We start from the raw sequence: 57,671 nt of genomic DNA, 5'->3' as shown, positions 1-57,671 counted from the left end.
CGCGCGGCGGAGCGCCTCGGCGATGACCTGCGCCTCGGCCATCACGGTGCCGGTGATGAGGATGGCGAATTCCTCGCCGCCCATGCGGCCGATCACGTCGACCGCGCGCAGGCTGTCGCGGCAGGTCTCGACGAAGGCCTTGAGGACCGTGTCGCCCGCGCTGTGGCCGTAGCGGTCGTTGATCAGCTTGAAGCGGTCGAGGTCGAGCATCAGCACGCTGGACGGCGTGTCGCCCGACTGGGTCCGGGCCCAGACCTCCTCGCAGATCTGCAGGAAGCGGCGGCGCGACAGGGCGTCGGTGAGGTGGTCGGTGTCGGCGAGGCGGCGGAGCTCGGCCTCGAGGCGCGCTCGGTGCTCGATCTCCGCCGAGAGGGCGTCGTTGAGGTGGCGCAGGGCGCGTTGCTGCTCGGCCATCCGCTGATTGGCGCGGTGCAGGTCGAGCTGCATCCGGTCGCTCAGCCGCACCAGCCGGCGCTGCTCGTGGTAGCTGCGCCGGTAGGCGCCGGCGAGCTCCCGCACCCCGTCGCCGACCTCGGCGAGGCGGGCCAGCATCACCTCGGACCGGCCGAGGACGGCCTCCTCGGTGTCGAACAGGCTGAAGGCGTCCGCCGGCTCGGACAGGAGATCGTGGGCCGGCGCCCGGTGCGGGCTCACGCGGGGACGCTCGCGATCATCTCGAACCGGGCATGCGCGAAGTCGGCCGCGAAATCCTCGCCGGCCTCCTGGATCACGTCGTCGTCGGCGCCGAACATCCAGCGGATCGTCACCGGGCGCCCCTCGGCGGCGGCGTCCTCCAGGGGCATGAACAGGTTCATCAGCGCCTTGGCGCTCGACGAGTTGAAGTAGGCGAGCGCGACGTCGAAGGTGATCGGGCTCGCCTCGGTCGCCGCGAGGTGGCCGCGCAGGGCCTGCAGCAGCGGGCCGAAGAACGCGGCGGCGTCCTCCGGGTAGGATTCGCCGCGCAGGACGAGCCGCCCCGACGCGAAGTCGAAATCGACCTCGGGCGAGCGCTCGGTCCGGGGCAGCGTGATGCGGTCCATGTCCGTGCGATCCTCAGATGAAGGCTTTGAGGCAGAACAGGCTGCGCTCCGCGCCCAGATCCTGGAAGTCGTACTCGACTGGGGCGCTCGACCGGCGGGCGATCTCGATCAGTCCGATGCTGCCGCCGAGGCTGCCCTCGTCCGGCGGCTGGCGCAGCTTCTCGCGGTAGACCTTCCTGAGCTCGTCGCTCGACAGGGTGGCGATCTCGTCGAGCCGCTCGCGCAGCCGCGGCACCTCGGTCCTGCCGACCTCGTTGCCGCAGACCACGAAGAACCGCCCCTCCTCGGTGCCGACGGCGATCATGCCGGCGCTGACCCGGGCGGGGCCCGGCGGCTCGGCGGGCGCGACCTTGTCGGCCGAGTAGCGGATCACGTTCTGGGCCTGCTCGACGAAGATCGAGAAGACGCGCTTGGCGACCGCGGCGTCGGTCTCCTCGTGCCGCATGCGCAGCTTCAGCACTTCCCCGAGCGAGAACAGGATGTTCTCCGAGAGATCTCCGCCGAACGACAGGATCACGCCGCTGCGCTTCGACGCCTCGTGGAAGGATCGGAAATCGCTCGCGCGCAAGGAAGCCTCTCGACCGCTTCATCGCGGCAACACACCGCGTGTGTAGGGCCGACATTAATGTGGAAATAATCAAAGATTTCTTACCGGTACTGATCGCTTTCTGAGCAACATTGCCCGTATTGCGAGCAGTGCCGTAAGCTTTACGCTGGATCCCACTGCAGACCGCGCGGCATCGCGCGCGAGGGTCCGGCCGCCGGCTTCAGGCCGCCGCGCCCTGGCGGGCGCCCGCGTCCCACTCGGTGCCCCAGTCCTGCACGACGTGGCCGGGCGCGACTTCCCGGTAGAGGCGCTCCGGCGGCACGTAGTCGGGGGTCCGGATCGGGCTGCGGATCTCGTCGTCCGGCAGCGCGTGCCGCTCGCCCCGCCGGGCCGGGTCCGGGACCGGCACCGCGGCGAGCAGCTTCTTCGTGTAGGGGTGCCGCGGATCGCCGAAGATCGCGGCCCGGGGGCCGATCTCCACGATCTCGCCGAGATACATCACCGCCACCCGGTGGCTGACCCGCTCGACCACCGCCATGTCGTGCGAGATGAACAGGTAGGCGAGGCCGAGCTCCGCCTGCAGGTCGAGCATCAGGTTCACGACCTGCGCCTTCACCGAGACGTCGAGCGCCGAGACCGCCTCGTCGGCGACGATCAGGCGGGGGTTCAGGGCGAGCGCGCGGGCGATGCAGATGCGCTGGCGCTGGCCGCCGGAGAACTCGTGCGGGAAGCGCGCCGCGGTCTCGGGCGGAAGCCCGACCCGGGCGAGCAGGTCCTCCGCCCGCCGCCGCGCCTCCCGGGGCGCGGCGAGGCGGTTGATCAGCAGCGGCTCCGCCACCGCCGCGCCGACGCTGAGGCGCGGGTCGAGGCTGGCGAACGGGTCCTGGAAGATCATCTGCATGCGCTGTCGGCGGGCGCGGAGGGTGCCGGCATCGAGGCCCGTGATGTCCTCGCCGTCGAGCAGGACCGAACCCGAGAGCGGCTCGACGAGGCGCAGGATCGAGCGCCCGGTGGTGGACTTGCCGCAGCCGGACTCGCCGACGAGCGCCAAGGTCTCGCCGGCCGCGAGGCTGAACGAGACCCGCTCCACCGCGTGGACCCGGCCGGTCACGCGGCCGAGGAGCCCGGAGCGGATGTCGAACCGGGTGGTCAGGTCGCGCACCTCCAGCACCGGGCGCTCGGCGGCCCGGACGGTGTCGGGCGTCTCGGGCGTCGGCGCCGCCAGGCCGGTCGCCCGGTCGACCACCGGGAACCGCATCGGGCGGGGGCGGCCCGCCATGGTCCCGAGGCGCGGGACCGCGGCGAGCAGCGCCCGCGTGTAGGGCTCGGCGGGGGCGTCGAAGATCCGCGCGGTCGGTCCGGCCTCCACGGCGCGGCCCCGGTACATCACCACGGTGCGGTCGGCGATCTCGGCGACCACGCCCATGTCGTGGGTGATGAACAGGACCGACATGCCCTCCTCGTCCTGCAGGCTCTTGATGAGGTCGAGGATCTGGGCCTGGATCGTGACGTCCAAGGCCGTGGTCGGCTCGTCGGCGATGAGGAGCTTCGGCCGGCAGGCCAGCGCCATGGCGATCATCACCCGCTGGCGCATGCCGCCGGAGAAGCGGTGCGGGTACTCGTGCAGGCGCGAGCGGGCGGCCGGGATCCGGACCTTGTCGAGGAGCCGGAGCGCCTCCGCCTCGGCGGCGGACCGCGACAGGCCCCGGTGCCGGATCAGCGCCTCGGCGATCTGGAAGCCGATGGTCAGGACCGGGTTCAGGGAGGTCATCGGCTCCTGGAAGATCATGGCGATCGAATCGCCGCGCACCCGCCGCATCTCGACCTCGGGGGTGGCGAGGAGCTCGCGGCCCTCGAAGCGCACGCGGCCGCCGATGCGGCTCGCGTCCCGCGGCAGGAGGCGCAGGATCGAGAGGGCGCTGACGCTCTTGCCCGAGCCGGATTCGCCCACGAGCGCCACCGTCTCGCGCGGGCCCACGTCGAACGAGACGCCGTGTACGACCTCGCGCCAGCGCCCGTCCGAGCGGAAGGAGACGGTGAGGTCGGAGACCGAGAGGATCGGATCGGGCATGGACTTCACTCCTGATCCAGCGGGGTTCGACGGGGCGACTCCACGCCGTCCCCTCGTCCTCCGACGCGACGCTGTTCCCGCCTCTCCGATGCGCACCGACGCTGATCACCGAGCGCGACGCGCCCCCTCTCCCGTGCGGGAGAGGGTTGGGGTGAGGGACGGGACGATTCCGGATCGGACACGCCATCGCCGCGCGTGGACGGTACGCCCCGTCCGGACAGACCTGATCCCTCACCCTGTCCCTCTCCCGCACGGGAGAGGGGACCTGCGCGCGATTCTGAAGCCGAGAGGCCTGAACGGATTTGATGGTCTATTCGTCCCTCTGCAGGCGCGTTCACGGCAAGCCGGCAGCCATCGAAGCCCCGCCACATACCCTAGAGCACCCGCCGCGGATCAAGCGCATCCCGCAAACCGTCGCCGATGAAGTTGATCGACAGCACCGTCAGGAAGATCGCGCCCCCCGGGAACAGCGCCCAGTGCGGCGCGACGTCGAGATGGTCCTTGGCGTCGAACAGCAGCCGCCCCCAGGTCGGGATGTCGGGCGGGAAGCCGAGCCCCAGGAAGGACAGCGTCGATTCCGCGATGATCGCGGACGAGACCTCGATCGAGGCCGCCACGATCACCGGCCCCAGCGCGTTCGGCAAGATGTGGCGGCGCACGAGGTGCCCGGTCGTCGCGCCCTGCGAGCGGGCCGCCTCCACGAACTCCTTCTCGCGCAGGGACAGGAACTGCGCCCGCACCAGCCGGGCGACCGGCATCCAGCGCAGGCCCCCGATCACCGCGACGATCATCAGGAACACGCCGCCCTGGCTGCCGAACACGGCCTTCAGGCTGTCGCGGAACAGGTAGATCACGAGGAGCAGCAGCGGCAGTTGCGGCAGCGACAGGAACAGGTCGGTCAGCCACATCAGCACCGGGTCGAGGAACCGGCGCGACATGCCGGCGAGCGCGCCGACCAGCACCCCGATCAGGCTCGCCACCGCCATGGCGGCGAAGCCCACGGCGAGCGAGATCCGCCCGCCGTAGATCATCCGGGCGAGCAGGTCCTGGCCGAGATCGTCCGTGCCGAACGGGTGGTCCCAGGACGGGCCCTGGAGCTGGGCCGCGAAGTCGATGTCGTCGATGGCGACCGGCCAGAGCAGGCCGCCGAACACCACGCCGGCGACGAGGAGCGCCAGCACGCCGACGCTGGCGAGCGCCAGCCGGTGCCGCCGGAAGCGCCGCCACGTCTCCCGCCCCGGCGAGGCCGGCGCGCGGGCAGGGGCAATCGCCTCATCGGAGGGCGATGCGAGGGTCGAGCCAGCCATAGAGCAGGTCCGCGACGAGGTTGAACAGGATGACGAGGCCGGCGAACACGAAGGTCACGGCCATCACCACCGGCGTGTCGTTGGACAGCATCGCGTCGATCAGCAGCGAGCCGATACCGGGGATCCGGAAGATCTGCTCGGTGACGATGGCGCCGCCGAACACCGCCGGGATCTGCAGGGCGACGAGCGTCACCACCGGGATCAGGGCGTTGCGGGCGATGTGCCGGCGGGTCACCGTGCCCTCGGTCAGGCCCTTGGCGCGGGCCGTGGTGACGTAGTCGAGACGGGCGACGTCCAGCGCCGAGGCGCGCACGTAGCGGGTGTAGGAGGCGGCCTGGAAGAAGCCCAGGACCGCCACCGGCATGATCGCCTGCCGGACATTCGCCCAGACCCAGGGCAGGCCGGAGCCCGGCAGGTCGGCCTGGTAGACGAAGGGCAGCCAGCCGAGCTTGATCGAGAACAGCAGGATGAACAGCAGGCCGGTGAAGAAGGTCGGCAGCGAGAAGCCCACGAAGGCCAGGGTGTTGGCGACCTGGTCGGCGAGCGAGTAGGGCCGGCGCGCCGCGTAGAGACCCACGGGGATCGCGATCAGCAGCGCCAGCACCTGGGAGGAGCCGACCACGAACAGGGTCGTGGGCAGCCGCTGCAGGATCAGCGTGTCGACGTTCACCCGGCTGGCGAAGGAGAAGCCCCAGTCGCCGTGCAGCATGGCGGTGAGCCAGTGCAGGTAGCGGGTGAGGATCGGGTCATCGAGGCCGAACTTGACGCGGAGCGCCGCCCGCACCTCCGGGGGCACGTTCGGGTTGCTGGCGAGTTCGCCGAACGGGTCGCCCGGCGCGAGCGCCAGGACAGTGAACAGGATCAGGCTGATGCCGAGCAGGCTCGGGATCGCGATCAGGAGGCGTCGCAGGATGTAGGCGCCCATCGGGCGCTTCCCCTGCCGCTCAGGCCTCCCGGTACCAGTCGGGCAGGAACGACAAGTCGTTGTCCCAGCCGCTGCGGGGCGCCGTGAGCGTCGCGCCCACCGCCGAGACCTCGGCGCGGTGGATCAGCGGCAGCACGTTCTCGGAGACCGCGAGGTCGTTGCAGGTGATCAGCAGCGCCGCCCGCTTGACCGGGTCGAGCTCGCTCTGGGCGGCGTTGTAGGCCTCGTCGTAGGCGGCGTTGCGCCAGCGCACGACGTTGCGGCCCTGCCACTTGTTGGCCTTCTGGGCCACCTCCCAGGAGGCGTACATGAGCAGCCAGATCGCCGGATCGGCCTGGGTCATGCTGTAGGCGTACATCTCCATGTCGGCGTAGAAATGCGTGCAGGTGTCGGGGTTCGCCGGGTCGGAGGAGAAGAACACCGAGCCGGTCACCGATTTCAGCTCGATCTCGATGCCGGCCTTGGCGGCCGCCTGCTTGATGATCGCCTGCGTCTTCTGGCGCGGCGCGTTGATCGAGGTCTGGAAGACCAGCTTGAGCTTCTTGCCGTCCTTGGCGCGGATGCCGTCTGAACCCTTCTTCCAGCCGGCCTCGTCGAGGAGCGCGCTGGCCTTGGCCGGGTCGAAGGCGAAGCTCGTGTTCTTGGAGACGAAGCGCTCCGGGCCGTTGACCGTGTTGGCTGTGGGCTTGCCTGTGCGGCCGTAGATGTAGGTCTGGATCGACTTGCGGTCGACCAAGAGGTTCATCGCCTGGCACACCCTCGGGTCGGAGAAGGCGGGGTGCTTGGTGGTGATCGAGGCGCGCTCGCCGTCGACCTCGACGTTCGGGTCGGCGGCGTTGAGGAGCAGGAACTCCAGCTTGCCGCCGTAGACGACGTCGACCCGGCCCTTGCCGCCGGTCTCCAGGCGCTTGAGCACCTCGTCCTCGATCAGCATGTTCCAGGCGTAGTCGTACTCGCCGGTCTGGAGCACCGCGCGGGCGGCCGAGACCGCGTCGCCGCCGCCCTTCATCTCGACCGTGTCGAAATACGGCCGGTTCGGCAGGTGGTAGTCGGGATTGCGCTCGCCGCGGACGATGTCGCCGGGCCGGAACTCCACGAACCGGTACGGGCCGGTGCCCACGGGGGCGAGGTTCTGCGGCGCGTCCCGGGACTTGGCGCCGCTGTAGGGTCCGAAGAGGTGCTTCGGCAGCACCATCCCGACGATGCCAACGTAAGCGTCGCACCAGTAGGGCGTCGGCTTGTCGAACAGGACCCGGACGCTGAGGTCGTCGACCTTCTCGACCTTGCAATCCTTGTAGGAGCCGGCCGTCACCGCCGCGGTGGCGGGGTCGCGGGCGTATTCCCAGGTGAAGACGAGGTCGTCGGCGGTGAGCGGCTTGCCGTCGTGCCACTTCACGCCGGGCTTGAGCGTCCAGACCACCGAGCGGCCGTCGGCGGCGAGCGCCCCGTTCTCCTTCGAGGGGATCGAGGCGGCGAGCACCGGCACGAGGTTGCCGTCCGCATCCCAGGCGGCGAGCGGCTCGTAGAAGATCCGCGAGGCGTCCTGGTCCTTGGTGCCGACGGCGAAATGCGGGTTGATCAGCGTCGGCGCCTGCCACCAGAGCAGCTTGAGCGCGCCGCCGCCGCCGGCCTTGGTCGGCTTGTAGCCGGCCCGGATATCGGCCGCCATCGCGACCCCGTTCCCGGCCAGCATCAGACCGGCCATGGGCGCGGTGAGGCCGACAGCCACCATCCGCTGCACGAAGGCGCGCCGCGACAGGCGGCCGTCCTTCACCTGCCCGATGAGGCCGCGCAGATCCCGCTCGTCCATGTACGCTTTCCCGTTTACCGCCGTGACAGGCACAGCAACATTCCGGCAGCGGCCTTGGCAAGGGGCGGGCCAGTGACGGTTCAATCGGAACGTGTTGACGGACGCTTGGTTCGGGCAGGAGCATGGCCTGGGCGGTGCATGCGGTCAGGCAGCAGCAGGGCTCGCGCCGCATCCGTCCTCGCGAGCGGAGCGAAGCGAGCCGGCGGCGCCACGCTTCCCGGGGGCGCGCAACCCTGGGTCGCTTCGCTGCGCTCGCGATGACGGCGCGGAGGCCGCTATGGTGGCGCGACCTCGATGCGCAGCTTTCCCGGAGTGGACCCGATGGACAACCGCAACGCCGTGTGGCGCCACGTCGACGCGCAGTCGGAACGGCTGATCGCCCTGTCCGAGCGGGTCTGGGGCATGCCGGAGGTCTGCTACACGGAAGAGCGCTCCTGCGCCGAGCACGTCGCCGAGCTGCGCCACCAGGGCTTCCGGGTCACCGAGGCGGTCGCCGGCATCCCCACCGCCGTGATGGGCGAGGCCGGGGACGGCGGGCCGGTCATCGCGTTCCTCGGCGAGTACGACGCCCTGCCGGGCCTGTCGCAGGAGGCCGGCGTCGCCGAGCACCGGCCTGTGGAGGCGGGCGGGCACGGCCACGGCTGCGGGCACAACCTCCTCGGCTCGGCGGCGCTGCTCGCCGCCACCGCCCTGAAGGACTGGCTCGCCGAGACCGGCACCCCCGGCCGCGTGCGCTACTACGGCTGCCCGGCGGAGGAAGGCGGCGCCGCCAAGGCCTTCATGGTCCGCGCCGGCGCTTTCGCGGATGCCGACATCGCGATCACCTGGCATCCGGGCAGCTTCTGGGAGGTGGCGCCGCCGGTGGCGCTCGCCAACACCCGGGCCGACTTCGTCTTCACCGGCCGCACCGCCCACGCGGCGGCCGCGCCCCATCTCGGGCGCTCGGCGCTCGACGCCGTCGAGCTCATGAGCGTCGGCGTGAACTACATGCGCGAGCACATGCCGTCCGACGCGCGGGTCCACTACGCCTATCTCGACGCCGGCGGCATCGCGCCGAACGTCGTCCAGGCCGGCGCGACGGTGCGCTACTCGATCCGGGCCCGCGACCTGCCCGGCATGCTGGCGCTGGTCGAGCGGGTGAAGAAGATCGCGCAGGGCGCCGCCCTGATGACCGAGACCGCCGTCGCGGTGCGGATCGTCAGCGCGGTGTCGAACCTGCTGGGCAACGACCCCCTGGAGCGGGCGCTGCACGGCGTCATGGAGGAGCTCGGGCCGCCGCATTTCGACGAGGCCGACCGGGACTTCGCCGGCCGGATCCGGGCGACGCTCACCGACGGCGACATCGACGCCGTGTTCCGCGCCGTGGGGATGCCGCGCACCGAGGCGCCGCTCGCCGACTTCCTCGTTCCGCTCGACGCGCCGCGCAACCCGGCGGTGGGGTCCACCGACGTCGGCGACGTCAGCTGGGTGGTGCCGACCGTCCAGGCCCACGCGCCCACGGTGGCGATCGGCACGCCGTTCCACACCTGGCAGGTGGTGGCGCAGGGCAAGACCCCGGCGGCCCACAAGGCGATGGTGCAGGTCGCCAAGGCGATGGCCGCCACCGGGGCCCGGGCGGTGACCGACGCGGCCCTGCGCGACGCCGCCAAGGCGGATCTCGCCCGCCGGGTCGGCGCGGCGGGCTACGTCTCGCCGCTGCCGCCGGAGGTCGAGCCGCCGCTCGGCATGTCGCTGGGTCGCTGACGGGGCGGCGGCTCAGAGCGTCCGGGCGCGGAGCGCCGTCACGACGATCTCGGCCAGGATGACGACGCCGAAGATCGCGGCGAGCACCACGGCGACCTGGTCCCAGTAGAGCAGGTTCAGGGCGGTATCGAGCGCGACGCCGATGCCGCCCGCGCCGACCAGCCCCAGCACGGCGGATTCGCGGATGTTGATGTCCCAGCGGAACAGCGCGATCGACCAGAAGGCCGGCTTCACCTGCGGCCAGTAGCCGAGCAGCAAAGTCGACATCCGGCCGGCACCCGCGGCCTGCAGGGCCTCGATCGAGCCGCGATTGGCCTCCTCCAGCGCCTCGGCGAACAGCTTGCCGGTGAAGCCGACGGAGCGGAGCGCGATCGCCAGGGTCCCGGCCAGCGGCCCCGGGCCGAACACCGCCACGAACAGCAGCGCCCAGACCAGGGAGTTCACCGAGCGCGAGGTCACGAACACGAACTTGGCGAAGAGGTTCAGCGCGCGGTTGGGCGTGACGTTGCGGGCCGCCATCAGCCCGATCGGCACCGCGATCACGATGGCGATCAGGGTGCCGAGCGTCGCGATGTGGAGCGTCTCCACCAGCGCCCGCAGGGTCGGCCCGACATAGCCGGCATCCATCGGCCACATCCGTCCGAACAGGTCGGCCAGCTGGTTGGGCGCGTCGTAGAGGAATTCCGGGATCACCTCGATGGTGCGCAGGCTCGCCACGAAGGCCGCCACCGCGCACAGCGTGAAGGCGAGCCGCGCCAGCCGCTTCCACAGGGGGAAGCGCTGCCAGCGGCGCGGGCCGGCGGGAGCGGACGCGAGGGCGACGCTCACTGGAACACCTTGCGGGCCCAGCCGGAGACGATCTCGGCCACCATGATCAGGGCGACGATGACGATCAGGATCGCCAGCACCACGTCGAAGTCGAAGCGCTGGTAGGCGGTGAACAGCGTCGCGCCGATGCCGCCGCCGCCGACGATGCCCACCATGGTCGAGTTCCGCAGGTTGGAATCGAGCTGGTAGGTGGCGAAGCCGATGAAGCGCGGCAGCACCTGCGGCTGCACGCCCATGATCAGGGTCGACAGGAAGCCGGCCCCGGTCGCCCGCACGGCCTCGACCTGCTTCAGGGAGATCTCCTCGATCGCCTCGGCGAACAGCTTGGCGATGAAGCCCACCGAGGCGACGATCAGCGCCATGACGCCGGCGAGCGCCCCGAAGCCGATCGCCTTCACGAACAGGATCGCCACGATGATCGGGTGGAACGACCGGCAGAGCGCGATCAGGATACGGGTCGGCCACGTCACCCAGGGCGGCATCAGGTTGCGGGCCGCCAGGAATCCGATCGGCAGGGCGACCGCGATGCCGACCACCGTGGCGATCACGGCGATCTGCAGGCTCTCGAGGATCCCCGACTGGATCAGCTCCCAGCGGGAGAAGTTCGGCGGGAACATCCGGGCCAGGAATTGCCGCCCGTGGGCGAGGCCGCCGGCGAAGCGCTCGGGCGAGAAGCCGAGCTGGGTCGCCGCGTAGACCGCGTAGACGGCGAGGAGCGCCCAGCCGGCGCGGGCGGTCCAGTTGGGCCGGAACGCGACGCGGCCGGCGGCGTCGGGGGAAGCGTCCTGGGAGGCCGGGCGGGCGGGCGCGCTCATTCGAGCCAGTTCTCGCCGCCGTAGATGCCGCGCAGGTCGGCCTCGCTCAGCCGGTCCGGCGGACCGTCATAGACCACGTGTCCGCCCGACATGCCGACGATCCGCGCGGCGAAGCGCTGGGCGAGCGCCACGTTGTGGATGTTGACCACCACCGGCACGCCGCGCTCGGCCGCGAGCCGGGACAGGATCTCCATGATCTCGACGGAGCTCTTCGGGTCGAGGGACGAGGTCGGCTCGTCGGCGAGCACGATCTCGGGCTCCTGCATGATCGCCCGGGCGATGCCGACGCGCTGGCGCTGCCCGCCCGACAGGGCGTCGGCCCGGCGGGTGGCGAAGCCCGACAGGCCGACCGCGTCGAGGAGGTCGAAGGCGCGGGCGATGTCGGCCTCGGGGAAGCGCCGCAGCCACGCGCGCCAGGCCGGCACGTAGCCGAGGCGGCCGCAGAGCAGGTTCTCCATCACCGAGAGGCGCTCGACCAAGTTGTACTCCTGGAACACCATCCCGATCCGGCGCCGCGCCCGGCGCAGGGCGGGACCGGAGAGCCGGGCGAGGTCCTCGCCCCGGAACAGGATCTCCCCCGAGGTCGGCTGGACCAGCCGGTTGATGCAGCGGATCAGGGTGCTCTTGCCGGTGCCGGACGGCCCGATGATCGCCGTGAGCCCGGTGCCGGGCACCACGAGGTCGATGCCCTTCAGGACCGGCTGCCCGGCCCGGTACGCCTTGGTCAGCCCGCGGATCACCAGCGCGCGCGGATCCTCCGCCCGGGGATCGCCCTCGGGTCCGGCCGCCACCGCGCGCGCCGCGCTCCCCGCCGTCACGGCCTGCGTCACGGCCTGAGTCACGGCCTGAGTCACGGCTTGGGCGCGCCCGCGGCCTTCTTGCGCGCCGCCTCGGCCTCGCGGGCGGCTTCGCGCTCGTAGGCGACCTTGTTGTACGGCGTGCCCGATTCCTCCGCGACCTTGCGGACGATCGCCCAGTCCTTGAGGTAGGTGATCGGCGCGAACCGGTCGTCGCCCTCGAAATCCTTCACCATGTCGGGCGGGAAGCGGAAGTCGTAGAAGCACTGCTTCAGCTTCTCGGCGAGTTCCGGCTTGAGATCGTGGGCGTAGGCGAAGCCCGAGGTCGGGAACTTCTCGCTCGTGTAGATCACCCGGTAATCGTCGCCCTTGATCGTGCCGCGGGCGACCATCCGGTAGAACACGTCGGAGGCCACCGGGGCGGCGTCGTAGTCGCCGGTGCCGACGCCCAGCGCCGACTTGTCGTGGCCGCCCGAGTAGATGAGCTTGTAGTCCTCGCCGGGCTTCAGCCCCTGCTCGGGGAAGAGCGCCTTGGGCGCGAGGTTGCCGGAATTCGACGACGGCGCCGTGTGGGCCACGCGCTTGCCCTTGAGATCGGCCAGCGTCTTGTAGGGGCTGCTCGCCTTCACCACGACGATCAGGTTGTAGCCCTCGGCGCCCTTCTCGGTGCCCTTGGCGGCGAACGGGATCGCGCCGGCCATGTTCACCGCGAAGCCGAGGGGCCCGGTCGAGAAGCCCGCCACCGTGAGCCGGCCGGAGCGCATCGCCTCGATCTCGGCGGAGTTCGACTGGACCGGGTAGTAGACGACGCGCTTGCCCGTGCACTGGCTCAGGTAGGTCGTGAACGGCTTGAACGAGTTCTCGTAGACCGCGGGATCCTCCACCGGCGTGTAGGCGAAGACGATCACGCTCGGGTCGCGGGTCTTGGCCGGGACGTCGGCGACGAGGTCCTTGTTGGCGTCGCAGTAGGCGTCGTCGAGTTGGCCGCGGTTGGGACACTCGTCGGCCCTGAGGGGCGACAGGGAACCGAAGCCGCAGAGCAGCGCCAGGGCTGCGCCGTATCGGGCGATCGTCACGCGCTATCCTCCCTGCGGGGCCGTGCCTCGGGCCGGCGCCGTCATGTCCCGCCCGGTCCGGGCCGAGCTTGAGCCGGCAAAGGTGTAGGCGCCGGCTGACGGGAGACGCAAGGTGCGGCATCGAGCGGACGTTGAGGGAAGCCGCGCGCTGACAGGGGCGTCGTGGCGACCGTCCGGGCGGCGGCCGGCCTCAGGGCGCGAGCCGCGTGAACACGTAGTCGTGGTCCCGGACATTCGCGCTGTGGCAGGCGAAGCAGGTCTCGTGCTGGGCCGCGTCCGCGGGCTTGCCGTCGACGAAGCGCCCGAACCCCCAGCCCCCCGTCGCCGCGTAGCGCCGCGAATCCTTCACCATGACCTGGACCGTCGTGGCGCCGCCGGGCACGAAGGCCGGGGCGAACTCCGCGGACGGCACCCGAGTCCAGGCGCGCTTCACCAGCACCGTCCCGTCCGGGAACGGCAGGGTGCCGGACCGGTAGGCGTCCAGCGCCCGCGCGTTGCCGACCACGGCGCGCAGCTCGTCGAGGGCCCCGGTCTCCTGCGCGACGCCGACGAGCTGCCAGTCGCGGTACCCGTCCGGGACGGTGACGCCGTAGATCGGCGAGGCCGCCGGGGCAGTCCCGGGATCCACGGCGCGCACCGCGGAGCCGACCAAGAATGGGCCTGCAGCGAGCAGGCCGGCAGCGAGCAGGGCCGGCAGCGCGACAGCCAGGAACCGCATGGCAACCTCCGTCATCGTCTCGGGATGATCGTGTGTCCGGGGATGATCCGGCCGCGCCGGCGCGGTCAGGCCGCTGCCGCGTCGATCACGGACTGCGCGAAGGCGCGCGGGGCCTCCTGCGGGAGGTTGTGGCCGATCCCACCGGTGATCAGCCGGTGCGCGTAGCGCCCGGTGAACTTGGCCGCGTAGCTGGCGGGGTCCGGATGCGGGGCGCCGTTCGCGTCGCCCTCCAGGGTGATGGTCGGCACGCCGATCGTGGGCGCCTGTGCGAGGCGGTTCTCCAGCGCGTCGTACCGGCGCTCGCCCTCGGCGAGGCCCATCCGCCAGCGGTAATTGTGGATGACGATGCTGACGTGATCCGGGTTGTCGAGGGCCGGGGCGCTCCGCGCGAAGGTGGCGTCGTCGAAGCGCCAGCGCGGCGAGGCGGTCTGCCAGATCAGCTTGGCGAAGTCGGCGCGGTAGGCCTCGTAGCCGGCCCGCCCCCGGCTGGTGGCGAAGTAGAACTGGTACCACCAGGACAGCTCGGCCCGCGGCGGCAGCGGCTTCTTGCCGGCCTCCTGGTTGCCGATCAGGTAGCCGCTGACCGCCACCAGCGCCCGGCACCGCTCCGGCCACAGCGCCGCGACGATGTCGGCCGTCCGCGCGCCCCAGTCGAAGCCGCCCAGGACGGCCTGGGGGATCTTCAGGGCGTCCATCAGGGCGATGACGTCCACCGCGAGTGCCGCCTGCTCGCCGTTCCGGACCGTGTCCGACGCCAGGAAGCGGGTGGTGCCGTAGCCGCGCAGGTACGGCACGATCACCCGGTGCCCGGCCGCCGCGAGGATCGGCACGACCTCCGCGAAGGCGTGGATGTCGTAGGGCCAGCCGTGAAGCAGGATGACCGCCGGCCCGTCGGCGGGACCGGCCTCGACGTAGCCGACGTCGAGCACGCCGGCCTCGACCTGCTTCAGGACGCCCGGCATGGCGCCGGGGACCAGGGCGCCGGGGACCGGGGCGCCGGGGGCCGGGGCACCCTGCGCCCGCGCGGTCCCGCCGAGGCCGAGCTCGGCGAGGGCGGCGGTGGCCACAGCGCTCTTCAGGAGGCGGCGGCGGCTCCAGGCGGATGTGTCGGGATCGGTCTCGCGGGCCATGGACGGCTCCCTCGTCGGAAAGTCTTCGATGGAGCGAAACCTATTCCGATGCTCGACACCGCGCTTTGAGAGGGCCTTGAGGACACCTTCAGAGGCCCATGATTTATGCCCGCCCGGGCCCGTGCTAGAGCGCCCTCCGCCGCGGACACCGGTTCGGTGAGCAGGGTGCGGAACGCGGACATGGCCCCGCCCAGGAACGCCCCGTGATCTACCGGTTCGGACCCTTCACCCTCGATGCCGCCCGGCGCGAGCTGAGCCGGGACGGCGCCGAGATCGCCGTCGAGCCGCAGGTCTTCGACCTCCTGCGGGTGCTCATCGAGCGGCGCGACAGGGTGGTCAGCCGCGACGACCTGCTGGAGGCGGTCTGGAATGGGCGCATCGTCTCCGAGGCGACCCTCGGCAGCCGGATCAACGCGGCCCGGACGGCGATCGGCGACACGGGAACCGAGCAGCGCTGGATCCGGACGCTCCCGCGCAAGGGCGTGCGCTTCGTCGGCGCCGTGCGCGAGGCCGCATCGGAGGTCTCGCCCGGGATCGCTCCGGAAGACGCGGCGGAGCCGGGCGTCACGTGGCGCACCGGGCCGCGCCTGCCCGAGGTGGCGGTCCTGCCCTTCACCAACATGAGCGCGGATCCGGATCAGGCCTACTTCGCCGACGGGATCACCGAGGAGATCATCACGGCGCTGTCCCGCGTCAGCGGCCTGTTCGTGATCGCGCGCAACTCGACCTTCACCTACCGCGGCGCGGCGATCGACGTGCGCCGGGTCGGGCAGGAGCTCGGCGTCGGCTACGTGGTCGCCGGCAGCGTGCGCCGCGGCGGGTCGCGCCTGCGGATCACCGGCCAGCTGGTCGATGCCGGGACCGGCGCCCATCTCTGGGCCGACAGCTTCGACGGCGGGCTCGACGACGTCTTCGCCCTGCAGGAGCGCGTCGCCGCGCGCGCCGCCGCCGCGATCGAGCCCACCCTCCAGCTGGCGGAGATCGGCCGGCTCGGCCGCGACGCGCCGGCCCATCCGGACGCCTACGACCGGCTGCTCCGGGCCAATGCCCGGCTCGCCGACTTCACCGCCGCCGGCATGGCGGCGGCGCTCGATCACCTGGACGAGGCCCTGGCACTCGACCCGGGCTACGCACCGGCGATGGCCGCGGCGGCCTATTGCCGGGCGCAGTGCCATTTCCAGGGCTGGATCGCGCAGGGCGAGGCGGAGCGCGCGGCGGCCGTGCGGCTGGCCTGGGGCGCGGTCGAGCGCGCGCCCGGGGACGCGCAGGTGCTGTGGATGGCGGCCTTCGCGGTCTGGAACATGTCGGAGACCGGGCGGGGCCGGGCGCGCGACCTGTTCGGCCGCGCGCTGCTCGTCAACCCGAACTCCGCCCTGGCGCTCACCCTCGCGGGCTGGATCGAGACCATGTGCGGCCGCGCGGAGGCGGGACGCGCCATGGTCGAGCGGGCGCTGCAGCTCAACCCGCGGGATCCGCGCGGCTGGCTGATGTCGGGCGTGATGGCGGTCGCGGCGGTCAGCGAGGCCGACTATCCCGAGGCGATCCGGTGGGCCGAGCGGGCGCTGGCGCAGAACCGGCGCTTCGCCGTCGCCCTGCGGGCGCTCGCCGTGGCCCATGTCGGGCTCGGCCAGTCGGAGCGCGCCCGGCAGGCGGTCGCCGAGCTCCTGTCGATCGAGCCCGGATTGACGGTCTCGGGCTTCCTGGCGCGGATCCCCTTCCCGGTCGCCGCCCTGGGGCAGCGATACGCCGCGGCGCTGGCCGAAGCCGGCCTGCCCGCCTGAGCGGGGCGCCGGTCAGGCCCCGTCCCGGTGAGGCCTCTTCCCGGTCAGGCCCCTTCCCGGTTCAGCCGGACGACGAGCTGATCGGCGAACTTGGCGGCGGCCACCGAGAGCGAGCGCCCGCGCAGCTGCGCCAGGACCAGCGTCATCGGGGTGAGGTCGCGGGTGTCGATCGGCCGGCTGTGCAGGCGCGGGTCCTCCGGGATGCCGCTGGGCACCTGCAGGCTGACCACGTCCTCCCGCAGGGTGAGGTTGCGCAGGAACTCAAGCGAGCCCGACTCCACGACCGGCCGCAGCTCGACGCCCCGCCGGGCCAGCGCGTGCTCGATGTGGTGGCGGATGGCGAGCGATCGGTCGGGCAGCGCCAGGGCGTGCGCGAGACAATCGCGCAGCCGCACCGGCCCGTTCTCCGCCGCCAGCGCGTGGCCCCGGCGCATCAGCGCGCACAGGGTCTGGTGGCCGGAATAGAGCGGGTGCAGCTCCGCCGAGGGCGGCGGCTGCAGGATCAGGGCGAGGTCGGCCTCGAAAGCCGCCAGGGCGGTGACCGCCTGGGCGTGGTCGCGGACCTGCACGGTGAAGCCGACCTGCGGAAAGCGGGCACGGTAGGCCTCGACCTCCTCGGGCACCACCTGGGTGACGAAGGCTTGGCTGCAGGCGAGCGCCACGTGCCCCCGCCGCACGCCCGACAGGTCGGCGATCTGCGAGCGGACCCGGTCGAGATCGGCCGCCTGGTCGCGGATGTGCCGGGCGAAGAGCTCGCCGGCCGCGTTGAGCCGCATCCCCTGCGGGAGGCGCTCGAAGATCGGCGTCCCGAGCTCGTACTCGAGATCCTGAATCTGCCGGGTCAGGGCCGAGGGCGTGAGGTTCAAGCGCTCCGCGGCGCGCCGGATCGAACCGGCGCGGGCGACCTCGGCGACGTAGGTGACGGTGCGCAGGTGCTTCACGCCCGCACCCTGCCCGTCTGTTGCGCGTATGGCAACGGCACGCTCAGAAAATAGCACTTCCTCGCAACAGGTGGTGCCCGTAGCGTCGGCACATCGGGACCCTTCAGGAGCCGTTCGATGATCCGCCGCCGCACCCTCCTGGCCGGTCTCGGGGCCGGCCTCGCCCTCGGACCCCTGGCCCGGGCCCGCGCCCAGGGCGCGCCCGTCACGATCCGGATGGGCTCGCTCAAGCTGATCCACTCGATCGCGCCGAGCTTCTATGAGCGCTTCACCCCCGCGGGCGTGAAGGTAGAGGTCGTGCCCTTCGAGAGTCCCACCGAATGCAAGAATGCGGTGGTCACCAAGTCGGTGGATTTCGGCACGTTCGGCATCGCCGCCGCGACGCTGGGCGCGGCCGCCGGCGAGCCGCTCGTGGTCATCGCCTCCACCTGCAACCGCGGGATGGCGGTGATCGCCAAGAAGGGCTCCGACATCCGCGCCATCAAGGACCTGCGCGGCAAGCGCGTCGCGATCTGGCCCGGCAGCACCCAGGAGGTCTTCGTCCTGGAGCGGATGCGCATGGAGGGGCTCTCGGTGAAGGACATCACCCCCGTGCGCGTCTCCTTCTCGGAGATGCACATCGCCCTCGCCCGCGGCGACGTCGACGCCTATGTCGGCGCCGAGCCGGGCCCCGGCGTCAGCCTCGCCTCGGGCGTCGGCCAGCTCGTCGAGTACCCCTACGGCACCGAGATGGGCGCGCTGAACATGGTGTTCGGCGCCCACCGCGACACGCTGGCCGAGCGGCCGGACCTCGTCCGGACCATGCTGGAGATCCACCGCAAGGCGACGGACTTCGCGGCCGGCGACCGCGACGCGATGATCGCCATGGCGGTGGCGAAGCTCGGGCAGAAGCGCGAGGCGCTCGAGCTCTCGGCCCCGAACGTCGAGCTGACCTGGCGCCTCGGGCCGAACGAGATCCGGCAGGCCGACGCCTACGCGCAGCACATGCTCGCGCTCAAGCAGATCAAGCGGCTGCCGGAGCCCGGCTTCATCGACACCCGCTTCGTCGACGCGCTGGGGCGGGCGTGAGCACCGGCATCGAGGCCGGCGCCCTGCCGGCGGTGACGCCGGCGCCCGCCCGCCGGGCCGGATCCGGGCCCGGGCTCGCCCACCTGCGCCGGCTGGCGCTCGCCTGCGTGGTGCCGGCCGCGCTCGTCGCGGTCTGGCAGGTCACCACCGCTGGCCGGCCCTACAGCCTGATCCCGCCCCCCGCGGAGGTCTGGGCCGAGATGCGGGATCTCGCGGTCGGCGGCGTCAACGACGACGCGTTCAGCGGCACGCTCTGGACCCATCTCGCGGCGTCGCTGAGCCGGGTCTACGGCGGCTTCGCGCTGGCGGCCGCCGCCGCCCTGCCGCTCGGCCTGCTGATCGGCCGCGTGCCCCTGATCCGGGCGCTGCTCGACCCCGTCCTGCAGGTGCTGCGGCCGGTTCCGGTCACCGCGTGGCTGCCCTTGGCGATGATCTTGTTCGGCCTGGGACCCCGCTCGGCGTTCTTCCTCGTGTTCCTCGGGGCATTCTACCCGATCCTGGTCAACACCGTGTTCGGGGTCCGCTCGGTGGAACCCCGCCTGTTCGAGGCGGCCGCGATGCTGGGCTGCACCGGGCCGGCGCAGTTCGTCCGCGTGGTGCTGCCCGCGGCCCTGCCGTCGATCTTCACCGGCCTGCGGCTCGGCCTCGGCTTCGCCTGGGTGGTGATCGTGGTCGGCGAGATGACCGGGGTCCAGACCGGCCTCGGCGCGATCATCATGGAGGCGCGCCAGCTCTCGCGCACCGAGATCGTGATCTGCGGCATGGCGGTGATCGGCGTCGCGGGCTTCGTCTCCGACTGGCTGGTCATGCAGCTCGGCCGCCGGCTGCTCGCCTGGAGCCCCAATCATGGCTGATCCGACGATCCCGATCCTCGACATGCGGGCGGTCTCCAAGACCTACGCGGCGGGCGGCCGCCGGACCGAGGCCCTGCGCGAGGCGAACCTCACAGTGTCCCGCGGCGAGTTCGTCTGCCTGCTCGGCGCCTCGGGCTGCGGGAAGTCGACGCTGCTGCGGGTCGCCGCCGGCTTCGAGGCCCCGACCGCCGGGCAGGCCCTGATGTGGGGCAAGCCGATCGCCGGGCCGGGACCGAGCCGCGGCATGGTCTTCCAGGATTACGGCCTGTTCCCGTGGCTCACCGTGCGCGACAATATCGGCTTCGGCCCGAAGGCCCGCGGGCGGCCCGCCGCCGAGGTGCGCGACACCGCCGAGCGCTACATCGCCCTGGTCGGCCTCCAGGCCTTCGCCGACGCCTACCCGCACCAGCTCTCGGGCGGGATGAAGCAGCGCGTTGCCATCGCCCGGGTGCTCGCCAACGAGGCCGAGGTGGTGCTGATGGACGAGCCCTTCGGGGCGCTCGACGCCATGACCCGCGAGCGGCTGCAGGACGAGCTGCTCGACCTGTGGTCACGGACGGGGCTGACGATCCTGTTCGTCACCCACGCCATCGAGGAAGCGATCTTCCTCGCGGACCGCATCGTGATGATGTCGCCCGGCCCCGGCCGGATCGAGGCGATCCACCCGGTCGAGCTGCCGCGGCGGCGCGACGTGTCGAGCCCGGCCTTCAACGACCTGCGCCGGATGCTGGCCGCGCAGCTCCACAGCCACCACGCCCCGCGGGCCGCCGCCTGATGGAGACGTCCCCCGACGATCCCCGCCGGCCCGAGAACCGCCTCGCCTACCGCGCCGCCGTGGACCGGCCGCGCCTGACCTTGCCGGGCGGCAAGCACGTGGCGGTCTGGCCGGTGGTCAACGTCGAGCACTGGCTGATCGACAACCCGATGCCGCGCCAGATCCTGGTGCCGCCGACCGCCGCGAGCCTGCTCCCGGATATCCCCAACTGGGCGTGGCACGAGTACGGGATGCGGGTCGGCTTCTGGCGCTTCCTCGAGGCCTTCGCCAGCCGCGGAATCCGCCCGACGCTGTCGATCAACGGCTCGGTCTGCACGGCCTATCCCCGCGTGGCCGAGGCCGCCCACGCGGCCGGCTGGGAGTTCATGGCCCACGGCTTCCACCAGGTCCCGACCCACAGGGTCGCGGACCAGCCGGCGATGATCGCCCGCACCGTCGCGGCGATCACCGCGACCACGGGGCGCCCGCCGCGCGGCTGGCTGGGGCCGGGCCTCACCGAGACCCTCGACACGCCCGACCACCTGCGCGCGGCCGGCCTCGAGTACGTCGGCGACTTCGTGGTCGACGACCGCCCCTGCCGGGTGGCGACGCGCACCGGCGACCTCGTCGCCCTCCCCTACTCCGTCGAGCTCAACGACATCCCGCTGCTGGCCATCCAGCATCACCGGGCCGACGAGTTCGTGGAGCGGGCGCTCGCCCATCTCGACCGGCTCGCCGCCGAGGCCGCCGGCTCCGGCCCCCTCGGCGGCGCCAAGGTGATGGGCTTCGCGATCCACCCCTACATCACCGGCGTGCCGCACCGGATCGGCCTGCTGGAACGGCTGCTCGACGCCGTCCTCGCCCGCGACGACGCGGTGTTCATGCAGGGGGGCGAGATCCTCGACTGGTACCGCGCCACCGGCGACGAATCCTGAGCCTCGCTGCGAGGAATGACCGTGCCCCCCTTCCCGACCATCCCGCTCCTGCACGCGGCCTACGCCGACGGCCTCGACCCGCGCGCCGTCGTGGCCGAGGCCTACCGGCGGCTCGCCGCGGTGGACGATCCCGGCATCTTCCTGGCGCTCGTCCCGGAGGCGGACGCTCGCGAAGCCGCGGCGGCGCTCCCCCCCTTCGACCCCGCGGCGATGCCGCTCTGGGGCGTGCCGTTCGCCGTCAAGGACAACATCGACGTCGCCGGGCTGCCGACCACCGCCGCCTGCCCGGACTTCGCCCACACCCCCGCCGAGACCGCGCCCGCGGTGGCGCGTCTCCTCGCGGCCGGCGCGATCCTGATCGGCAAGACCAACCTCGACCAGTTCGCCACCGGGCTCGTCGGCCTGCGCACCCCCTACCCGGCCCCGCGCAACGCGATCGATCCGGCCTACGTGCCCGGCGGGTCCAGCAGCGGCTCGGCCGTGGCGGTGGCGCACGGGATCGTCGCCTTCGCGCTCGGCACCGACACGGCGGGGTCGGGCCGGGTGCCGGCGGCGCTCAACAACGTCGTCGGGCTGAAGCCCTCCCTCGGGGCGATCTCCAGCCGCGGGATGCTGCCGGCCTGCCGGACCCTCGACACGCTCTCGGTCTTCGCCGGCACCGTGGCCGACGCCGACGCGGCCTTCCGGGTCATGCTGGGTCCGGATGCCGCCGATCCCTGGTCACGGGCCCTGCCGGTGCCGGCCGCCCCCGCCGCCCTCCCGCCGGGCCTGCGCCTCGGGCTCCCGGACGCGGCGAGCCTCCGCTTCGGCGGCGACGGGCTCTCGGAGGCGGCCTTCGCGGCGGCGGTCGCCGATCTCGAAGCCCTCGCCGGGGCGGCGGCGCCGGTCGATCTCGCGCCGATGTTCGCCGCCGCGGCCCTGCTCTACGACGGCCCGTGGGTCGCCGAGCGCTACGCGGCGATCCGCCCGGTGATGGAGACGCGCCCCGACATCCTCCACCCGACGACGCGGGCGGTCATCGCCTCCGCCGAGCGCCACAGCGCGGCCGACGCCTTCGCGGGCTTGTACCGCCTCGCGGCGCTGCGCCGGGCCGCGGACGCGGTCTGGGACCGGATCGACGTCCTCGCCGTGCCGACCTACCCGCGCCCGCAGACCTGCGCGGCGGTCGCGGCCGACCCGATCGGGCCGAACAGCGAGCTCGGCACCTACACCAACTTCGTCAACCTGCTCGACTGGTGCGCCCTGGCGGTGCCGGGCCGGCCCCGCGTTGACGGCTTCCCCGCCGGGATCACCCTGCTGGCGCCGCGCGGCTCGGACGGGCTCCTCGCCGCCCTCGGGGCACGCCTCCACGCGGCCTCGGCGCCGCGGATCGGCGCGGGCACGATGCCAGTGCCGGTCGTGGAGCCGGGGTCGTCCGCGGCCGGACCGGACGCGATCGAGCTGGCGGTCGTCGGGGCGCATCTCTCGGGACTGCCGCTGAACCGCGAGCTGGCCGGCTGCGGCGGGCGCTTCCTGCGCGCTGTGCCGACGGCCCGGGACTATCGCCTCTACGCCCTGCCGGGCGGCCCGCCGCAGCGCCCGGGGCTGCTCCGGGTGGCGGCCGGGGACGGCGCCGCCATCGAGACCGAGGTCTGGGCCCTGCCGCCCGCCGCGTTCGGACGCTTCGTCGCCGCCATCCCGGCACCGCTCGGCATCGGCACGCTGCGGCTCGCCGACGGCACGGCGCCCAAGGGCTTCCTGGTCGAGCCGGCCGGCCTCGACGGGGCGGCCGACATCACGCGCTTCGGCGGCTGGCGCGCCTACCTGGCCGACCGCGCGGCCGCGTAGCCCTCGCCCCCCGGGCCTGACATCGGGCGGCGAGAGGAAACCGGTTCCGGCCCCTCGCGCGGCGACAGGCCGCCCGCACCGCTGCTAGGCTGCCGCCCGGTGGCGGAGCGTTCCGATGCGGCGATCGATCCTGTTCCTGGCGGCCTGTCTGCTGGCCGGCATCACGCAGGCGGCCTCCGCCGGGCCCGCAGCGGACGGCGTCGCCGATCTCGGCAGCTACGCCGCCCGCGTGGAGGTTCACCCGTTCGAGAGCCTGACGCTGACCGACCGGCAGTTCCTCACCGGCACGTCCGAGGGGGCGAAGCCGGTCACGGTCGCGGGGATCCTGCGCATCGCCAAGGCAGGGACCGAGCGCCTGCCGACCGTGATCCTGATGCACGGCTCCGGGGGCCTGGGCGGCAACATCGAGTTCTGGCAGCGGGCGCTGGCGGCGCGCGGGATCTCGACCTTCGCCATCGACGGATTCACCGGGCGCGGCCTGACCAGCGTCAACACCGACCAGAGCCTCCTGGCGCGCACGAACCTGATCCTCGACATCTACCGGGCGCTGGGCGTGCTGGCGAAGCATCCGCGAGTCGACCCGGGGCGGATCGCCGTGATGGGCTTCTCGCGCGGCGGGCAGGCGGCGCTCTATGCCAGCCTCAAGCGCTTCGACGCCGCCTGGAACCGCTCCGGCGTGATCCCCGCCCTCTACCTGCCGGTCTACCCGGACTGCTCGATCCGCTTCCGGGACGACACGGCCGTGGCGGATCGGCCGATCCGGATCTTCGGTGGCGGCGGCGACGACTACAATCCCGCCGCCACCTGCGCGGCCTACGCGGAGCGCCTGAGGGCGGACGGCGCCGATGTCGACCTGACCGTCTTTCCCGGAGCGCAGCACGTCTTCGACAACCCGGCCGGGCCGACCCAGCCCGTGGTCGCCCGCGGCGCGCAGACCGTCCGCGCCTGCGCGATCAGCGAGGCGGCGGACGGCGCCCTCGTGGAGGGCCCGGACGCCACGCCGTTCACCTACGCGGCCCCGTGCGTGCAGCGCGACCCGCATATCGGCTCCGACGCCGCCGCCCGCGCCGGGATCCTCGCGCGTGTCTCGCACGCGCTGGACGCCGCGTTCCGGGGACGGTGACCGACGGAGCGCGGTGCGGATCTGCGCGGCCCCTGCCTGCCCGACGCGCCCTCGCGCGGCGGGCGACCCGGTCAATTGACGTCGGCGGCTCGCCCCGCACCGCCCGCGTCGCCCCCCGACCTGCGTGTCGCGTGGCGTTCGACCTGCAGGCAGCGTCATGAATGCTGACAGATCGAACGTGCTCGGCCGGACTGTGCCGATCTCGTGCCTAACTGGGCCAATATACGCAGACTCTTCGACGGCGGGTTCAATCTATCGGTGCGGCCTTCACCTGTCCGGAGGCCCGCAACCCCGCTCTCGCGGGCACGGACACCTTCCGACACGAACACCGCAAACGACTTCACATGAAGGACAGGGACAACCGAGAGCGTAGCCACGCGCTTCCATCAACAAATCTACCGCGCTAGATACCTCATCGAAACTCGACCTGTCTCAGATGCGCGAAAATCGAAGCTGTTCATATCAGGAAAGAAAATCAATTGTCGCGAGACCGAGCCCGCCGCTGGGACCCGTCGGCAAGAATGGCCGCTGAGCCCCTATACTACTTTTGGTCATTGCGTACTTCGGAGACTGCTGTAGCCAGTTTATATGGGTTGGACTCGCGCCGCCCAACACTGGTATGTCATGTGCAAGCTTGGCTAGAATGGCCCGGCGCAGCGCGAGGGCGGCCATGGCTTTCAGACGAATCGGGACGCTTGTGGTGGTGCTGACTCTAGGCGCGTGCTCCCACGCACCGCTGATGCCGACCGCCTACAGCGCCTTGCCGCCCCCGACCGCGATGCCTGCGGCAACCGCGTCGACGGGCCCGCTCGCGGGCGCCGCGGCACTACGGGCCGAGCCCGATATCGATCCGCTCCCCGTCGTCATTCCCGGCACTCTGAAGCTCACGGACGCGCAGATCGGCCATAACGGCGTGAACCCTCTGGCGGTTCTCGATTCCTCGATGCGCAACCGCATGAGCTGGAAGAGTCTCCGTCCGGAGAATTTGATGAAGCCGCCGATCTATTCCGGCCTGTCGCGCATGTCGAACGGTCTCGCCGTCGGAGAAGCCTCGGCCACACAGAAGGACAACATCCCCGGCTTCGATAAGGACCTCGCCACCAAGAGGATCATGTCGGAGTACAATCGCGAAGCGGCGATGGCGGCGCTCCTGAAGGGCGGACGCGGCGCCGCGAAGAGCGTTTGCTCAGGATGCTGACGTCGCTCTTCGACGCGGCTCGAGAGTGAACGGCGAGTTGTCTGTATCGACCGGCGCGCATCGGTGCGTTCTCAAGCGCCGCGACGGTCACGACCGCGGCTCCTCGAGCCCGCGAAGCGGCCATCCCTTTCGCCGCGCGCTCCGTCAGCCGACGCCGTGCAGAAGCCCGTCTACGGCCTCCTTCCGCGGAGGATCCCGACGATGCGCCGCACCCATCCTCTCCGCCTCCACACCTTCCGCCAAGCGTCAGTAGCGCGGCGAGAAATTCATTCCCGTCACGACGGTGAAGACCGGCGGCGTGCGGTCAGCAAGCTCGATGCGTGCCGGATCCTGCGAGCGCTCTGTCTGAATCGAGGGGCAGAAGACGGTGGAGGGCACCTCGACCGTCGGGGAGAGCACCCGCTCCAGAGGAGTCGGCCTCGTCATCGCGGGCTTCGGGTCCAGCCAAGTTCCGGGCACCACCTGCTGCCCACAATTGCTGACAACCGCTTCGTGTATCGTCCCATCGATTGCGGCGGAAACCACACAATTGGCAGGATGATACACCAATTCGTACTGAAACTTCCTGTTCTCATCGGATTCGGTTTTGAATCGGTTGTCCAAAATCACGGCCGTGTGCGGGCGATCGGTCGTCCCGACAACATAGAGCCGACCGGTGGTGATGGCAGCGACCGTGATATCGGAGGCCGCCGATGCGGGCATGCTGAAGACAAGCGCCAGCACTCCGGAGAGCGTCGCAGTCGAAACCAAGCCGCGCATCCTGCCCTCACCCTCACCCGCAACCTGTTCAGACCCAGCTCGATTGTATCGTCAGCCGCGATCGCGCCCTGAACAGTGGGTCCCACAGCCATTCTACCGAGCAATGGCCAGCGTCCATCACCCGATAGAGGTACTCTGATCTCTCATCCACCGGGATATCGAGCTGGACGGACCGCATACCGACGCTCGAGCGCCGGCCAGCCCGTGATCGCCGAGCCGGGCCCCGGGTGCGGAACAGGAGCGTGCACGAACCTGACAGCCGGCGCATCGACGCGATCACCATCCGAGACCGGGAACGTGCCACCTCTCCTGACCAGAGACCTATACGTCCCAGATCTCGGATCGATGGCGCGGGAGCGCGCACCGAATCCTGGGACATCCGCTTGCGCCGTTCCGCCCCGATCGGCGAGCCTTCCGACCGTTCTACAATCCGACGTCGGCGATGACGCGAAGGCCGAGCGACGAAGGATCGTGAACATCTTTATGATACGATACCGAAGAATCTCGACATAAAATATATTGCACCGAAGAGCGTTACAGCTGCGGCGACCCAGATAAAGACCAGCAACCATCGATCAAAATATGCGACATCGCAGTCGGCGTATTCTGTGGCGCAGGGAACGCAATATGCGTTGGAGATCTCCACCTTTGCCCCGCACGTTTGGCAGGCACCGACCGAGAGGGAGCGCTCGCTGGCGGTCATCCTGCGCGTGCGCGGCGGCCAGCCAAAGTGCCAGCGCCGAATGGCAGCCCCTGCCTCCGAGAACCTCATACAAGCACTCGCCACTCGATATGGGCAAATGACATCTGATCCCGTTCAGGATCCATCACGTCTGTCAATTCTCAGAATGACCAATAGCGCTACTTCATAGCGTTAATATTGTCAATCTCGACTTGGCGAAGCTCCCACAACCGGCGCCGCGGCTCCGAGCTCGGGATGCTCCGGAGATAACCAGCTCGCGTGTCCGAGAGGTGAGCGGTGAGCGGACGCTCAGACGCGCGTTCTGTGTGGCCGCACGCTCACCGGAGCTCGGACGGCTGGAGGCCGCGTCGCGGGCCATCGGCGGATGACGTATCACGTCAGGCCGCTCGAGCCCGGCGAATGCTCGACTGTGACGATGCCGCGCTCGACTCAGAGCCGCTTCGCAGCGGCGGTCCGATCGCGCAGGATCGAGCGCGCGGCCCGGCACCACAGTCGGGTCGGTAGCCAGTACAGCGCTCTCACCGCACCGAGAGCCGCCATGATCGGCACGAACACGTGCGCCAGCACATCGAGGATCACGCCAGGCGGCTCATCCGCCTCGATCCGATCGTACCAGATCGGATCCTCGTGCCGGTCCGGGTCCTGTTCGGTCATCGCTGGAACCCGCCACAATCCGATCCGGCCCTCATCTGTCGGACCAGCGAAGTGCTGCCCCGATCCGGATCTGGGAGCGCGGTTCGTGCCGCGCCGTCGCGCAGGGCCGGAGCACGCCGCGCCCCGGCGCGGGGCGGCTCGGGGACCATCCGCGCCTCATCGGCTCCCGCGCTGCGCCAGAACCGCGGGAACGGTGCGCAGCATGATGGCGAGATCCCGGTGCAAGGTCCACCGGGTGGCATAGTCCAGATCCAGCGCGACGCGCTCGGCATAGGTCGTGTCGGAGCGGCCCGAGACCTGCCACAGCCCCGTCACGCCCGGCGGCACGGCGAAACAGGTGGGGAATGCCCGCCCGTAGCGGGCGACTTCGGCCGGCACGATCGGGCGCGGACCGACCAAGCTCATCTCGCCGCGCAGCACATTCCAGAGCTGCGGCAGCTCGTCGAGCGAGGTCTTGCGCAGCACGTAGCCGACGGCGGTGACGCGCGGGTCGTCGCTGAGCTTGTGCGTCGCCGCCCACTCGGCCCGGGCCAGAGGGTTGGCGGCCAGATGCGCCGCCAGAACAGCGTCGCCGTTCGTCACCATGGAGCGGAACTTCAGGCAGCCGAAGCGGCGACCGTCCCGGCCCACCCGCATGTGGCGGAAGATCGGCGCCTCGCGATCACCGGCATACACGAGAGCGGCGATCACGATCAGCAACGGCAGCAAGAGGAAGAGGGCCGTGGCCGCCACCGTGATGTCGAGCCCGCGCTTGGCCGCCCAGCCCAGCCGCAGACCGCGCGCCACGAACGGCGCCGTTGGCAGAACGGCCTCCGCGACAGCCTCCGCGGCATCGCCCACCTGATCCGCCAGTTCGACACCGTACTGCGGCGCACGCAAGGCAGGCGGGAGCGGTGGGCCGACGTCGCGCAGCATGTTCTGGCTCCTCGTCACGGCAGGTGGCCGCCAGGCGCAGCAACGGTTAACCAATTGTTAACGATTGGATATCAAATCATCGCGCCTGTTTCAAGCTTAACCATGCCTTATATGCAAGTATATTTTCCGCACAAGAATGTAAGAATAGATTTCGATCTCGCAGGATGAAGCACAGTGGCACCAGGCCTCTGCCGCTCGACCCGGCCACGAATTTGGCTCGATGCCGCAATCCAAGCAATGTCGCGAGACACCGACCTTGGCCGGATGCTCATCCATCATTGTGCACTGCGTTCGTCCAGCCCGAGGAATGCCGCGCGTTCCCACGGTTGATGGTCGAGAGCTGAGCCACTTGCAGCCCTGTGCTTCTCCCGCGCGCGGGCCACCGGTCCGGACCGGGACGCTCCCGCGTGGGATCGCGGTGCGAGGTCCAGACGTCCCCCGCAGGCATTCCGGGAGGTCGCTGCGGCGGCGATCGCCGGGATGTTGCTGAATGGCGCGGCGAAATCAATTCCGCGCCGAGGGCGATCATGACAAGGTGCGGCGCGCGTTCTATGGATGGACTCCCGATACAGTACCTCAGACGCCGTCAGCGGGATGAGACGCGTGCCGGATCGATGGCATCGCAATAGGGCCGCGCCGCGACGGACCGTGCGCGGCCTTATTGCGATGCCGCGGGACTAATCCCTATGGCGGCGGGTTCCGCAGCGTGACCCGGATGGGCGAACTCAGTATCCTGCGGATGGCTAAGCGGCATCCAACGTGCAGGAGCGGCCACAATGCCGGAGCCAGTACGGATCGGGGCCACTCATGATGCACGCGCCGGGAGAGAACAGAGTGCCGGGTGGCGCGGCACGCCGGGTGGTCTGCGCCTGTTCGGCCGACTGGTGGGAGCGCAGAGCCTGATGCGGCCCCGGAGCATACCCGCCAGGTCGGCCAGCCCTGCCTGCAACGTCCATCCGCGGCGGATGGCGTGAGACCCGTCGATCCTGTCTGAAAGTCGTCAATCCCCGCGGCTCCCGAGGCTCGAACCACACAGGTCCAGCCGACGGCGCACGTTTCCGATCAAGACTGAGAATAGCGCAATCATGGTCCCTTGCCTGTGGAGCAGCTGCCTGCCAGCGACCGATCGGACATCCACCGGGCGCCTCGGTGAGAGATGCGCGACGATCGGGGAAGCGGGATCCGAGCGATGAGAGTCGCGATCGTCCATTACTGGCTCATCGGGATGCGCGGCGGCGAGAAGGTCGTCGAGGCGCTCTGCGACCTCTATCCGGAAGCCGACATCTTCACGCACGCCTACGCCCCGCAATCCATGTCGCCGACCATCAGGGCGCACCGGGTCAGGACCTCGTTCATCGGCCGATTGCCGTTCGCGACCAGCCGATACAAATCCTATCTACCCCTGATGCCGATGGCCCTCGAGCAGCTCGATCTGCGGGGATACGATCTGATCATCAGCAGCGAATCGGGTCCGGCGAAGGGGATCATTCCGCCATCCGACGCGCTCCATATCTGTTACTGTCACTCACCGATGCGGTACGTCTGGAACATGTACCACGATTATCGCGAGCGGACGGGGCTGCTCACGCGCCTGCTGATGCCGCCGGTCGCCCATTACGTGCGCAACTGGGACGCGGTCTCGGCGGGCCGGGTCCACGAGTTCATCGCCAACTCGGACACGGTCGCGCGACGCATCGAGACCTACTACCGGCGCCGAGCCAAGGTCATCCACCCGCCCGTGGATACCGCGGCCTTCGAGATCGCTCCGGATGGCCAGCGCGGTGACTACCATCTGATGGTCGGCGAAATGGTCCGCTACAAGCGGCCGGAACTGGCGATCCAGGCCTTCAACCGGTTGGGGCAGCCGCTCGTCGTGATCGGCGGCGGCGAGATGCTGCGTGAGCTGCGCAGCATGGCCGGTCCCCACATCAAGATCCTCGGTCCGCAGCCCTTCGAGGTCTTGAAACACCACTACGCACGGTGCCAAGCCCTGATCTTCCCCGGAGAAGAGGATTTCGGCATCGTCCCGGTCGAGGCCATGGCGAGCGGACGGCCGGTCGTCGCGTTCGGCAAGGGCGGTGTCACCGAGACGGTCATCGATGGCGTGACCGGCACCTTCTTCTACGAGCAATCCGTCGACGCGCTGATCGATGCCGTCCAGCGCTGTCGGGCGATCGGGGTGGAGCCGGAGCGCCTCGTCCGCCGCGCAGCCGACTTCGGTGTCGGGCGCTTCGCGGACGAGATCAGCCGTTTCGTCGACGGGGTCCTCGCGCGCGAGCGCTCGGCGGCCCCTCGTCCCCCGCGTGAGCCGAGCCGCGCCTATCTGGTCCAGTGAGACGGCCGCCGCGCCGGCGGGACCGGCCTCCTCGCTGAACCGCCGAGGTCAGGACCGACGCGTGGGTGGCCCCGGTCTCAGGGGGCGACGCGCGGCGCCCGCCGGCCGAATCGACTCGACTAAGCGTCCGATGTCCTGGTCGGCATCAGGTGAGCCGCCGCGTTGAGCGTCGAAACACGGGCCGTCGGCTGGTAGTCGAAACCGCCCTGTCGTCCGAACGACTCGATCCCGAAGTCGGCGAGCTGGGCGAGCGCGCGCGACACCCGCTGATGGGCCTGCCCGGTGTAGATGGGATAGGCACAGGGCACCACTTGGCTGCCTTCGCAAACCAGATCCCCGGCGAAGAGTTCGTTCTTGGCGACATGCGCCCGAAAATCCTGCTCGGCGATCGTCACGGAATCGTTCGCGTGGCCGGCGATGACCTCGACTCCAAAATACTCGCGCCCTTCCACACGACCGTAGAAATCGGAGTACATCGTGAGCCGCTTCCAAGCGCCGTCATGCGCGAAGTTGTAGAGGATCGAACAGTCGAAGCCGCGATTCCCGTCGAAGCTGAAATACAGGCTGATCAGCGTTACCGACGCGAGACCGGGATCCTCTCGGACTCCGCAGAGGGTCAACGCCCGCGCAATGGGGATCGTCGAGATGAGTCGCGGGGCGGTCAAACGGCGGCCACCGGTGCGGACATCGAATTGCGTCTCGCGCCGTGTGATCGATTCGATCCCCTCGCCCAGATGAAAGACCGAACCGCGCTGCCGCAGTGTCCGGGCGGCCACTTCGTAGAGGGCGTTGAAGCCTTCGCGGGGTCGCGCCAACTGCCTGTTGGTCGGCCCCGGCGCGCGATGCCGGCGGACATAGCGCAACAAGACGCGCGGGCTGGCGTGCTCCTTGATCCAGAGCATCCGCTTCTCGGCAAATTCCAGATCGACCCAGTCGGCCGGAACGCCGAAGAACCGCTTCATGTAGCTCTCGAGGCCGGACCTTCTGAGCAGATAATCACCGATCCAGTAGCGAGCGAACTCCCGCGCGTTCCCGATTCTGCGCCGCGCCACGCGCGAGAAAGCGGCCGACAGCACGATCCTGAAGATGCCCCATGGACCGGCCCGGACGATGTCGTCCCGGATCGACAGCGGGTACGAGGTGACCAACGCCTGGGGTGTCAGCTTTCCCCACGTCGGCTTGATCGGAACGTAATGTTCCAACAACTCCGGAAAATACTTCAGCAGCGGCGAATCGTCTTGAAATATTAGACTTCCAATGTCGAAGGTGTATCCGTTGATGGAACGATCGATATGATTGCCGCCGATATTTTCGAATTCGTCGATGACGGCGATCTTTCGGCAGCCGAGATCGTGAAGAATCGATGCTGATACGAGCCCTGTAATACCGGCCCCTAATACGATCGCATCGAAAATCTCGTCTTCCGAGTGCCCATGACGATCGAAGGCTGAAGAATCGGTCATGATTCGCTTTGCATCGGCCACGGCGTCAGGCGAGGGAGGACGATGCCGGAGCATGATGGTCGGCCGCGCGGAGCACGGTGATCATCGCCGACACTCGAATCTCATCGGAGTTTTCGGATCGATACCACAGGCTCCGTGCGGAACCCAGTCACTACTATCATTAACTGAGCAGACTTTGTAAATACACTATGGCACGCGGACCGAAACATCGCCTGACGGTCGAACTACGCAACTGCAACACGCCTTGAACCGGCAGACAGGAGCTTCCAGCCATTCGGCTGACAGAGGCAGCAATGGCAGCCCTTCAGCAGGGTAAAGTCAACAATGAAAACGGCAGATGCCTATGAACCATTTGATCAATGGCTTCGATGCAACGGATGCACCCCAGCATATCTCGAGCGCTCCCTGCGGACCCCGGGGCCATTTCCGCACCGCTCGCACGGTTGTCGCGGCGCGATGGCGCGGACCGCGGTTTTCGCCCAGAGCGGCGCGCGGAACAGCAGCCTCCGGTGTCGGACGGCAGCAACGCCCCGTCGCCGGGCCGAGTCCTCGGCATCCAGGGCCGCCCTCACGTGCCGAGTGATGCGTTCTGGGCCGACTGGCAAGCTGGTTCAGCGAACCGCGACCGTATCGCGGCTGCGGCCGGCTCGATCGGGGCCTCGGAAACACCGATACGGCTGACCGCCTGACTCGCGGGATAGGCGCACGCGGTGGCAGCGAAGATATAGAACATCAAGCCCTGATCGACCGTCGGACCTGCGATGATGCTGCCGGAGAGCAGGCAGAGGCAGGCGACGCGGCCGGCAGCACGGATATCGCTCGCGTAGGTGCGCGGCGCCCCGCGCCGGAAGCCGAACACCGAAGCCAGGAACAGCGCGTAGAAGACGGCGCCGGGTATCCCGACATTCGACAGCACGGCGAGGGGAAAGCTCGACGTGCGATTGGTCCCGAGGCCGACGCCCAAGCCGTTGGAGTCGACGAAGTTCCTCCAAGCGTAGGCGTTCCAGGCTGAGCGCTGAACACCCGAACTTGTCTCGGCTTTGCTCAGGACAAGCGTATCGACGTAATCGTAGACGTGCTCTGCTACTCCGCTGACGGAGAGGGCCAGAAGCACGAGGACGCAGAACACCAGTGGCCCTGCGACCACCAGCCCGGCACTGAAACGGTCCTGCCGATGCGTGCTGCACCGCAGCAGCGCGATCATGTAGAGGAGGGCAATCACCACCCCGGCGCCGACCAGACCGGTCGAGGATGTCGACAGGATCACGAACAGCAGCGAAATCAGAGCCAGGGGTCCCGTGACCGAGGGCTTGCGGCCGCAGAGCCAGAGCATGCCGGTGAACCCGCAACTTCCCAGTGTCATTCCCGCGAAGGCGGACGCTTCCGGCCAAGCTCCGATGATCCGCCGCATACTGCCGACACTCTCCTCATCGTGGAACGTGTACTGAGCGTTGCGAATGAATTGCAGGGCTTCCTGAGTGCCCGTGGCCGCGGTCAGCACGTCGATGATGCCGAAGCATATGTTGGCGGCCGCGTAGAGGATGAGCGCCTTCGCGAGCGTCTCGAGCCCGTTTCTCGTGGAACCGAACGCGGTGATGATACTGAAACAGGCCAGATCACCGATGAGATAGATCGGCTGCGTGAAATTGCTGGATACTGGTCCCAGGGGAACGACACCGTCGCTCGTGATCAGGTGTGACGACGTTCCCAGCGGCACGATATAGGTCTCACCCGCGAAGAGCCGCGGCAGGATGTAGCTGCTCGCCACCCCGTAGAGAGTGAGACAGAGAAGCCAGAAACCCGGTTCAGGCAGGCGGAACGAACTCAGAACCCGTGTCGAGATGTTGCGATGGAACAGTGTCGCGATCATCAGGAACAGGAGGAAGAGATGCGCCGGCTGTACATTGGCGCCGCCCAGCAGAAGTGCCGCGGCCGATCCCAGATTGCAGAAGACCACGAACGCGATCACGACCGATTCCCGGCCGAACAGCAGACAGAACAGGCCCACGACGACCGTGATGGCACCGATCGGTTCGAAGCTCATGTCGGGCTGGTCCAGGCATGATCGGCGGCGGATCGGTATCGGCGCTCAGGCCACGCATCGCCGGCCAGACGATCATGCCGGGCCTGTGTCGAGCGACAACGTGCCCGACCGCCGCCCGGATCGATGCGACGCGCCCGCACGGGCGAACTCAGCGTTTGGCGCTGTCGGTCGGCCGGTGCGGGCCATCCGACGCGGCCGGACCGCGGCTCACCGGAGTGTCCGCCGATCCGGGGCGCTGCGTCGGAGACTGCCTCGTCTCACCGGATCTGTCGGCCGGCTGACGCACGAGCGTCACGCGCACGACGTCGCCGGGCTCGACGACGGCCTCCTCCGAGGCGAGCCATGTGCCCGCCTTCACCCCCTGCTTCCGGGTAATCTCGTAGCGCGCGCTCAGGGTTTCGGACGCGTCATCGGTGTTGCCGACCATCTGGGACTCGGCATCGGCCGAGAGACGCTCGGCCGTGCGCGTCTTCTCGTCGATCGACGCGAGCTTCTGACGGACATCTGCAGCCTCCGACAGCGCTTCCCGGCGAAAACGGGCCTTGAGGTCGATCATGTCGCGCTCGGCGCGTGTGAGGCTTTGCTGAGCGCGCAGCATGGCAACCTGCACGTCGAGCCGGCTGCTCTCGAACGAGGCCTGACTCTGCTCGGCAGCGAGCTTCCGCGGCGCAATCGTGAGTCCTTTCGAGACCAGATCGTTGATGAGGCCGAGTTCGCCGCGGCTGAGCTCGATCTGGCGGTCCAGCGTCTTGGACTTATTATCGAGTGTACTCATTTCATTCTGGAAGCTGATAATCGACTGTTCAATCGCCTTGATCTCGGCCTTCAGCGCGTTCCGACGCGTATCGAACAGGAGTTGTTCACCGCGAACGGCCTGCTCCGCATACGTCTTGTCCACTGTGCCTTTGACATCGCTCCCGAACGCGATCGTCTCCGCGCCCCCGATCTCCGCCTCCAGACGGGCCAGCTTGGCGGCCAGAGCGACCCGCTCCGCGGCCAAGTTTCGCAACTCGCCGCGCGACGTGACCGCGTCGCGCTGGATGCCGCGCGGGTCAGTGCCGCGCATCAGGCCCTGAGCCGTGCTCACGGCCTGCAGTACGGTCAAGCCAGGTTGATACTCGTACTTGCCGGGCTGCTGGACCGCGCCGATGATGTAGAATGGACGGTAGGTCGCGACCTCGACGGAAGCCGCTGGCTTCTCTGCGAGATCGGCGACCTGCTTCAGCGCGACACCGATGGCGTTCGCGAGGTCGATCGGCGTGCCGCCCGCGGCCTTGATCTGGCCGATCAGCGGCATGGACACTGTTCCGTCCGCCGCCACGACGAACTGACCGTTCAGTGCCGTCCACGAGTACGCTTCGCCGGTGTTGCGACGCAGATCGTAGACGCGGATCGTCAGATGATCCTGGGGGCCGAGCACGTATCGACCGGCCTCGTCGGCAACCGCATGCGCGAGCGGGCTGCCGAACAGCAAAACACAGGCCGCCGCAACGAGACGCAGACGCAGACGCAGACGCATCAAATTCTCCTCGACCAGATCCGAATCTTGAGTACAAATTTGCGCGTCGCGATCTGCCCACGGTATCTGTACCACAGAGTCCCGAGAGCCGCATTTAATCGTAGCAGACGCAGCCAGCTTGGCCAAGATTTATAGATCTCAGATCTGCCGCGCGGCCGCCCCCCTACCGAGACATCGGAGCGCGGTCCGCCTCAAGTTCAGCGCAGGCGGTCTCATGTATCAGACGGATCACACTGCTGCGCTCATCGTTATTCGTCGGCCAGCACTTCGAGATCGGCCTCAAGGACGCAGGGTCTGCAGGCGAAACCCGAGCAGGAGCATGCTCACGCTGTAGGCCGCCGCGCCGCTGAAGACCGTGGCGATCAGTAGGCCGATCAACCCGATATCGGCGCGGCTCAAGACCGTCTGCAGTGCGAGAACGGCCGCCGCCATCACCGTGCAGGAGAGGCCAATCTGCCAGAGATTGCGGAGCTGTCTCACCACACCCGCGCCGACGAGACGCCGCGCGTAGATCGCGCTGATCAGGAAGTGAAACAGGGCCGTGACGAGGCGCGCGTAGATCATCATCATCACGCCGCCGATATAGAATCCTATCGCCATGCTCGAGACCTTCACCACCGACTCGAGGAGCGTGATCTTGAGCATCACGTTCGGCTTGTCCATCGCGAGGCAGAGCGTCGAGACCGGTTGATAATAGGCCGTGAACATGATGGCCAGCGACAGCCATCGCAGATAGGGCGCCGCGGAAATCCATTGCGCACCGAGGATGACGCTCACGATCTGGTCGGCGGTCAGTGCAATGCCCACGCCGGCCGGGAGCGCGATGATCATCGTGAGTCGAGCCGCCTTCAGGAAGGCGGCCCGTAAGCGGAGGCGGTCATCGGTCATCGTCGCGAACGCGGCCATGACCGGCCGCATAGCCGGACCGATGACGCTCTGGGTCGGGAGGACGGAGAAATCGCTCGCGACGCCGTAGCGGCCGAGTACGGCCTTGTCGACGTGGTAGCCGAGGAACATGCGATCGAACTGCCAACTGAAGGCAGCGAGGATCTGAGAGGATGTGAACCAGCCTGTGAACGCCGAGAAGGCACTCAGCCGCGCCAGGGAGAGCCTCGGGCGGTAAGGCGCGAGCACGTAGGACAGGATGGTCGGCAGGATCGAGGATGCGGCCGGATTGATCACCAGGGCCCAGTAGCCGGCTCCCAAGTAGAGAGACCCGATCGAGATCAGGGCCGCGGCCACTTTGCCGGAAAAATCCGCTAGAAACGACGCACGGAAATCGATCTTGCGGAACAGGTGTACCATGGCCGGGCTGTAGAGGCTTCGCGCGATCGGGGCCGACGCGAGCGCGAGCGTGATGGGGATCAGTCGGACGTCGTCGTAGATGTGGGCGACCGGCCAAGCGGCGGCCATCATCAGAACGGCGATGACCCCGCCCCGGATAAGGCCCAGCGTGAATGCGGTATCCAGATGCGATTTCTCGATCTTCTGCAGACGCAACAGGGCCTGAACCAGCGGGATCTCGAGGATCATCTCGACGATCGAGATCAGGGACGCGGCGATGGCCGTCAGGCCGAAATCGGCGGGCGACAGGATCCGTGCGAGGACGAGCAGCGTGCCGAGATCGATCGCGCGCGCGGAGATCCGCGCGGCGACACTCCATCCGGCGCCCCGCAGCGTCTTAGAGGCGAGCATGAACGTGTCCCACGGAGGACTGACCGGCGCCACACCGGCCCGGAACGACGTCGCGCCTCGTGGTCACGACATGGATCCGGATCTGAGCAACATGGCGATTCCGATCCTCACACGCTCTGCAAGGCAGTCCTGAACCAGCATCCGGCGGCGGCATCAATCTAGCTAATTTGGTCAGCTTGCGATCGAGCCGCGCCCGCGGTGGGTTGTGGGAGCCGCGTCCGGCTTCCGCGCACCGCGACGCGCCTCACCCCGCGAGGCCGGCAGCGCGCCGATAGACGGTCAAGGTCTCGTCGGCCACCCGTGCGATCCGCAGGTGATCCAGGTTGATCTGGCTCTTCGCTCTCCAAGCGCCCAGCGCGCCCGGATCGGTCGTGAGCGTGATCAGCGCCTGCGCAAGCTTGTCCGGATCGTTTGCCGGGACCAGAACGCCCGCCCTTCCCCCGTCGAGCAGCTCGGGAATCCCGTCGACGTCGGTGCCGACGATAGCGCAGCCCGCCTCCCGGGCTTCGGAGAGCACGAGCGGTGCCGGATCGGCGTGGGACGGGAGCACGAAGATGTCGGCGCCCAGCATCCAGCGGTACGGATCGTCCCGCGGCCCGGCGAAGGTAATGGCATCCGCGCAGGCCAGCGTGCGCGCGGTCTGCTCGTAGGCGTCCCGGTGAGGACCGCCGCCGACGACGTAGAGCCGCATGGCGCGATTGTGGGGGAACGCCTTGTCGAAGGCCTGCAACAGATCGGGCAATCCCTTCCGGGGATGCAGGCCTCCGACGAAGACGATGGCGGGATGATCCAGATTCTGCGGCTCCTCCGACCGACCGCGCATGCGGGCTGAGCCGATGGTCCCGTTGAGCACGACGTCGATGCGCGATGCCGCGATGCCGCGCTTCCGCATCGACGCGGCGACCGCGCCGCTCACAGCGATGACCCTGGTCCCAAGGCCCATGAGGACGGCACCCTTCTCGAACTCATTGTGGACGGTCGTCACGAGGGGAACGCGCAGCAGCTTGCAGGTCGGCCAAGCCAGCACGGCGCTGGTCATCATATGGGCGTGGACGACATCGGGACGCCAACGGCGGAGCACGCCGCCACATCCGAGGAACGACGTCAGGATCCGGGCCGGCGTGCGCGCGTGGCTCGCGAAGATCGACTCGACGCCGTTGGATCGGAGCAGAGCATCGAAATCCCCACCCTGACTGGCAATCGCGACCCGGTGTCCGGCCTGCGCCTGTTGGCACGCGAGGTCGACGGCCGCGTGGACATGGCCGTTCAGTCGGCGCGTGTGATTCAGCAGATGGAGAATACGCATGATTTACGAGCGCTCGTATCGGATCCGAGCCCCGGCCTGCGCTGGACTCCATGCAAGCCGCGGCGCTGATTGGGCGGGTGATATGACCCTGGCCGAACAGGAGAGCCGCCACATGCTCCGGAGGCATCTAGGTGTAGAAACGCGAGCCGGCGCAACAGAAAAATCCGGCGCACTACTGTTTTTCAACAATGCCCAGCACCGATCTTGGCGCGCAGGATCTGTCGGCTCGGTCGGCGCTTGAACGAGAAGCGGAAGGCGAGCAATGCTTGCGCGCAGCGAGCGGGCGCGAGAAATATCGCGACTAGGAAGAGCGCGTTCGCCACCCTCCACTTCAGTGAACGCGGCTCGGTCAGGACAGATCTGATCAACCCCAGGAACGGCCTGCCACCGTACCGGACGCCTCGAAGAATCGCCGTGCAGAACTCGAGGAACTGAAAATAGTAAGTCTTCTCCGGCTCGATGAGCGAGACTCCGGGACGCCAATTGCGGAGAAGATTTCGCAGATGCCTCGACCGCGACTGGAAGCGCTGGAGGTCCCGCTCGAAGGTGGCAGCCTGCGGGACACGGCCCAGACCCGAGTCATTCCGGCCATGGACACGGTAGAGCCCGAGACTCTCGGAAAGGCTGACGATCTCGCCCATGAACGGTGCGGCCAATAGGATCACGCCGTCGACAGCTTGGTCGTACTCGCATTGATGCAGCAGATCGCAGACATCGCGGCGGAAAACATTCCCGGACGTGGGCGGCGTCTGGTAGACGCCCGAGCGCAGGATGTCGTTGACAGTCCCGTCCTGCCCACGGAACGCGTCGAGAGCGGGGTAAGGGTCCACCAGGATTGCCCCTGTCGAGTCGACGCATCTCAGACAGAACTGAAGTTTGGCGACGGTCGGAGCGAGTTCCGCGAGAATACGGTCGACAGCACCCGGCAGAAGCTCGTCGTCCGCGTCGAGAAACAGCAGAAACGGAGCCCGGGTCTTGGACAATCCGTACAGGCAAGCCGCCCTCTGACCCCCGTTCGGGATCCGGAACGCCGCGACACCGGACCGCTGGATAATCGACCACGAGTCATCCGTCGATCCATCGTCGATCACGACGATCTCACAAGAGTCATTGCCCTGCCCAACAACGCTCTGAATTGCTCGACCGACAAAATTTTCGTAGTTGTAACAGGTAATGATGACTGCGAGCTTGGGATCCGTGACCACGACAAATGTCTTTCACGCTCGTCGTTCAGCGCGCCCGTATCTCACGGTCTCGAGCGCCCGACAGGATGTCGCTAGCACGGTATCCCGCCGAAATCCACAATTGACACCTGAAGTCGCAGCAAAAATCCAAGTCCAATTGCTAATTTAATGGCTGACGCCCTGCGCACTTCACGTTGGCTCGGAGACAAAAATCAACACTCCGTGATCGGGAATCGATCGATGATCGTCACCTTCCGGCCTGAATCGGGGATCTGGGGACGTGTTGAGCCCCGCATGAGGCGCGAGATCAAGGTGACATCCAGGCACGTTGAGCCTGTCGGTCGATCCGTCGCGGCCGACGGCGCCGCCCCCTCCCCAGCGCGAGCGGTCGTACCTCTGCTCCCCGGACCTACACCGAACGGCGGTCTTGTTGGGCGCCCCCGAGCTCCGTAAGGGCCCTTTTTCCGGAGATTCCCCCTCGGTCGGGCCGATCAACCCGCCTTTTCGGAGGAGTGCGGCCGCCTCGTCAATGCTTATGGCCGTAGCATCACGCCTTCATTGATGTCGAATGGGACAGATTGTTGCTATACTCGTTGGCGTATGGACATCGCCCGCAGTGCGGTGCCGTCACGGCACCGTGATTGCAGAAGGGGTCCGCTGGACGCGGCCCGGCGGGCAGACATCAGGTTCGATCGCAATCGATCGGGAGAGATCTAGCCATCATGCACCTTCCCGAGACGGCAGCCCGTATCGTATCCTGCGACGTCTTCGACACGCTGCTCCTGCGCGATCACCGGTCCGAGCGCTGCCGCTTCCACGAGATCGCGGCCGTCGCGTCGCAGCTGCTCGCGGCGGAGCACGGCGTGGCGCGCCGTCCGGGCGCGATCTACGCCGCGCGCCTGGAGGTGCAGCGAGCGGCCTACCGGGCGCTCGACTTGGCCAATCCCTCGGGCGACGTGCGCTTCGCCGACATGCTCGCCGCGATGACGCGCGTCCTCGGTCTCGATGATCGGGCCGCGGATATCCTGTATCGGGCCGAGATCACGGTCGAACGCGCCCAGTTGCGCGCGAACACCCGGTTGATGACGTGGCTGAGGGGCCGGGCGCGGGCCGGGGGCAGGATCATCGCGGTGAGCGATACGTACCACCGCGGCGAGACGATCGCGCATCTGCTGAACGCGCTGGCTCCCGACCATCCCATCGCGCGCATCTACACCAGTGCCGACCACGACGCGACCAAGCGGACACGGGCGCTCTTCGACGTCGTTCTCCGGAGCGAGAAAGTGCCCCCCGCCGAGATCCTCCACCTCGGCGATGACACGCTGGCGGACGTGACGATGGCCGCCGCCGCGGGCCTGAGGACGGCACAACTGCTCCGGCCGCGCCGCGTGGTGCTGCGTCGCCGTCTCGATGCCGTCCGCGCTCGCGTGATGCACCGGCACTGGATCGGTGCCGCCCGGAGCGGGGCCAGGAGGATCGGGCCGTGAGCGCGACCGACGCCGCACGCGGCCCCGCGGGCGACGACGCGGTCGCGTTCGGCCAGCGCGTGCTGGGCCCGATCCTCGCCGAGTTCTGCCTACGCCTCTGGCTCGCGGAACGCTTCCTCGCGCCGGACAGGACCGTCCTCCTGTTCTGCGCCCGGGGTGGCCTGCGCCTGCAACTCGTCTACGAGCGCTTCCTCCAGCGAACCGGCCTGCCGCCGAATCTCCCGCGCGCGGCCCTGATGGTCTCGCGCCTCGTGGCCGCCCGCACCGCCTTCGATCCGCCGAGCCCCGGCATGCTCTCCGAACTCGGTCGGGAGTTCAGCGGCCGGTCGATGGCGGAGATCGCGGCGGCGCTGGCGCAACGCGACGATCTGGCCCTTCCGGCGTCCTGGGATGAGCCCTTCGAGGAGGGGGCATTCACCGCGCTGCTGTCCGGCAGCCAGCCCGGCGTGGCCCGCCTTCATGCCGCGGTCGCCCAACAGGATGCCCGTTTCCGCGCGCATCTCGAGGCCTGCGCGGGCCCGGCGCGCCACTGCGTGCTGGTCGATACCGGGCTCTACGGCAGCACGGTCCGCATGCTTCAGGAGGGCCTGCCGGAGCGGACGTGGTCAGGGCTCCAGCTCGCCCGCTCCAATTACAAGCGCCTCGCCACACCGCATTTCCGCCGCACGTTCGGCCTGAGTGTCGAGAGCGACTGGTACAAGCCCTGGGACGCGCGCACGTCGGTGCTGCGCTTCTGGCACCTGATCGAGGCCTGCCTGGAACCGGACCTGCCGAGCGTCCGCACCTTCGCCCAGGCCGTTCCGGGATCGCCGCCGCGGGCCAATCTTCAGGACGACGGCTGGGAGGCGCGGATCGCATCGACGCGGCCGGACCTCTTCACCGGCGTCCTGGCCCACATCGACGATCTTCGCTCCGAGAGCGTCGCGGCGATCCCGGACGACGCGGCGCGGGCGTGGGCGGCCCTGAAGAAGGCAATCATCTGGCCGGATGACCGGACCGTCTCGACCCTGAGTCTCGGCGGCAGATCCCGCGATTTCGGACGCGTCGAGTTGAGCGCGCAGTACGCCGCACCGCGGCCGGCCCGACCCGCGCAGCAGATCCGCGACAGTCTCTGGCGCGAGGGCGCGCTTCTCCGCTTCTTCCCGCGGGCCGGCCGGTTCCTGCTTCCCGTGATCGAGGCCGTCTACGCGGGTCGCGCCCTTCGAAGGGAGGCCACGTCCCGTCTCGTCCGCCGCCGCGAGCCCGCGCCCGAGGCGCGCGCGGAGCCGCCCCTGTGGCGCCGGCAGGCCTCTGGCGCGAACTGAGGTCTCTTCGTGTCGTCGAATGCAGCGTTCTGGCCTCGGCTACTGCACTTGGATTTTCCTGTCGAGAATCAGAATGCTGCCTATAAAATAATTAGCGTCCCGGATTTTTGCCTATATTACGTACGTGAATTCTGCGCACGCGTGGGGTCATGCGCGATCCCGGCTCCCGGGATCGCGGGTCCGACCGCGCCGCTCACGCGAAAGGTGAAACACTCTTGTTCTCGTATTCGATCCGCGAATCGGGGCTCCAACAGGAGTAGAGTGACAGTATGACGGCAGTCGGATCGTTCGGAATCAACGGTCGGTTCCTCACCCAGCCGATGACCGGGGTTCAGCGCTACGCGATGAACGTCACCCGGGCGATGAGCGCGGTCCTGGCCGCTCGGGGCGAGAGTGCCCCCTTGCTGTCCGTGCCGGACGCGGAGGATCCCCGTCTCGCAGGCACGCCGCTCCGCACCGTCGGACCGGCGGGTGGGCATGCCTGGGAGCAGTTCGTCCTGCCGCGCGCCTGGCCCGGCCGATTGCTCAACCTCTGCAACACCGCCCCCGCGCTGAAGGCCGATCAGGTCGTCTGCATCCACGACGCGAACGTGTTCAACGCGCCGGAGAGCTACAGCGCGTCGTTCCGGACCTTCTACAGGACGCTCCAGCCGCTTCTGGCCCGCCGTGCCGCGCGGATCGCCACCGTCTCCAGCTTCTCGGCCGGACAGATCGCCGACCATCTCTCGGTGAGAGCCTCCGACATCGTCGTCCTCCCGAACGGGCACGAGCACGTGCACGCCTGGGATCCGCGACAGGCCGTCCGGGCGCCGGCGGCCCTGGACCGGGACGCCGACGGCCTGGAGCGCCCCTTCGTGCTGGCCCTCGGGTCCCGCGCCCGCCACAAGAATCTCGATCTGCTGCTCAGACTGGCGCCCGCCTTGGGCGAGCTCGGGCTCGACCTCGTGGTGGCGGGCGGCCAGGCGACCATCTACGCCGCCGAGGACCTGCGGCGCGGCGAGAATGTCCGCCACCTCGGCTTCGTCACCGACCACGACCTCGCCTACCTGATGGAGCGCGCCCTGTGCCTGGCCTTCCCCTCCCTCACGGAGGGGTTCGGGCTCCCGGCGCTGGAGGCGATGGCACGCGGCTGCCCCGTCGTCTCGACCGACCGCGCGAGTCTGCCGGAGATCTGCGGGTCGGCGGCCCTGCTCGCTCCGCCGGACCGGCCGGAACGCTGGCTCGACCAGATCCGCGCCCTGGCCGCGAGCCCGGACCTGCGATCGGACCTGATCGGCCGCGGTCGCGATCAGGCCGCCCTCTTCTCGTGGGAGGCTTCGGCGCACGGCTACCTCGATCTCATGCGGGCGCCGACGGTGCGGACGGCCGCGCGCCCTGCCGCACGATCCGCAGTACAGCCCGCAGCACAGCCAATCCCGCCCAGCATCGCCGTCGCCATCGCGACGCTGGGCCGCCCCGCGGTGGTGACCGGCACGCTGCGGCGGATCCTGGATCGGCAGACCCTGAAGCCCGCCGCCATCCTGATCTCCTGCGTCACCCCGGACGATGCCGGCGAGGCGGCCGCGTGGCCCGGCGTGACGGTGGTCACGGGGCGTCCCGGCCTCGCCACTCAGAGAAATGCCGCCCTCGCCGCGCTGCCCGAGGCGATCGATATCGTGGTCTTCTTCGACGATGACTTCGTCCCCGAGGCCGGCTGGCTCGAAGCGGCCGCGCAGCGCTTCGAAGACGAGCCGGACATCGTCGGCCTGACGGGCGACGTCGTCGCGGACGGCATCAAGGGGCCCGGACTGCGCTTCACCGAGGTCGACCGGATGCTCGCCGCGCTGGGTCCGGTCGAGCCGGCGGCGCCCATCGAGGCCTTCAGCCCGTACGGCTGCAACATGGCGTTCCGTCGCTCGGCCATCGGCACGCTGCGCTTCGACGAGCGGCTCGTCCTGTACGGCTGGCTCGAGGACCGCGATTTCGGCGCGGCCCTGGCGGCCAGAGGCGGCCGGCTCGTCAAATGCATGGAGGCCCGCGGCGTCCATATGGGCGTGAAAGGCGGCCGCATCTCCGGCGATCGGCTCGGCTATTCGCAGATTGTCAACCCGTTATACATGCTGCGGAAGGGCACGATGACCCTGTCTCAAGTCTTCGGCCAGATTACCCGCAACGTTCTCAGCAACGTGACGCGCTTCGCGGCCCCCGAGCCGTTCATCGACCGGCGCGGTCGGCTGCGCGGCAATCTGCGCGGCGCCGCGGACGTGCTCCTGGGACGGCTGGAGCCCGAGCGGGCCCTGAAGATCCGGCGGAAAGCGTGAGATGAACATCCACAACACCAACCGGATCCCGCCGGACCAGTCCCAATCGGTCTCCCATTTTCCGGAGACGACGTCCATCGGCGTGCAGGACGGCCCGCTGGCCGTCATCTCGGCGGCCCTCAAGGCGGCCCGCCGGCACAAACTGGCGGTGGCCGTCTGGGTGGTCTTCTGCATCGGCTGCGCGGCGCTCTACACGGTGACCGCGACCCCCTTCTACACGGCGACCGCTGTGCTGCTGCTCGAGCCGCGGCGCCCGGTGGGCTCGGGCTCCTCGGATGGCGCCCCGATGCCGAGCCTCGATGTGGGCCGGGCCGAGAGCGAGCTCCAGGTCCTCCGCTCGGAACGGCTGCTGGCGAACGTGTTCAACAGTCTCCAGCTGGCGAACAATCCGGAATTCGGTCCTCCGGAAGCCGAGAGCCCGAAGGAGCCGGGCCCGGGCGCGTCCGAATTGTCGGGGCTGCGGACCGCCCCGCCGTCGATGGCAGCCATCCTGCAGCAGAGAAAGTTCGAGAACTTCGCCGAGCGATTCACCGTCAGGCGCGTGGGCCAGTCGTACGTTGTCGAGGTCTCGTACACGTCCAGAGACCCGAACCTGGCGCGGCGCGTCGCGAACGCGGCCGTCTCGGCCTATCTGCTGCAATCCATCGCTGCCAAGGCCGATGCGGCCAAGAACGGCGCCGAGTTTCTCCAGGGTCGCGTCAATGCCCTCGCCTCCCAGGCGCGGTCCGCCGCGGCGGCCGTCACCGAGGGCACGCTGCCGGACGCGCCGACGCCCGATGCCGACGCACGGGTGATCGGCGCGGCGCTGCAGCCCCTCAAACCCTCGGCCCCGCGGAAGACCCTGATCCTCGGCCTCGGCGCGATGATCGGCCTCGTCGGCGGCTTCCTGGCCGTGGCGCTGCTGCAGGCCTTCGACCGCCGGATCCGGACGCCGCAGGACCTCGTCCAGAGGGCCGGCATCCCCTGCCTCGCCGTGATGCCCGAGGTCCTGCGCAAGACGGCCGACGGCCGCCGCGAGACCGTGGATCTGCGCAACGTCAACGCGCCGTGGTTCCTCAACGTCAAATTCTCCACGGGCGTCCGCGACCTTCGGACGTCGATCCAGCTGGCCCTCTCCGCGCGCGGCCACGATTCCGACTGTGTCATCGCCCTGGTCGGCTGCACCCCGCGCACCGGCACGACCCTGATCGGCCTGAGCTTGGCGCGCCTGCTGCAGGAAGGCGGCCGGACCGCCCGGCTGATCGACACGAACATCCACGGCGCCGGAACCTTCTTCCTGACCCCGGACTCCAAGGCCGGGGTCGGCGCGAGTCTCGCCGACCTGATCATCAATCCGAGCCATCTGGCCCTCGCCAAGTTCGTGGATTTCGGGGGCGTCTCGGTCCTGCCGTCGCGGTCGCCCTACACGGCGGTCGGCACCGGCATCTCCCTCAGTTCCTCGGTCTTCCAGAGCGTCATCGACCAGATGCGCCGGGGGGGCTACGTCATCCTCGACCTGCCGCCGCTCTCCGTCTCGGCCGAGTCCCGGGTCGCCGCCCGTCGAGCGGATGTCGTGGTGATCGTCGCCGAGGCCGGGCGGACGACCGTCGACGAGCTGTCGGACGCGGTGAACGGCCTGATCGGTGCCGGCGCGAACGTGATCGGCGCCGTTCTCAATCGCGCGTGAGCCGGACTCCGGCATCGTCGACGGATCCGCGCTCGACGCTCGGAATCAATCGTGAAATGGGGCCTGCGTCGATGCGATCTGCGGACAGCGGCAAATTTCAGGTCCTGTATATCCAGCCGAGGACACCCGTCTTCGCAGGGATCGAGCGCGTCGTCGATACGATCTGCACCGAACTAGCGACACGGTTAAGCGCAGAGTTTGACGTCGATGTCCTGAGGCTCTCGCAGCATGAGAACCATCCGCCAGAGCCGCGGGTTTACCGGAGCGTCTTCCGGCCGGTGAACTCACGGCTCGATCTCCTTCGAACCTTCAGGTCTGTTATCCAGGAGAAGCGCTACGATCTGGTGATCGTTCCGCAGATCGAGCCGACCGTCATTTTCTGGTTCGCGCGCCTGGGAATCCAGCAGCGCGTCGCCATGCACCTCCATGGCAATCCCAGACGGGAAGCCGCGAACTTCAAATCAGCAATGTACTTCTTCCTTCTCAATCATCTGGTTCTTCGCCGCATCAGATCGGTCTTCGGGACTTCTCCGAGACAGCTCGAAGCCTTCAAACAGGATTTCAATTGCACCCGCCCGATGTACTGGGTGCCGAATCCGGTTCGACGCTTTGAACCGTCGAGCACCGATATGCAGCGAAATTCGACACTCGTAACCTTCGTGAATGTCGGGCGTTACGACTTTCAGAAGGGCCAGGATATCCTGATTAGGGCGTTTGCGAAGCTGTACGCGCGACGAAAGGATGTCAGCCTCAATCTGGTCGGTCATGGCTCCGACAAGGCGGCTCTCACCGCGCAGATCCAGGCACTCAACATGACGAACGTTATCAAACTCGCGCACCATCCCGAGAACCCCCAGCAAGCACTGGATACCAGTGATGTGTTTGTTGCCACTTCGCGCTGGGAGGGCTGGTCGCTCGCCATATGCGAAGCGCTCCGGTGCGGGCTGCCCGTCATATCGACCGATTGCGAATTCGGTCCGAGCGACATCTTGGTCGATCAACGCCTCGGGCGTCTCGTGCCCCCAGATGACGAGGACGCATTGGTCAGAGCGATGATTCACTACTGCGAGAATTTAGAGTCCGAAAAATTGTTCTCCTCTTTCAGAAAGGAACATATTGATCGCTTCAGTCCCGAGAACGTGGTCCACGTTCACGCCGACGCAATCCGCGAATCCGTTCTCTGATCGGTCAAGACATCCCAGGACTCCGCATCGCGCCTTACGCCCCTTTTCTGAGACCTTCATGCACCTCTTACGCCGAACCCTGCTCATCGATGGTGATAACGTGCGATCCCTTTCGTAATGATCGTACAATTTTCGATCCCATGATCGCGAATCTTCAGCGGATCAGCGAGTTATCCCAACTGAGAGAGTCCGAGGAAAGTTGCGATACGCCTGCCATGGCCTAGTGGAGTACCCGCCGTGCTTGAGATTTATAAAAACTCGATTTACGCTGAGAATAATCCCGACTGGCACGAAGCGGACGCACCGTGGAAGGCGGCTCAGATTGGGAACATAATCAGAAAAAATGGGATCCGCTTCGAGAACATTTGCGAAGTCGGGTGCGGGACCGGCGACGTCATCTTAAATCTTGAGCATATGTTCGATCACTCGCGAGGGTACGGATACGAGATTTCGCCGCATGCGTACCGGCGCGCCAAGGACAAGGAAACGGCGCGCACGAAATTTTACCTGGACGACGTCTTCGGCGCACCTGACGCACCCTTCGATGTACTTCTTGCCATCGACGTCATCGAGCATGTCGAGGATTACATCAGCTTCGCGAAGCAGCTCCGACCGCTCGCAAAGGTCAAGATTTTCCATATTCCCCTCGATCTTTCGGTCCAATCACTGTTCCGCGGCAACCCGATCTTGCACCTACGGTCCAGTGTCGGTCACCTCCATTACTTTTTCAAGGACACCGCACTCGCCACTCTGCGTGACTGCGGATACAATGTGATTGATTATTGTTATACGGCAAGTCGCATCGAACTTCCGAAACAAGCTCTGTCCAGCCGTCTGATGAGCGTTCCGCGTCGGGCGCTGTTCGCGTTGAACAAGGACCTGACCGTCAGAGTGCTCGGAGGTTACTCACTCCTGGTGCTTGCCGAATAATTTCGGGCACGTTCCGAGAAGCCGTGCACGCGGTCGCTGAGTCCCACGCTGTCCACGATCTGCCATTGCTCGAATCGGCTCTCGCGGCCAAACGTCGGAGAGATGTTGTCTCCTGTTCTCCGCCGAACCCGGATAGACAGGCGAGGCAGCAGCCAGGCCGACTGCTCTGCTCTTCCCGGCCTGCGGGCCAGGAGACGGGACAGGCCTATCACGTCGCAACGCGGCGCGATCGCCTCGATGCCCGCACGCGTCCTCGCCTGCGTCACCCGCGGGATGTGCGCCCCGAAAGCCTGCACTCGATCAGCACCGGAACGCGACGACGGCGGCCAGAGCGAGGGCTGAAGCGTAGGCGCGGGCGAGCTTGTCGTCGCGAGTGGCGATGCGACGAAAGTCTTGAGGCGGTTGAGAGCTGCCTCGATGCGCCAGCGCTCTTGATCGCAGGGCTTGTCATGACGGACCCGGCGCTTGCGAGCGCGTTTACCCGGAATGACGGGCGTGATGCCGTTCCTGCGCAGCCAATCGGCATCGTAGCCCTTGTCGGCACTCAGGCGGCGGATCCGGCCGGGCAGGCGCGCCCCGGCGCGGGGACACGATGTCAAACTAACTGTAGACGCGGAAATAATCGACCTGCATATGGACCAGCTTCTGAGCTTCGGTCAGCTGCGGTACCTGAACGTCTGTCCGCAGAGCGAGTGTGAGCAGCGGCCAGAAGACATCCCCCGTCTTCGCCATCTCGGAGGCGCGGGTCAATGTCCAGATGTTGACCTGTTTGGTTGCTGGATTTATGACAGGCTTGCGCTCAAAGTAAGGGATGCATTTTCCATCCTGAATCAGAACTCCGTAGCGGCAATATTGCTGAGTCATATCGACGGGCGTCGGAACACCGCTTCCCTCGTTATGCTCGTCGGGCTGGCCCCACTCATGCAGATAAACACCGTATAGATTGGGCTCGAAGCCCTTCTGTTCGACAATATCGACTTCTATACTTCTCTTTGTATTTGATATACCGTCCCGGTTGAGCAACCAGAACGCGGGCCATGTCAGAGGGTGTCTTGGAAATTTCATTCTGGCCTCGAAATAGCCTCGCGCCCATCCGATGGAGACAACGCCGCTCCGACTCCCGGCCTGCAGGTTTCCAGAGATCCATTGATAATCGGATGTATCGTTTCCGTAATAGTTTACAACGGACATTTTGCGTCCGATATATTTTGCGGATATTTGCAGAGCCGTTCCGCCCGTGGCCTCTGCATCCTCGATGATCTCGTATGGTTTGAAACCTTCCGCTCCGGAGAGGGGCGCAAACGCGGAGCGGCCGTAGTATCCGGAAGGCCCGGTCGTCGCCTTCGGACCGCCGTTCCAGATCCGTCCGTTAATCTCCTTGAAGGGCTCATCGAAAACGAGCGTTCGCCCCTGTGTCGGGTCTGCAGTGACATCGGCCGCCGCGCCGGCACGACCGATTCCGATCAGGGATGCCGTCGTCCAGACTGGCAGTGCTCGAAGACCGATTTTCAGGAAATCTCGGCGGGCCCAGTCGGGCTTCATCATTTGAGGCGTCCCGAATCGCGAGGCGATTACTGATTTCTCATCCTACCCAAGAGACGGCCTTCGCCTCAAGGCTTTACCCCGAACAGCTCCGGACCCTCGATGTGGACGTCGGACCACGCGCGCGAAAGCTGAGATCGAACATCCGCCGGCCCAGCAGTCCGGAGTTGCAACGCCAGGGTCTGTCCGTCACTATCATCGCCCGGCAGTTCAACGTCGACCGCAAGACGGTTCGCAAGGACATCACCCGCGGCCTCAAGCCACCCGCCTACAAGCCGCGCGGGCATCATCCTGATCCCTTCAAGACCTATCTGCGCGAGCGCGTTGCCGCCCGTTCCGCGCTGACGAGTTCCCGGCTCTGACGGGCGATCAGGGAGTGCGGCGCTCACCGGACATCTTCACGGCGGTCGGTCTCCGCCCGCCGGAGGTGCCGGGCGGGCGCAATCTGTTCTTCCACAACGTCAACGCGCCACGAGCGCGGCGCGATGGTCCAGACCTCGAACCGCGGCCTTGCCCGATGGGGCGAAGTGTTCGACGTCCCTGTCGCGGCCACCCCGCCGTTCGACCGTCTGCTGCATCATGTGCCGTGGTGCAACGAGGGAACGAGCCACCGGCTGTGTCAGCATGGAGATCCGGTGCCTGAGCACGTGCGCTCAAGGGCGCCCCTCGCACTGCCACGGGCCTCGAAGCGACGGGGTCGACCGCTCTTGCGACGCGATCCTGAAGTTCGCCACGGCTGATCAGGCTGAAGTGAGTATTCTCCTTCGGCGGATCTGGGGATGCTGCACTCGTCATTGACAAGACCGCGTCAGATCGCGAAAATCGCCCTGTGAAGCTCTGACTGGCGCGACTCAGGTGGCCGCTTGAGCCTGGCTTCGGCTGCGGAATAAATCGCCGCGCGAGACGTTTTAGGCAGTATCGGCCTCTCTCAGCACTTCACAGTCGACGCACGTCAGATTTGATTGCACTGAGACCTCACCTAGACGCTCAAGAAAGCCGCGATGTTGGAATATCATCGAAGACATTAGCCGCACTACATTCTCAGCGGGAATTTCATGTATTCAACCTCGACAGCTGAGAATATTATATCTGGCCAGAAGCGTCCTGTCCTGGCCATCATCATCAATTGCTTCAACTACGAAAGATACGTTCACTGCGCGATCCAGAGCGTCGTCTCGCAGAACAATCGATCCTGCGAGATAGTTGTCGTCGATGATGGCTCGACTGATCAATCCTGGGCGGTTATCCAGTCCAGCGGAGTGCGATCATTTCGCAAAACGAATGGAGGCCAAGTCAGCGCCTGCCTTCTGGGACTTGATAACACTGTCGCTCCGTTCGTCCTGTTCCTCGATGCAGACGATCAACTCTTACCGAATTCGCTCGCGGTCATCATAAGATCGCTCGATGCAGATATCGCGAAGCTGCAATTTCCTCTGGCTCGGATTGACGAAGCCGGATCGATGATCGCGCCCGCCTTCCCGTCCCTGCTGAAGGACGGGAACGCGACCGATTCAAGAAATTCGTGAATGAATCGGGAACCTATGTGTCTCCTCCCACCTCGGGGAACGTCTTCCGGAGGGATGTCTGCGAGTTGCTGCGGGAGGCCACTTACGACTCGGCCGTCGACGGCGTCATCCTGTCAGCTGCCCCCTTCTTCGGGGACATCGTCAGCCTGAAACGGCCGCTCGGATGCTATCGAATCCATGGGAAGAACAAATCCGGAGTCGGGAGCATGCTCTCGCTCTCTCTGCTGGAGCGGCACAAACGGCGCTTCAGCGACCGCGTGCTGCATCTCAAATCGGCCTTGCGGCAGCGAGGTCTGGTCGACAGCGTCCAGCCTCCGGACCAGATGTACTTCCACAACATCTACGAGATCACTCACGATATCCTGTCCGGAAAGAGGGTGTCCGCCAAGAAGGCCTTATGCGCAGTTGGTCGGTTTCCATCTTGGTACAGCCCGCTCAGACGGGTGGCGACAGCTTCGGCGATCATGATGGCGATCGTTTTACCGAACACCATCAATGCGCGCTTCATCAACTCGTGGCGCTTTCACTTGGTCCGGCTACTCGCGTCGCTGAAGCGACGTCCGGCGTCGGGCGTAGCGTAACGTTCCGATGTCCGCCGGATCTTGACCTGACTGGCTGGCTTTGGAGCCTCTAACAAAACTGGGTTTGGCGTGTTCGGAGGAGATGGCGAGACCGCTCCTTCCCGATGGCGTGTGGGCCGAGATCGCACCGCTGCTTCCGCCTGATCAGGCCAAGCCAAGGGCGGTCGGCCTCGGACCTCTGACCGCGCGGCGCTGACGGGGATCCTGTTCGTGCTGCGCTCAGGTACACCGTGGGAGTTGCTGCCCCGGGAGATGGGCGGCGGCTCGGGCATGACCTGCTGGCGGCGTCTGCGGGATTGGCAGAGGGCCGGAGTGCGGGACCGCCTGCAGCACGCTCTTCTCGACCGGCTCGGCCGCCAGAACGGCATCGACTTCAGTCGAGCTTCCCTCGACAGCGCCTCGGTCGCCGCAAAGAAGGGGGCGCGGCGACAGGCCCGAACCCGACCGATCGAGGCAAGCCGGGCACGAAGCGCCATGTCCTCACCGACGCGAGGGGCATCCCCCTCGCGCTGAAGCTGACGGGTGCCAACGTGCACGACAGCCGAATGCTAGAGGCGGCCGTGGATGCTGTCCCGCCGATCCGTTCATGCTGGGGACGGCCGCGCAGGCGGCCCTCGAAGCTGCACGCCGACAAGGCCTACGACCACCGCCGCTGTCGTCAGGCGCTGACCCGCCGTCGCATCCAGCCCCGCATCGCCCGGCGCGGAGTCGAGAGCAACCAGCGGCCGGGACGGCACAGGTGCGTCGTCGAGCGGAGCCTGGCGTGGTTCGCCCAGTTCCGCCGCCTCGCCATCCGCTACGAGCGACGCAGCGACGTCCATCTCGCCTTCTCGACGCTGGCCGCTGCCCTCATCGTCTGGCGTTTCATCGAACGACGGTTTTGTTAGGCGCTCCAAAGGACCGCCTTGGCGTTCATCGCAAGCCCTTGAAATCTTTGGAGTACCGGCAGGATCGAGGACCGCTGCGCGGTGCTCAAGCTCACCTTCGCCGACCGGCTTCGCTACAAGCGCGGGGAAGGATGTAGAACCGCAAATTTGACCTTGCCGTTCAAGGTCTTAGCGGATGTTCTTAGCGGTCAAATGGAATGGCGCGCCCGAAAGGATTCGAACCTCTGACCCCCAGATTCGTAGTCTGGTGCTCTATCCAGCTGAGCTACGGGCGCCTGACACGGCGGCGGGCTCTCGGCCCGCCGGTGTGAAGGGGCTTCTAGAGGCTCAGATCCGGCTTGGCAAGACACTTCGGACAAGGACTTCGCGCCCCGCGCATCGCGCCCCGGATCCCGCTCTCTACGGGGCCCGGGCGCTCGCGCGGACGCGCTCCTCCGCGGCCCGGATCGCCTCCGGCGTGCCGACATGCAGCCACTGGCCGTCGAGCCGCATCCCGAACAGCCGCCTCGCTCCGATCGCCCGGTCGAACAGCAGGTTGAGCGAGAAGGCGCCCTCCGGCGTGTCGGCGAAGAGGCCCGGCGTGAGGATCGCCACGCCCGCGTAGATGAACGGCGCCACCGCGCGCTCGCCGCGGCGTTCCAGGCGGCCGTCCGGATCCATCACGAAATCCCCGGCGCCCTCGTAGCCGAGGCTGGTGGCGGTCGGCGCCACCAGCAGCAGGCCGTCCATGCGGTCACCGTCCCAGGTCTCGATCAGCCGGCGCAGGTTGGAGGCCGGCCCCTCGAGCCAGAACGAATCCGAGTTCAGCACCACGAACGGCGCGTCGCCCAGGAGCGGCAGCGCCTTGCGGATGCCGCCGCCCGTCTCCAGCAGCGCCGCGCGCTCGTCGGACACGGTCGTGGCCGGCCCCGGGGCCGCTCCCTCGGCCCGGCGCGCGAGGTGCCCCTCGATCAGGTCGGCGAGGTAGTGGACGTTGACGACCGCGCTCTCGATCCCGGCCTCGGCGACCCGGTCGAGGGCGTGGTCGAGCAGGGCCTTGCCGGACACCTCCACAAGGGGTTTCGGCACCGTGGCGGTCACCGGCCGCATGCGCTTGCCCAGGCCCGCGGCCAGGACGAAGGCGCGGCTGACGGCGGGACTGGGATCGCTCATGCGGTCGGGAATCCGGTGGTCAGGGGTCGGGCGCCGGGGCGACGAGGCCCGGCAGGTGGTCCGCGTGCCAGGCCCGCAGACCGGCGAGCGCCGGATGGGCGAGGTTGCGGGCGAGATAGCCCTCGATCCGCGGCAGGTGGGCGAGGTAGCCGGGCTTGCCGTCGCGCCGGTCGAGGCGCGCGAAGATGCCGAGGATCTTGGTGGCCCGCTGGGCCGCCAGCAGCGCGTAGGCGGTGGCGAAGGCGCCGACGTCGAAGGTCGGGTCCCGGCCGCGGCGCTCGCGGGCGTAGAGCCCGAGGAGCCGCAGCTCGAACTCCGCGCTGGAATCGACCCGGGCATCCTGCAGCAGCGAGGCGACGTCGTAGGCCGGGTGGCCCATGACGGCGTCCTGGAAATCGATCAGCCCGACCCGCTCCAGCCCGTCGCGCTCGGGCAGCCAGATCAGGTTCGGGGAATGGTAGTCGCGCAGGGTCCAGGTCGGCCGGTCCGGGATCGCGCCCTGGAGCGCCGCACGCCACAGGTCGACGAAGGCCGCCCGCGCCTCCACCGACAGGCTGACGTTCCGGATCGCCGGGGCGTACCATTCGGGCATCAGCTCCGCCTCGAACAGCAGCGCCTCCATGTCGTAGGGCGGCAGCCTGTGCTCGATCCCCTCCGCCACGGGCAGGACCGGGGGCAGCGGGTTGGCGTGGAGCTTGGCCAGCACGCGCACGGCCTCGGCGTAGCGCTCGGGCCGAGGGGCGCCACCCTCGATCACCGGCTCGGTGCCGAGATCCTCCAGGATGAGCAGGCCCTCGGTCAGGTCCTCGCCGTAGATCTTCGGGGCCGAGAAACCGAGTGCCCGCAGGCCGCGGTCGAGGGCCACGAAGGCGTGGACGCTCTCGGCGAGGTGCACGATCGCGCTGTAGGGCTTGCCGTCCCGCACCGGCGGCCCGTCGGGGCGCGGCGGCGCGATCATCAGCACGGCGCTGGTGCCGTCGGGCTTGGTCAGGCGCTCGTAGGCGCGGGAGGAGGCGTCCCCCTGCATCAAGGTCCGCTCGGCGATGTCCCAGCCGCTGCGGTCGAGGAGGCGGCGCACCGCGCGGGCCCGGTCGAGGCGGGCGCGCATGCCGCCGGTGCCGTCGATCCGCGCGAGCCGCGCCTCGGGGCCGAACTCCGCCCGCAGGGACAGGTCCACGGTCAGCACCGGGCCGTCGCGGGGCGGCATCCGGTCGGGCCACTCCACCAGGGTGATCGCGCCCTCGGCCATCTCGTCGAAGCCGAGTTCCACCAACTCGTCCGGGTCGCGCAGCCGGTACAGGTCGGCGTGGACGATTGGCCGGCCATCGCGGGCCGCGTAGGGCTGGATCAGTGTGAAGGTCGGGCTCGGCACCTCCAGGCGCGGGTCGCCGGCGAGCTCGCGGATGACCGCGCGGGCGAGCGTGGTCTTGCCGCCGCCCAGGCCGCCGGACAGAGCCACGACGTCCCCGGGCATCAGGAACTCGGAGAGGAACAGGCCGAGATCCTCGGTGGCCGTCTCCTCCGGCAGCACGAATTCCCAGGGCGCCGGATGCGAGGATGCCCCCGCAGCCCCTTCGGCCATCTGCCCGTCCCGCTCGTCTCCGCCCAAAGCCCGCCTCCGAGACCCGAAGACGCATGGTCCGAAAACACGCACCGGATGCAAGCGTTTCCGCCCGGAGCCGCGCGCTTCCCGCCCGCCCGGTGCATCGAAACCACGCTCGCGGGGGCGGCGAAAGACCGCGCCGGGGCCGGGAATCCGTCAGGCCCGGGCGTGGAACCCGTGCCGCCCCGGATCAGCCTCCCCGGAGAGCCCGACGCGCCACGCCTCGGCGTTCCAGGCCGCCGCCGCCGCGAGGGCGTCGGCCTCCGGCATCGGGCGGCCGAAATGGTAGCCCTGGCCCAGGGCGCAGCCCATCGCCGCGAGGGCCTCCGCCTCGGCGCGGCCCTCGATGCCCTCCGCGACCGCCACCACCCCGATCTCCTCGGCGAGCCGCAGGATGGTCTGGACGATCCGGCGATCGCGCGGCTCCGCCAGCATCGCCCGGACGAAGGCCCGGTCCACCTTGAGCGTGGTGATCGGCAGGGTGCTGAGATGGCTGAGCGAGGAGTAGCCAGTGCCGAAATCGTCCACCGCGATGCCGAGGCCGGCGGCGCGGCAGCGCGCGAGGGCGGCCGCGGCCCCGGCCGGATCCTGCATCAGCGCGCTCTCGGTAACCTCGATCTTGAGGGCGCCGGGCGCGAGGCCGGTCCGGCGCAGCATCGCGTCGACGAGGCCCGGTACGTCCGTGCGGGCGAGATCCTGGGCTGTGACGTTGAAGCTCACGAACAGGGACGGCTCGACGGAGACGGGCGCGCACAGGCCGGCCTGCAGGATGCGGGGCACGATCCGGCCGATCGCGCCGATCACCCAGGCGGTGATCGCCAGGATCAGGCCGTTCGCCTCGGCAGCCGGAATGAAGGCCCCGGGGGGCACGAGCCCGCGCTCGGGATCGTGCCAGCGGATCAGGGCCTCGAAGTCGGCGAGGCGCCCGGTGGCGAGCCGCACGATCGGCTGCAGGAACAGCGCGAACTCGTCCCGGGCCAGGGCCCGCCGCAGGGCGCGCTCCTGCGCGAGCGACGCGACCGTCGCGTCGAAATCGGCGCGGGCGGAGGGCGACGGCGGCGCGGGAAGCCCCTCGGCGACCGCCGGCCCGAGGCGGGGCAGAGTCTCGCGGAACCGGGCGATGAGCCCCTCGAGGCAGAGGCGCAGGATCGGGTCGGCGCCGGCGAGCCGCCGGCGGATCTGCGCCGCGTCCACCGGGACGAGCACGCTATCCGCCTCGGCGCGCGCGCCGGCGGAGCGCGGGAGGGCGTCGAGGATGGCCATCTCGCCGAAGATCTCGCCGGCGCCGCGCTGGGCGAGCACGGCCTCGCCGCCGTCGCGCCGCCGGAAGATCGCGATGCGCCCGCTCAGGATCAGGTAGGCGCAGTGCCCGATCGCCCCCTCCTCGAACAGGACGGTGCCGGCCGGGAGGGTGACGGGATCGGAGCGGTCGTGCATCGGTCGGGGGACGCTGCGCCTTCGCGGGGAAAGCCCGGCGCGAGCGTTGGCACAGCGGCCTTAAGATCGGATCAAGGGCCCGCCGGATCAGCCGCGCGGGATCCCGTGGGCCTTGATCCGCGAGGCCAGCGTCGTCGGCCGCAGGCCGAGGAGCGCGGCCGCGCCGCCCGCCCCGGAGATCCGGCCGCCAGCCAGCGCCAGGGCCGC

General features: G+C 68.5%; 46 protein-coding genes, 1 tRNA gene and 3 pseudogenes (1 of these 50 running past the window's edge). 21 read left to right on the top strand and 29 right to left on the bottom strand.

The features are described 5' to 3' along the window. The 7 genes from ACLBYE_RS01670 to ACLBYE_RS01640 form a co-directional block, all read right to left on the bottom strand. Positions 1–654, bottom strand: partial view of a GGDEF domain-containing protein gene (locus tag ACLBYE_RS01670; RefSeq protein ID WP_447692770.1) — the 5' portion only. Its footprint begins 192 nt before the window's first position; 654 of the gene's 846 nt are visible here — the first part of the coding sequence; the start codon lies at positions 652–654; the stop codon falls past the left edge of the window. Then, positions 651–1,040 (bottom strand): DUF1987 domain-containing protein, encoded by a 390-nt coding sequence (locus ACLBYE_RS01665; protein ID WP_012321503.1) that lies wholly within the window; start codon positions 1,038–1,040, stop codon positions 651–653. Before ACLBYE_RS01665 ends, ACLBYE_RS01670 begins: the two co-directional genes overlap by 4 nt. A gap of 13 nt (positions 1,041–1,053) precedes the next feature. Then, complete coding sequence (locus ACLBYE_RS01660) at positions 1,054–1,608, bottom strand: SiaB family protein kinase (RefSeq protein WP_020091215.1); 555 nt, start codon at positions 1,606–1,608, stop codon at positions 1,054–1,056. Between the two features lie 199 nt (positions 1,609–1,807). Next, positions 1,808–3,658: an ABC transporter ATP-binding protein gene (locus ACLBYE_RS01655; protein ID WP_447692769.1), complete on the bottom strand. Its 1,851-nt coding sequence runs from the start codon at positions 3,656–3,658 to the stop codon at positions 1,808–1,810. A gap of 374 nt (positions 3,659–4,032) precedes the next feature. Continuing rightward, positions 4,033–4,965, bottom strand: coding sequence for an ABC transporter permease (locus ACLBYE_RS01650; protein WP_447692768.1), 933 nt, complete (start codon positions 4,963–4,965; stop codon positions 4,033–4,035). Then, positions 4,931–5,890 carry an ABC transporter permease gene (locus tag ACLBYE_RS01645; protein WP_447692767.1) on the bottom strand — a complete coding sequence of 320 codons (960 nt, stop codon included), beginning with the start codon at positions 5,888–5,890 and terminating at the stop codon, positions 4,931–4,933. Before ACLBYE_RS01645 ends, ACLBYE_RS01650 begins: the two co-directional genes overlap by 35 nt. Positions 5,891–5,909: 19 nt before the next feature. Then, positions 5,910–7,700, bottom strand: coding sequence for a peptide ABC transporter substrate-binding protein (locus ACLBYE_RS01640; RefSeq protein WP_447692766.1), 1,791 nt, complete (start codon positions 7,698–7,700; stop codon positions 5,910–5,912). A 321-nt stretch (positions 7,701–8,021) separates the two neighbouring features. Here ACLBYE_RS01640 and ACLBYE_RS01635 point away from each other — a divergent pair, with 321 nt between their 5' ends. Next, a complete protein-coding gene (locus ACLBYE_RS01635) occupies positions 8,022–9,443 on the top strand; it encodes a M20 family metallopeptidase (protein WP_447692765.1) in 1,422 nt (473 codons plus the stop codon). Between the two features lie 12 nt (positions 9,444–9,455). Here ACLBYE_RS01635 and phnE (ACLBYE_RS01630) read toward each other — a convergent pair whose 3' ends face one another. From phnE (ACLBYE_RS01630) to ACLBYE_RS01605, 6 genes are all read right to left on the bottom strand, one after another. Continuing rightward, positions 9,456–10,271, bottom strand: a complete 816-nt coding sequence (gene phnE / locus ACLBYE_RS01630) for a phosphonate ABC transporter, permease protein PhnE (RefSeq protein ID WP_447692764.1) — start codon at positions 10,269–10,271, stop codon at positions 9,456–9,458. Then, positions 10,268–11,086 (bottom strand): phosphonate ABC transporter, permease protein PhnE, encoded by an 819-nt coding sequence (gene phnE / locus ACLBYE_RS01625; protein ID WP_447692763.1) that lies wholly within the window; start codon positions 11,084–11,086, stop codon positions 10,268–10,270. Before phnE (ACLBYE_RS01625) ends, phnE (ACLBYE_RS01630) begins: the two co-directional genes overlap by 4 nt. Next, entirely contained in the window at positions 11,083–11,928 is an 846-nt protein-coding gene (phnC, locus tag ACLBYE_RS01620) for a phosphonate ABC transporter ATP-binding protein (protein WP_419544898.1), read from the bottom strand. Before phnC ends, phnE (ACLBYE_RS01625) begins: the two co-directional genes overlap by 4 nt. 8 nt (positions 11,929–11,936) lie before the next feature. Beyond that, on the bottom strand, positions 11,937–12,959 hold the full coding sequence (phnD, locus tag ACLBYE_RS01615; protein WP_056524895.1) for a phosphate/phosphite/phosphonate ABC transporter substrate-binding protein: 1,023 nt from the start codon (positions 12,957–12,959) through the stop codon (positions 11,937–11,939). Positions 12,960–13,149: 190 nt separating this feature from the next. After that, complete coding sequence (locus ACLBYE_RS01610; protein WP_447692762.1) at positions 13,150–13,677, bottom strand: cytochrome P460 family protein; 528 nt, start codon at positions 13,675–13,677, stop codon at positions 13,150–13,152. A 65-nt stretch (positions 13,678–13,742) separates the two neighbouring features. Continuing rightward, the gene (locus ACLBYE_RS01605; RefSeq protein WP_447692761.1) at positions 13,743–14,807 is read right to left on the bottom strand and encodes an alpha/beta fold hydrolase; all 1,065 of its coding nucleotides are present in this window, start codon (positions 14,805–14,807) and stop codon (positions 13,743–13,745) included. 203 nt (positions 14,808–15,010) lie between these two features. Between ACLBYE_RS01605 and ACLBYE_RS01600 the strand changes: the two genes are divergently transcribed. After that, positions 15,011–16,588 (top strand): winged helix-turn-helix domain-containing protein, encoded by a 1,578-nt coding sequence (locus tag ACLBYE_RS01600; RefSeq protein ID WP_447692760.1) that lies wholly within the window; start codon positions 15,011–15,013, stop codon positions 16,586–16,588. Between the two features lie 44 nt (positions 16,589–16,632). Here ACLBYE_RS01600 and ACLBYE_RS01595 read toward each other — a convergent pair whose 3' ends face one another. Continuing rightward, on the bottom strand, positions 16,633–17,529 hold the full coding sequence (locus tag ACLBYE_RS01595) for a LysR family transcriptional regulator (protein WP_447692759.1): 897 nt from the start codon (positions 17,527–17,529) through the stop codon (positions 16,633–16,635). Between the two features lie 117 nt (positions 17,530–17,646). Here ACLBYE_RS01595 and ACLBYE_RS01590 point away from each other — a divergent pair, with 117 nt between their 5' ends. The 7 genes from ACLBYE_RS01590 (at position 17,647) to ACLBYE_RS01560 (ending at position 25,288) form a co-directional block, all read left to right on the top strand. Then, positions 17,647–18,597, top strand: coding sequence for an ABC transporter substrate-binding protein (locus ACLBYE_RS01590; protein WP_447692758.1), 951 nt, complete (start codon positions 17,647–17,649; stop codon positions 18,595–18,597). After that, positions 18,594–19,451, top strand: coding sequence for an ABC transporter permease (locus ACLBYE_RS01585; protein WP_447692757.1), 858 nt, complete (start codon positions 18,594–18,596; stop codon positions 19,449–19,451). Before ACLBYE_RS01590 ends, ACLBYE_RS01585 begins: the two co-directional genes overlap by 4 nt. Continuing rightward, entirely contained in the window at positions 19,444–20,226 is a 783-nt protein-coding gene (locus tag ACLBYE_RS01580) for an ABC transporter ATP-binding protein (protein ID WP_091979593.1), read from the top strand. The genes ACLBYE_RS01585 and ACLBYE_RS01580 overlap by 8 nt, the downstream gene beginning before the upstream one ends. Continuing rightward, positions 20,226–21,140: a polysaccharide deacetylase family protein gene (locus ACLBYE_RS01575; RefSeq protein WP_447692756.1), complete on the top strand. Its 915-nt coding sequence runs from the start codon at positions 20,226–20,228 to the stop codon at positions 21,138–21,140. The genes ACLBYE_RS01580 and ACLBYE_RS01575 overlap by 1 nt, the downstream gene beginning before the upstream one ends. A gap of 15 nt (positions 21,141–21,155) precedes the next feature. Further along, positions 21,156–22,967 carry an allophanate hydrolase gene (atzF, locus tag ACLBYE_RS01570; RefSeq protein ID WP_447692755.1) on the top strand — a complete coding sequence of 604 codons (1,812 nt, stop codon included), beginning with the start codon at positions 21,156–21,158 and terminating at the stop codon, positions 22,965–22,967. 115 nt (positions 22,968–23,082) lie between these two features. Further along, entirely contained in the window at positions 23,083–24,090 is a 1,008-nt protein-coding gene (locus ACLBYE_RS01565; protein ID WP_447692754.1) for a dienelactone hydrolase family protein, read from the top strand. A gap of 739 nt (positions 24,091–24,829) precedes the next feature. Next, positions 24,830–25,288 (top strand): hypothetical protein, encoded by a 459-nt coding sequence (locus tag ACLBYE_RS01560; RefSeq protein ID WP_447692753.1) that lies wholly within the window; start codon positions 24,830–24,832, stop codon positions 25,286–25,288. Between the two features lie 246 nt (positions 25,289–25,534). On the opposite strand, the gene ACLBYE_RS01555 is transcribed toward ACLBYE_RS01560, so the two are convergent. From ACLBYE_RS01555 to ACLBYE_RS01545, 3 genes are all read right to left on the bottom strand, one after another. Next, positions 25,535–26,047, bottom strand: coding sequence for a hypothetical protein (locus ACLBYE_RS01555; protein WP_447692752.1), 513 nt, complete (start codon positions 26,045–26,047; stop codon positions 25,535–25,537). Positions 26,048–27,179: 1,132 nt separating this feature from the next. Further along, positions 27,180–27,404 carry a hypothetical protein gene (locus tag ACLBYE_RS01550; protein WP_447692751.1) on the bottom strand — a complete coding sequence of 75 codons (225 nt, stop codon included), beginning with the start codon at positions 27,402–27,404 and terminating at the stop codon, positions 27,180–27,182. Positions 27,405–27,560: 156 nt separating this feature from the next. After that, entirely contained in the window at positions 27,561–28,319 is a 759-nt protein-coding gene (locus ACLBYE_RS01545) for a sugar transferase (RefSeq protein WP_447692750.1), read from the bottom strand. A gap of 1,189 nt (positions 28,320–29,508) precedes the next feature. Here ACLBYE_RS01545 and ACLBYE_RS01540 point away from each other — a divergent pair. Beyond that, positions 29,509–30,654 carry a glycosyltransferase gene (locus ACLBYE_RS01540; protein WP_447692822.1) on the top strand — a complete coding sequence of 382 codons (1,146 nt, stop codon included), beginning with the start codon at positions 29,509–29,511 and terminating at the stop codon, positions 30,652–30,654. A gap of 119 nt (positions 30,655–30,773) precedes the next feature. Here ACLBYE_RS01540 and ACLBYE_RS01535 read toward each other — a convergent pair whose 3' ends face one another. The 6 genes from ACLBYE_RS01535 to ACLBYE_RS01510 all read right to left on the bottom strand — a co-directional run bounded on the left by ACLBYE_RS01535 (position 30,774) and on the right by ACLBYE_RS01510 (position 39,886). After that, positions 30,774–32,117 (bottom strand): NAD(P)-binding protein, encoded by a 1,344-nt coding sequence (locus tag ACLBYE_RS01535; protein ID WP_447692749.1) that lies wholly within the window; start codon positions 32,115–32,117, stop codon positions 30,774–30,776. A gap of 568 nt (positions 32,118–32,685) precedes the next feature. Then, a complete protein-coding gene (locus tag ACLBYE_RS01530) occupies positions 32,686–34,161 on the bottom strand; it encodes a hypothetical protein (RefSeq protein WP_447692748.1) in 1,476 nt (491 codons plus the stop codon). A 148-nt stretch (positions 34,162–34,309) separates the two neighbouring features. After that, positions 34,310–35,680 (bottom strand): polysaccharide biosynthesis/export family protein, encoded by a 1,371-nt coding sequence (locus tag ACLBYE_RS01525; RefSeq protein ID WP_447692747.1) that lies wholly within the window; start codon positions 35,678–35,680, stop codon positions 34,310–34,312. Positions 35,681–35,959: 279 nt separating this feature from the next. After that, the gene (locus tag ACLBYE_RS01520; protein WP_447692746.1) at positions 35,960–37,375 is read right to left on the bottom strand and encodes a lipopolysaccharide biosynthesis protein; all 1,416 of its coding nucleotides are present in this window, start codon (positions 37,373–37,375) and stop codon (positions 35,960–35,962) included. Positions 37,376–37,619: 244 nt separating this feature from the next. Further along, positions 37,620–38,681, bottom strand: a complete 1,062-nt coding sequence (locus tag ACLBYE_RS01515; RefSeq protein ID WP_447692745.1) for a glycosyltransferase family 4 protein — start codon at positions 38,679–38,681, stop codon at positions 37,620–37,622. Between the two features lie 182 nt (positions 38,682–38,863). Then, a complete protein-coding gene (locus ACLBYE_RS01510; protein WP_447692744.1) occupies positions 38,864–39,886 on the bottom strand; it encodes a glycosyltransferase family 2 protein in 1,023 nt (340 codons plus the stop codon). Positions 39,887–40,587: 701 nt separating this feature from the next. On the opposite strand from ACLBYE_RS01510, the gene ACLBYE_RS01505 reads away from it, so the two are divergent. The 6 genes from ACLBYE_RS01505 (at position 40,588) to ACLBYE_RS01480 (ending at position 48,736) form a co-directional block, all read left to right on the top strand. Then, complete coding sequence (locus ACLBYE_RS01505; RefSeq protein ID WP_447692743.1) at positions 40,588–41,352, top strand: HAD family hydrolase; 765 nt, start codon at positions 40,588–40,590, stop codon at positions 41,350–41,352. Then, positions 41,349–42,656 (top strand): glycosyltransferase, encoded by a 1,308-nt coding sequence (locus ACLBYE_RS01500; protein ID WP_447692742.1) that lies wholly within the window; start codon positions 41,349–41,351, stop codon positions 42,654–42,656. The genes ACLBYE_RS01505 and ACLBYE_RS01500 overlap by 4 nt, the downstream gene beginning before the upstream one ends. Before the next feature lie 269 nt (positions 42,657–42,925). Next, the gene (locus ACLBYE_RS01495; protein WP_447692741.1) at positions 42,926–44,956 is read left to right on the top strand and encodes a glycosyltransferase; all 2,031 of its coding nucleotides are present in this window, start codon (positions 42,926–42,928) and stop codon (positions 44,954–44,956) included. A gap of 1 nt (position 44,957) precedes the next feature. Continuing rightward, positions 44,958–46,622, top strand: a complete 1,665-nt coding sequence (locus ACLBYE_RS01490) for a Wzz/FepE/Etk N-terminal domain-containing protein (RefSeq protein ID WP_447692740.1) — start codon at positions 44,958–44,960, stop codon at positions 46,620–46,622. A gap of 71 nt (positions 46,623–46,693) precedes the next feature. Next, complete coding sequence (locus ACLBYE_RS01485; RefSeq protein ID WP_447692821.1) at positions 46,694–47,806, top strand: glycosyltransferase; 1,113 nt, start codon at positions 46,694–46,696, stop codon at positions 47,804–47,806. 237 nt (positions 47,807–48,043) lie between these two features. Further along, entirely contained in the window at positions 48,044–48,736 is a 693-nt protein-coding gene (locus ACLBYE_RS01480) for a class I SAM-dependent methyltransferase (RefSeq protein ID WP_447692739.1), read from the top strand. Between the two features lie 300 nt (positions 48,737–49,036). Here ACLBYE_RS01480 and ACLBYE_RS01475 read toward each other — a convergent pair. Continuing rightward, positions 49,037–49,311: pseudogene (locus ACLBYE_RS01475) on the bottom strand (IS5/IS1182 family transposase); the annotation flags it as partial. A 25-nt stretch (positions 49,312–49,336) separates the two neighbouring features. Further along, positions 49,337–50,281: a glycoside hydrolase family 16 protein gene (locus ACLBYE_RS01470; protein ID WP_447692738.1), complete on the bottom strand. Its 945-nt coding sequence runs from the start codon at positions 50,279–50,281 to the stop codon at positions 49,337–49,339. 128 nt (positions 50,282–50,409) lie between these two features. On the opposite strand from ACLBYE_RS01470, the pseudogene ACLBYE_RS01465 reads away from it, so the two are divergent. The 5 genes and pseudogenes from ACLBYE_RS01465 to ACLBYE_RS01445 all read left to right on the top strand — a co-directional run. Further along, a pseudogene (locus tag ACLBYE_RS01465) lies at positions 50,410–50,637 on the top strand (hypothetical protein); the annotation flags it as partial. Between the two features lie 126 nt (positions 50,638–50,763). Next, a complete protein-coding gene (locus tag ACLBYE_RS01460) occupies positions 50,764–51,018 on the top strand; it encodes a hypothetical protein (RefSeq protein WP_447692737.1) in 255 nt (84 codons plus the stop codon). A gap of 315 nt (positions 51,019–51,333) precedes the next feature. Continuing rightward, entirely contained in the window at positions 51,334–51,804 is a 471-nt protein-coding gene (locus ACLBYE_RS01455; RefSeq protein ID WP_447692736.1) for a glycosyltransferase family 2 protein, read from the top strand. A gap of 65 nt (positions 51,805–51,869) precedes the next feature. After that, positions 51,870–52,385 carry a hypothetical protein gene (locus ACLBYE_RS01450; protein WP_447692735.1) on the top strand — a complete coding sequence of 172 codons (516 nt, stop codon included), beginning with the start codon at positions 51,870–51,872 and terminating at the stop codon, positions 52,383–52,385. Between the two features lie 82 nt (positions 52,386–52,467). Continuing rightward, positions 52,468–53,272 (top strand): annotated as a pseudogene (locus ACLBYE_RS01445) (IS5 family transposase). A gap of 198 nt (positions 53,273–53,470) precedes the next feature. On the opposite strand, the gene ACLBYE_RS01440 reads toward ACLBYE_RS01445, so the two are convergent. The 4 genes from ACLBYE_RS01440 to ACLBYE_RS01425 all read right to left on the bottom strand — a co-directional run bounded on the left by ACLBYE_RS01440 (position 53,471) and on the right by ACLBYE_RS01425 (position 57,464). After that, positions 53,471–53,547 (bottom strand) — tRNA-Arg (locus ACLBYE_RS01440). Positions 53,548–53,671: 124 nt separating this feature from the next. Further along, entirely contained in the window at positions 53,672–54,424 is a 753-nt protein-coding gene (locus tag ACLBYE_RS01435; protein ID WP_447692734.1) for a nucleotidyltransferase family protein, read from the bottom strand. Between the two features lie 19 nt (positions 54,425–54,443). After that, positions 54,444–56,006, bottom strand: a complete 1,563-nt coding sequence (gene tsaE, locus ACLBYE_RS01430; RefSeq protein WP_447692733.1) for a tRNA (adenosine(37)-N6)-threonylcarbamoyltransferase complex ATPase subunit type 1 TsaE — start codon at positions 56,004–56,006, stop codon at positions 54,444–54,446. Positions 56,007–56,183: 177 nt separating this feature from the next. After that, complete coding sequence (locus ACLBYE_RS01425; RefSeq protein ID WP_447692732.1) at positions 56,184–57,464, bottom strand: EAL domain-containing protein; 1,281 nt, start codon at positions 57,462–57,464, stop codon at positions 56,184–56,186. Between the last annotated feature and the right edge of the window lie 207 nt (positions 57,465–57,671).

The organism is Methylobacterium sp. A52T, assembly GCF_053346095.1.
This window is presented reverse-complemented; position numbering and strand designations above follow the sequence as displayed.

Bases quoted from the DNA above. Each gene is read 5' to 3' on its own strand.
- ACLBYE_RS01665 (WP_012321503.1), bottom strand. From the start codon at position 1,040: ATGGACCGCATCACGCTGCCCCGGACCGAGCGCTCGCCCGAGGTCGAT.
- ACLBYE_RS01655 (WP_447692769.1), bottom strand. From the start codon at position 3,658: ATGCCCGATCCGATCCTCTCGGTCTCCGACCTCACCGTCTCCTTCCGC.
- ACLBYE_RS01650 (WP_447692768.1), bottom strand. From the start codon at position 4,965: ATGGCTGGCTCGACCCTCGCATCGCCCTCCGATGAGGCGATTGCCCCT.
- ACLBYE_RS01645 (WP_447692767.1), bottom strand. From the start codon at position 5,890: ATGGGCGCCTACATCCTGCGACGCCTCCTGATCGCGATCCCGAGCCTG.
- ACLBYE_RS01640 (WP_447692766.1), bottom strand. From the start codon at position 7,700: ATGGACGAGCGGGATCTGCGCGGCCTCATCGGGCAGGTGAAGGACGGC.
- ACLBYE_RS01635 (WP_447692765.1), top strand. From the start codon at position 8,022: ATGGACAACCGCAACGCCGTGTGGCGCCACGTCGACGCGCAGTCGGAA.
- phnE (WP_447692763.1), bottom strand. From the start codon at position 11,086: ATGAGCGCGCCCGCCCGCCCGGCCTCCCAGGACGCTTCCCCCGACGCC.
- ACLBYE_RS01610 (WP_447692762.1), bottom strand. From the start codon at position 13,677: ATGCGGTTCCTGGCTGTCGCGCTGCCGGCCCTGCTCGCTGCCGGCCTG.
- ACLBYE_RS01605 (WP_447692761.1), bottom strand. From the start codon at position 14,807: ATGGCCCGCGAGACCGATCCCGACACATCCGCCTGGAGCCGCCGCCGC.
- ACLBYE_RS01590 (WP_447692758.1), top strand. From the start codon at position 17,647: ATGATCCGCCGCCGCACCCTCCTGGCCGGTCTCGGGGCCGGCCTCGCC.
- ACLBYE_RS01580 (WP_091979593.1), top strand. From the start codon at position 19,444: ATGGCTGATCCGACGATCCCGATCCTCGACATGCGGGCGGTCTCCAAG.
- ACLBYE_RS01575 (WP_447692756.1), top strand. From the start codon at position 20,226: ATGGAGACGTCCCCCGACGATCCCCGCCGGCCCGAGAACCGCCTCGCC.
- atzF (WP_447692755.1), top strand. From the start codon at position 21,156: ATGACCGTGCCCCCCTTCCCGACCATCCCGCTCCTGCACGCGGCCTAC.
- ACLBYE_RS01565 (WP_447692754.1), top strand. From the start codon at position 23,083: ATGCGGCGATCGATCCTGTTCCTGGCGGCCTGTCTGCTGGCCGGCATC.
- ACLBYE_RS01560 (WP_447692753.1), top strand. From the start codon at position 24,830: ATGCCGACCGCCTACAGCGCCTTGCCGCCCCCGACCGCGATGCCTGCG.
- ACLBYE_RS01555 (WP_447692752.1), bottom strand. From the start codon at position 26,047: ATGCGCGGCTTGGTTTCGACTGCGACGCTCTCCGGAGTGCTGGCGCTT.
- ACLBYE_RS01550 (WP_447692751.1), bottom strand. From the start codon at position 27,404: ATGACCGAACAGGACCCGGACCGGCACGAGGATCCGATCTGGTACGAT.
- ACLBYE_RS01545 (WP_447692750.1), bottom strand. From the start codon at position 28,319: ATGCTGCGCGACGTCGGCCCACCGCTCCCGCCTGCCTTGCGTGCGCCG.
- ACLBYE_RS01540 (WP_447692822.1), top strand. From the start codon at position 29,509: ATGAGAGTCGCGATCGTCCATTACTGGCTCATCGGGATGCGCGGCGGC.
- ACLBYE_RS01535 (WP_447692749.1), bottom strand. From the start codon at position 32,117: ATGACCGATTCTTCAGCCTTCGATCGTCATGGGCACTCGGAAGACGAG.
- ACLBYE_RS01530 (WP_447692748.1), bottom strand. From the start codon at position 34,161: ATGAGCTTCGAACCGATCGGTGCCATCACGGTCGTCGTGGGCCTGTTC.
- ACLBYE_RS01525 (WP_447692747.1), bottom strand. From the start codon at position 35,680: ATGCGTCTGCGTCTGCGTCTGCGTCTCGTTGCGGCGGCCTGTGTTTTG.
- ACLBYE_RS01520 (WP_447692746.1), bottom strand. From the start codon at position 37,375: ATGCTCGCCTCTAAGACGCTGCGGGGCGCCGGATGGAGTGTCGCCGCG.
- ACLBYE_RS01515 (WP_447692745.1), bottom strand. From the start codon at position 38,681: ATGCGTATTCTCCATCTGCTGAATCACACGCGCCGACTGAACGGCCAT.
- ACLBYE_RS01505 (WP_447692743.1), top strand. From the start codon at position 40,588: ATGCACCTTCCCGAGACGGCAGCCCGTATCGTATCCTGCGACGTCTTC.
- ACLBYE_RS01495 (WP_447692741.1), top strand. From the start codon at position 42,926: ATGACGGCAGTCGGATCGTTCGGAATCAACGGTCGGTTCCTCACCCAG.
- ACLBYE_RS01490 (WP_447692740.1), top strand. From the start codon at position 44,958: ATGAACATCCACAACACCAACCGGATCCCGCCGGACCAGTCCCAATCG.
- ACLBYE_RS01485 (WP_447692821.1), top strand. From the start codon at position 46,694: ATGCGATCTGCGGACAGCGGCAAATTTCAGGTCCTGTATATCCAGCCG.
- ACLBYE_RS01470 (WP_447692738.1), bottom strand. From the start codon at position 50,281: ATGATGAAGCCCGACTGGGCCCGCCGAGATTTCCTGAAAATCGGTCTT.
- ACLBYE_RS01460 (WP_447692737.1), top strand. From the start codon at position 50,764: ATGGTCCAGACCTCGAACCGCGGCCTTGCCCGATGGGGCGAAGTGTTC.
- ACLBYE_RS01455 (WP_447692736.1), top strand. From the start codon at position 51,334: ATGTATTCAACCTCGACAGCTGAGAATATTATATCTGGCCAGAAGCGT.
- ACLBYE_RS01435 (WP_447692734.1), bottom strand. From the start codon at position 54,424: ATGAGCGATCCCAGTCCCGCCGTCAGCCGCGCCTTCGTCCTGGCCGCG.
- tsaE (WP_447692733.1), bottom strand. From the start codon at position 56,006: ATGGCCGAAGGGGCTGCGGGGGCATCCTCGCATCCGGCGCCCTGGGAA.
- ACLBYE_RS01425 (WP_447692732.1), bottom strand. From the start codon at position 57,464: ATGCACGACCGCTCCGATCCCGTCACCCTCCCGGCCGGCACCGTCCTG.